This is a genomic window from Psychrobacter sp. G, from assembly GCF_000418305.1.
Classification (GTDB): domain Bacteria; phylum Pseudomonadota; class Gammaproteobacteria; order Pseudomonadales; family Moraxellaceae; genus Psychrobacter; species Psychrobacter cryohalolentis.
On the sequence record NC_021661.1, the window covers coordinates 2,305,589 to 2,363,259 of the forward strand.

At 42.2% G+C, this 57,671-nt stretch carries 48 protein-coding genes and 2 tRNA genes (2 of these 50 running past the window's edge); 21 read left to right on the forward strand and 29 right to left on the reverse strand.

The genetic code is table 11. From position 1 onward, the window contains the following. The 4 genes from PSYCG_RS09615 to PSYCG_RS09630 all read left to right on the forward strand — a co-directional run. Positions 1–287, forward strand: the 3' end of a protein-coding gene (locus PSYCG_RS09615; protein WP_020444025.1) for a toprim domain-containing protein. The gene continues 2,380 nt to the left of window position 1, outside the view; the window shows 287 of its 2,667 coding nt (coding positions 2,381–2,667); its start codon lies off the left edge, out of view; it ends in the stop codon at positions 285–287. Positions 288–290: 3 nt separating this feature from the next. Further along, entirely contained in the window at positions 291–530 is a 240-nt protein-coding gene (locus PSYCG_RS09620; protein ID WP_020444026.1) for a hypothetical protein, read from the forward strand. A gap of 4 nt (positions 531–534) precedes the next feature. Beyond that, on the forward strand, positions 535–732 hold the full coding sequence (locus tag PSYCG_RS09625) for a TraR/DksA C4-type zinc finger protein (protein WP_020444027.1): 198 nt from the start codon (positions 535–537) through the stop codon (positions 730–732). Positions 733–929: 197 nt separating this feature from the next. Then, on the forward strand, positions 930–2,099 hold the full coding sequence (locus tag PSYCG_RS09630; protein ID WP_020444028.1) for an Arm DNA-binding domain-containing protein: 1,170 nt from the start codon (positions 930–932) through the stop codon (positions 2,097–2,099). A 222-nt stretch (positions 2,100–2,321) separates the two neighbouring features. On the opposite strand, the gene PSYCG_RS09635 is transcribed toward PSYCG_RS09630, so the two are convergent. The 3 genes from PSYCG_RS09635 to PSYCG_RS09645 all read right to left on the reverse strand — a co-directional run bounded on the left by PSYCG_RS09635 (position 2,322) and on the right by PSYCG_RS09645 (position 5,922). After that, positions 2,322–2,412 (reverse strand) — tRNA-Ser (locus PSYCG_RS09635). 92 nt (positions 2,413–2,504) lie between these two features. Continuing rightward, the gene (locus PSYCG_RS09640) at positions 2,505–3,680 is read right to left on the reverse strand and encodes a type I glyceraldehyde-3-phosphate dehydrogenase (protein ID WP_020444029.1); all 1,176 of its coding nucleotides are present in this window, start codon (positions 3,678–3,680) and stop codon (positions 2,505–2,507) included. Between the two features lie 301 nt (positions 3,681–3,981). Beyond that, a complete protein-coding gene (locus PSYCG_RS09645) occupies positions 3,982–5,922 on the reverse strand; it encodes an AAA family ATPase (RefSeq protein WP_020444030.1) in 1,941 nt (646 codons plus the stop codon). A gap of 279 nt (positions 5,923–6,201) precedes the next feature. On the opposite strand from PSYCG_RS09645, the gene PSYCG_RS09650 reads away from it, so the two are divergent. The 3 genes from PSYCG_RS09650 (at position 6,202) to PSYCG_RS09660 (ending at position 10,013) form a co-directional block, all read left to right on the forward strand. Continuing rightward, on the forward strand, positions 6,202–7,728 hold the full coding sequence (locus tag PSYCG_RS09650) for an aldehyde dehydrogenase family protein (protein ID WP_020444031.1): 1,527 nt from the start codon (positions 6,202–6,204) through the stop codon (positions 7,726–7,728). A 109-nt stretch (positions 7,729–7,837) separates the two neighbouring features. Further along, positions 7,838–8,164 carry a DUF779 domain-containing protein gene (locus PSYCG_RS09655; RefSeq protein ID WP_020444032.1) on the forward strand — a complete coding sequence of 109 codons (327 nt, stop codon included), beginning with the start codon at positions 7,838–7,840 and terminating at the stop codon, positions 8,162–8,164. Positions 8,165–8,369: 205 nt separating this feature from the next. After that, complete coding sequence (locus tag PSYCG_RS09660) at positions 8,370–10,013, forward strand: GMC family oxidoreductase (RefSeq protein ID WP_020444033.1); 1,644 nt, start codon at positions 8,370–8,372, stop codon at positions 10,011–10,013. Positions 10,014–10,061: 48 nt separating this feature from the next. Here the strand turns inward: PSYCG_RS09660 and PSYCG_RS09665 are convergent, their stop codons facing one another. Beyond that, positions 10,062–11,078: an NERD domain-containing protein gene (locus PSYCG_RS09665; protein WP_020444034.1), complete on the reverse strand. Its 1,017-nt coding sequence runs from the start codon at positions 11,076–11,078 to the stop codon at positions 10,062–10,064. Between the two features lie 257 nt (positions 11,079–11,335). On the opposite strand from PSYCG_RS09665, the gene PSYCG_RS09670 reads away from it, so the two are divergent. After that, a complete protein-coding gene (locus PSYCG_RS09670) occupies positions 11,336–11,938 on the forward strand; it encodes a YceI family protein (RefSeq protein WP_020444035.1) in 603 nt (200 codons plus the stop codon). A gap of 81 nt (positions 11,939–12,019) precedes the next feature. Here the strand turns inward: PSYCG_RS09670 and tkt are convergent, their stop codons facing one another. Then, the gene (gene tkt / locus PSYCG_RS09675) at positions 12,020–14,017 is read right to left on the reverse strand and encodes a transketolase (protein ID WP_020444036.1); all 1,998 of its coding nucleotides are present in this window, start codon (positions 14,015–14,017) and stop codon (positions 12,020–12,022) included. 312 nt (positions 14,018–14,329) lie between these two features. Beyond that, complete coding sequence (serS, locus tag PSYCG_RS09680; RefSeq protein ID WP_041772620.1) at positions 14,330–15,616, reverse strand: serine--tRNA ligase; 1,287 nt, start codon at positions 15,614–15,616, stop codon at positions 14,330–14,332. A 450-nt stretch (positions 15,617–16,066) separates the two neighbouring features. Here serS and PSYCG_RS09685 point away from each other — a divergent pair, with 450 nt between their 5' ends. Both PSYCG_RS09685 and PSYCG_RS09690 read left to right on the forward strand, forming a co-directional pair. Next, complete coding sequence (locus PSYCG_RS09685; RefSeq protein WP_020444038.1) at positions 16,067–16,729, forward strand: YcxB family protein; 663 nt, start codon at positions 16,067–16,069, stop codon at positions 16,727–16,729. A 241-nt stretch (positions 16,730–16,970) separates the two neighbouring features. Then, positions 16,971–17,456, forward strand: a complete 486-nt coding sequence (locus PSYCG_RS09690) for a Dps family protein (protein WP_020444039.1) — start codon at positions 16,971–16,973, stop codon at positions 17,454–17,456. A gap of 93 nt (positions 17,457–17,549) precedes the next feature. Here PSYCG_RS09690 and PSYCG_RS09695 read toward each other — a convergent pair whose 3' ends face one another. From PSYCG_RS09695 to PSYCG_RS09705, 3 genes are all read right to left on the reverse strand, one after another. Continuing rightward, positions 17,550–18,251: a DUF2057 family protein gene (locus PSYCG_RS09695; protein ID WP_020444040.1), complete on the reverse strand. Its 702-nt coding sequence runs from the start codon at positions 18,249–18,251 to the stop codon at positions 17,550–17,552. A 55-nt stretch (positions 18,252–18,306) separates the two neighbouring features. After that, the gene (gene hda / locus PSYCG_RS09700; RefSeq protein WP_011514174.1) at positions 18,307–19,119 is read right to left on the reverse strand and encodes a DnaA regulatory inactivator Hda; all 813 of its coding nucleotides are present in this window, start codon (positions 19,117–19,119) and stop codon (positions 18,307–18,309) included. A 272-nt stretch (positions 19,120–19,391) separates the two neighbouring features. Then, a complete protein-coding gene (locus PSYCG_RS09705) occupies positions 19,392–20,498 on the reverse strand; it encodes an AI-2E family transporter (RefSeq protein WP_020444042.1) in 1,107 nt (368 codons plus the stop codon). A 363-nt stretch (positions 20,499–20,861) separates the two neighbouring features. On the opposite strand from PSYCG_RS09705, the gene purM reads away from it, so the two are divergent. Both purM and purN read left to right on the forward strand, forming a co-directional pair. Continuing rightward, positions 20,862–21,911 (forward strand): phosphoribosylformylglycinamidine cyclo-ligase, encoded by a 1,050-nt coding sequence (gene purM, locus PSYCG_RS09710; protein ID WP_020444044.1) that lies wholly within the window; start codon positions 20,862–20,864, stop codon positions 21,909–21,911. Then, positions 21,911–22,603, forward strand: a complete 693-nt coding sequence (purN, locus tag PSYCG_RS09715) for a phosphoribosylglycinamide formyltransferase (protein ID WP_020444045.1) — start codon at positions 21,911–21,913, stop codon at positions 22,601–22,603. The genes purM and purN overlap by 1 nt, the downstream gene beginning before the upstream one ends. A 141-nt stretch (positions 22,604–22,744) precedes the next feature. Here purN and PSYCG_RS09720 read toward each other — a convergent pair whose 3' ends face one another. Both PSYCG_RS09720 and PSYCG_RS09725 read right to left on the reverse strand, forming a co-directional pair. Then, the gene (locus PSYCG_RS09720) at positions 22,745–24,124 is read right to left on the reverse strand and encodes an NAD-dependent succinate-semialdehyde dehydrogenase (RefSeq protein ID WP_020444046.1); all 1,380 of its coding nucleotides are present in this window, start codon (positions 24,122–24,124) and stop codon (positions 22,745–22,747) included. Between the two features lie 476 nt (positions 24,125–24,600). Beyond that, positions 24,601–25,590, reverse strand: coding sequence for a LysR family transcriptional regulator (locus PSYCG_RS09725; protein WP_011514179.1), 990 nt, complete (start codon positions 25,588–25,590; stop codon positions 24,601–24,603). Positions 25,591–26,283: 693 nt separating this feature from the next. On the opposite strand from PSYCG_RS09725, the gene PSYCG_RS09730 reads away from it, so the two are divergent. Beyond that, positions 26,284–27,870 carry an isocitrate lyase gene (locus PSYCG_RS09730; RefSeq protein ID WP_011514180.1) on the forward strand — a complete coding sequence of 529 codons (1,587 nt, stop codon included), beginning with the start codon at positions 26,284–26,286 and terminating at the stop codon, positions 27,868–27,870. A 269-nt stretch (positions 27,871–28,139) separates the two neighbouring features. Next, positions 28,140–29,696: a CYTH and CHAD domain-containing protein gene (locus tag PSYCG_RS09735; RefSeq protein WP_020444047.1), complete on the forward strand. Its 1,557-nt coding sequence runs from the start codon at positions 28,140–28,142 to the stop codon at positions 29,694–29,696. A gap of 131 nt (positions 29,697–29,827) precedes the next feature. Here PSYCG_RS09735 and PSYCG_RS09740 read toward each other — a convergent pair whose 3' ends face one another. Beyond that, a complete protein-coding gene (locus PSYCG_RS09740; protein WP_020444048.1) occupies positions 29,828–30,343 on the reverse strand; it encodes a L,D-transpeptidase in 516 nt (171 codons plus the stop codon). 279 nt (positions 30,344–30,622) lie between these two features. Between PSYCG_RS09740 and PSYCG_RS09745 the strand changes: the two genes are divergently transcribed. Beyond that, the gene (locus tag PSYCG_RS09745; protein ID WP_041772300.1) at positions 30,623–31,882 is read left to right on the forward strand and encodes a hypothetical protein; all 1,260 of its coding nucleotides are present in this window, start codon (positions 30,623–30,625) and stop codon (positions 31,880–31,882) included. Between the two features lie 130 nt (positions 31,883–32,012). Here PSYCG_RS09745 and PSYCG_RS09750 read toward each other — a convergent pair whose 3' ends face one another. Beyond that, positions 32,013–33,251, reverse strand: coding sequence for an argininosuccinate synthase (locus PSYCG_RS09750; RefSeq protein WP_011514184.1), 1,239 nt, complete (start codon positions 33,249–33,251; stop codon positions 32,013–32,015). A 353-nt stretch (positions 33,252–33,604) separates the two neighbouring features. Here PSYCG_RS09750 and pyrC point away from each other — a divergent pair, with 353 nt between their 5' ends. The 3 genes from pyrC (at position 33,605) to PSYCG_RS09765 (ending at position 36,115) form a co-directional block, all read left to right on the forward strand. Next, entirely contained in the window at positions 33,605–34,675 is a 1,071-nt protein-coding gene (gene pyrC / locus PSYCG_RS09755) for a dihydroorotase (RefSeq protein WP_011514185.1), read from the forward strand. A 165-nt stretch (positions 34,676–34,840) separates the two neighbouring features. Continuing rightward, positions 34,841–35,581, forward strand: coding sequence for a ribonuclease T (gene rnt / locus PSYCG_RS09760; RefSeq protein WP_020444050.1), 741 nt, complete (start codon positions 34,841–34,843; stop codon positions 35,579–35,581). Between the two features lie 458 nt (positions 35,582–36,039). Further along, positions 36,040–36,115 (forward strand) — tRNA-Glu (locus PSYCG_RS09765). Between the two features lie 246 nt (positions 36,116–36,361). On the opposite strand, the gene PSYCG_RS09770 is transcribed toward PSYCG_RS09765, so the two are convergent. The 11 genes from PSYCG_RS09770 to PSYCG_RS09825 all read right to left on the reverse strand — a co-directional run bounded on the left by PSYCG_RS09770 (position 36,362) and on the right by PSYCG_RS09825 (position 50,497). Further along, a complete protein-coding gene (locus tag PSYCG_RS09770; RefSeq protein ID WP_020444051.1) occupies positions 36,362–36,985 on the reverse strand; it encodes a BLUF domain-containing protein in 624 nt (207 codons plus the stop codon). Between the two features lie 472 nt (positions 36,986–37,457). Continuing rightward, positions 37,458–38,300 carry a 2-C-methyl-D-erythritol 4-phosphate cytidylyltransferase gene (locus tag PSYCG_RS09775; RefSeq protein ID WP_041772301.1) on the reverse strand — a complete coding sequence of 281 codons (843 nt, stop codon included), beginning with the start codon at positions 38,298–38,300 and terminating at the stop codon, positions 37,458–37,460. A gap of 116 nt (positions 38,301–38,416) precedes the next feature. Beyond that, on the reverse strand, positions 38,417–38,725 hold the full coding sequence (locus PSYCG_RS09780; RefSeq protein WP_020444053.1) for an FtsB family cell division protein: 309 nt from the start codon (positions 38,723–38,725) through the stop codon (positions 38,417–38,419). 91 nt (positions 38,726–38,816) lie between these two features. Continuing rightward, positions 38,817–40,133, reverse strand: coding sequence for a phosphopyruvate hydratase (gene eno, locus PSYCG_RS09785; RefSeq protein ID WP_011514190.1), 1,317 nt, complete (start codon positions 40,131–40,133; stop codon positions 38,817–38,819). Between the two features lie 319 nt (positions 40,134–40,452). Then, positions 40,453–42,813: a heavy metal translocating P-type ATPase gene (locus PSYCG_RS09790; RefSeq protein ID WP_020444054.1), complete on the reverse strand. Its 2,361-nt coding sequence runs from the start codon at positions 42,811–42,813 to the stop codon at positions 40,453–40,455. Between the two features lie 334 nt (positions 42,814–43,147). Continuing rightward, entirely contained in the window at positions 43,148–43,372 is a 225-nt protein-coding gene (locus PSYCG_RS09795) for a heavy-metal-associated domain-containing protein (protein WP_020444055.1), read from the reverse strand. A 135-nt stretch (positions 43,373–43,507) separates the two neighbouring features. Then, on the reverse strand, positions 43,508–43,762 hold the full coding sequence (locus PSYCG_RS09800; RefSeq protein WP_011514193.1) for a hypothetical protein: 255 nt from the start codon (positions 43,760–43,762) through the stop codon (positions 43,508–43,510). A 27-nt stretch (positions 43,763–43,789) separates the two neighbouring features. Next, positions 43,790–44,665: a 3-deoxy-8-phosphooctulonate synthase gene (gene kdsA / locus PSYCG_RS09805; protein WP_011514194.1), complete on the reverse strand. Its 876-nt coding sequence runs from the start codon at positions 44,663–44,665 to the stop codon at positions 43,790–43,792. Positions 44,666–44,853: 188 nt separating this feature from the next. Further along, a complete protein-coding gene (locus tag PSYCG_RS09810; RefSeq protein ID WP_020444056.1) occupies positions 44,854–46,488 on the reverse strand; it encodes a CTP synthase in 1,635 nt (544 codons plus the stop codon). Between the two features lie 193 nt (positions 46,489–46,681). Then, positions 46,682–47,743, reverse strand: coding sequence for a porin (locus PSYCG_RS09815; protein WP_020444057.1), 1,062 nt, complete (start codon positions 47,741–47,743; stop codon positions 46,682–46,684). A 549-nt stretch (positions 47,744–48,292) separates the two neighbouring features. Next, the gene (locus PSYCG_RS09825; protein ID WP_020444059.1) at positions 48,293–50,497 is read right to left on the reverse strand and encodes a malate synthase G; all 2,205 of its coding nucleotides are present in this window, start codon (positions 50,495–50,497) and stop codon (positions 48,293–48,295) included. 613 nt (positions 50,498–51,110) lie between these two features. Between PSYCG_RS09825 and PSYCG_RS09830 the strand changes: the two genes are divergently transcribed. Beyond that, a complete protein-coding gene (locus PSYCG_RS09830) occupies positions 51,111–51,884 on the forward strand; it encodes a tRNA-(ms[2]io[6]A)-hydroxylase (protein ID WP_020444060.1) in 774 nt (257 codons plus the stop codon). A 250-nt stretch (positions 51,885–52,134) separates the two neighbouring features. Here PSYCG_RS09830 and PSYCG_RS09835 read toward each other — a convergent pair whose 3' ends face one another. The 5 genes from PSYCG_RS09835 to mtgA all read right to left on the reverse strand — a co-directional run bounded on the left by PSYCG_RS09835 (position 52,135) and on the right by mtgA (position 56,682). Continuing rightward, positions 52,135–52,641, reverse strand: a complete 507-nt coding sequence (locus tag PSYCG_RS09835) for a hypothetical protein (protein WP_020444061.1) — start codon at positions 52,639–52,641, stop codon at positions 52,135–52,137. Positions 52,642–52,767: 126 nt separating this feature from the next. Beyond that, on the reverse strand, positions 52,768–53,049 hold the full coding sequence (locus tag PSYCG_RS09840) for a hypothetical protein (protein WP_020444062.1): 282 nt from the start codon (positions 53,047–53,049) through the stop codon (positions 52,768–52,770). 48 nt (positions 53,050–53,097) lie between these two features. Then, a complete protein-coding gene (locus PSYCG_RS13455) occupies positions 53,098–53,271 on the reverse strand; it encodes a hypothetical protein (protein WP_020444063.1) in 174 nt (57 codons plus the stop codon). Positions 53,272–53,577: 306 nt separating this feature from the next. Then, on the reverse strand, positions 53,578–55,866 hold the full coding sequence (gene ppk1, locus PSYCG_RS09845) for a polyphosphate kinase 1 (RefSeq protein WP_227500780.1): 2,289 nt from the start codon (positions 55,864–55,866) through the stop codon (positions 53,578–53,580). A 129-nt stretch (positions 55,867–55,995) separates the two neighbouring features. After that, positions 55,996–56,682 carry a monofunctional biosynthetic peptidoglycan transglycosylase gene (gene mtgA / locus PSYCG_RS09850; RefSeq protein ID WP_011514203.1) on the reverse strand — a complete coding sequence of 229 codons (687 nt, stop codon included), beginning with the start codon at positions 56,680–56,682 and terminating at the stop codon, positions 55,996–55,998. 227 nt (positions 56,683–56,909) lie between these two features. On the opposite strand from mtgA, the gene PSYCG_RS09855 reads away from it, so the two are divergent. Both PSYCG_RS09855 and PSYCG_RS09860 read left to right on the forward strand, forming a co-directional pair. Then, on the forward strand, positions 56,910–57,218 hold the full coding sequence (locus PSYCG_RS09855) for a glutaredoxin family protein (protein WP_020444065.1): 309 nt from the start codon (positions 56,910–56,912) through the stop codon (positions 57,216–57,218). 198 nt (positions 57,219–57,416) lie between these two features. Continuing rightward, on the forward strand, positions 57,417–57,671 hold the 5' portion of the coding sequence (locus PSYCG_RS09860) for an FAD-linked oxidase C-terminal domain-containing protein (protein ID WP_011514205.1). The gene runs 1,224 nt beyond the window's last position; the window shows 255 of its 1,479 coding nt (coding positions 1–255); it begins with the start codon at positions 57,417–57,419; the stop codon falls past the right edge of the window.

Below are 57,671 nucleotides of genomic sequence, written 5' to 3' on the forward strand. Positions count from 1 at the left end.
ATCCATTGGTAGAGCAGTTCTGGGAGATTTACGAGTATCTCAACACGTTGGCACAGTGCGAGATGAACCACTATACGGACAAAAAACGCATTGCGATTAACCTACCGAGATTCTACAAAATCGCGCAGCAAGAAGGTCAGCGTCTACCAGACCAAACAGAAATGAAACGTCTGCTTAAGTCTAGTCAAAAAAACAAGTTTATAGATTCAAACGTTGCTGTCTCGAGCGCGGTCTTTGGTAATAAGACAGTCAAGTGCTGGGTCTTTGAAAATGGGTCGGAGGCTTAGAGAATGAACCTAATACGTGCCCTATTCCCTTACAACCGTGAAAGTCCGCTGCATTGGCTGACTTTCGACACAGTGAGCGGTCAAATGATTGACTGCTCAATGCATCCAACCCACAAGCAGCGCGCGCTTTATCAAGGCAAGCATTACAGCATTAATAAAGACAAAATTGAAATGCGCTGCGAGGTCGAAATTTATCAAGAGCGTAAATTTGAATCACTTACTGAAATTAAGATTGGAGAATAAATAAATGGCAGACGATATCGACAGAGCTAATGATGTAGCTCAAGAGGCAATGGATAGAATTATCGCCAACGCGCCCAAGTTCAGTGAACCATCTTATCCTGAATGTCTAGATTGCGGCGAAGACATACCCTATCAACGGCAACAAATTGGTGGCATCAAACGCTGCATAGACTGCCAAAACGTTTTAGAAAGGAGGCGCTAACCTAAAAAACACCTTGAAGTTACCAGTTAAAGGTAAGCCTTAATCTAAATTAAATCAGTAACATAAAAAGAGATAATAGAGGTATTACCTTTATTACCTCTTTTTTACTACCGTAGTTTTACCGCGCATTTACCGCTCACATAAAGAGCCCATCCACGTTATAACCCTACTTTTGACCTGAAATCAAAGGATACATAATGTCTGCAGGCATAGAACCGTTAAAAACCAGTATCCGCATTTGGTGGCGAGACGCGACCGGTAAGCGCGACCGCGAGACCCTATACGACACACCGCCCACAGATGTCAATCTTAAAAAAGCCAATGCCATCGCTCAATCAATAGACACTCAGATAGAAATGGGCACGTTTGATCGTGACCAAACATTCCCTCATTCGCCCAAGCGCAAGGCATCATATTTTGGCCATTATCTTAATCAATGGAAAACAACGGAAGAATCATTGGTTTCTGATACGTCATGGACAACCTATCTGAGCAAAGTTAACAACCATATCAGTGAGCATTGGTCTCATAAACAGATTGCGAAAATCAAAGTCGAAGACGTTGAGAATTGGGTATATAAAGACTTAATCAAGCACAAGCAGCTAAGCTCCAATACGATCAAAGAAATCTTAGGTTTATGGCGCAAAATCTACAGCTACTGGTCACGGCACCAGAGCACAGCGAATGATCCCTCACAGTACATCAAACTTAATTTCAACGACCCGGACGACATATACCCTTTCAACCGGGATGAAATAAGTTTAATTATAAAAAATGAGTCGGACCAGGGGCGTAAAAATCTATGGACTGTCATGATATGGTCAGGTTTATCATCACATGAGCTGCTGGCATTAGCAGTATCAGACCTAGATTTAGATAATGGCCACGCTTACATTCGACGTGGTGTGGTCAAAGGAGTTTACCGGGTAACAAAAAACCGTCGACGCAAACGCCAAGTTGAGCTATTGCCCATCGTTGTCGAAGCACTGCGTAGTCAGATTGAGTTGATAAAAGACACTGCCCTGCAAACAGTAATGATAACCGAGCGAGATCATCGCACTGAACGCCCACACTCGCTGCAGTTTCTGTGGCACAACACAAACACCGGCACACATCATAGTTACGAGCAGCTGCGCCATCAGTGGGCAGATTATTTAGAGCGCATCGATGTAGACTATCGACCGCTTAATAACGGCCGGCATACTTATGCCAGTCAGGTACTATCAACGGGCGTCATTACTGCAGAATGGTTAGCCAAACAACTTGGCCATAGCAATACAGATATGATCCATAAACACTATGGTAAATTTATTCCACAAGACTCTGGCCACATCATCAAGATACTAGATCACGCCTTACATATATAGCCCATTCCAGCCCACGGCGAAAGAACCAGGCTTTTCAGTGTAACAGCGCTGGAAAGCCTTTATTTATGCGCCCTCACAAAGCATTTATAACGACTTAGCATAAATAACCAGCCCACAGAGCAGCCCAGCACACCAAACCAGCATCAAATTACAGGCATTAAAAAAGCCTGCGCGAGGCAGGCTTAGTAAGGTTTTCAGCAATTTCTGCTACTACCTCGAATTTGGCGGAGACGGAGAGATTCGAACTCTCGAAGGGCTATTAACCCTTGTCGGTTTTCAAGACCGGTGCATTCAACCGCTCTGCCACGTCTCCATTTGTGCATCATTATAGCGATCTGAAATGAGAATGCAAGCAGTTATGTCAAAAAAGTTAAATTATTTTTTAAACGGCTTATAATCATGAGTCTAAAGCTTGTTTGAAGCAAGATGCAAGCACATATCAAGCATGCGATTGGCATAGCCCCATTCATTGTCGTACCAAGCAAAAACCTTGTATTGATTGCCGACTTGCATCAGTTGCTGCCCATCGATAATCAATGATTCAGTCTGATGGATAAAGTCACTTGAGACCAGTGGCTCCTCCGTATAGTCCATGATCGTCGCTAAATGTGCCTGACTCGCTGATTTTAAAACGTCACGTATCGCTTCAATACTGACATTTGGCGTCTCAAATACAAACGTCACATCAATCGCAGCAACATCAATAGTTGGCACTCTTATTGAATGACCATTTATCTTACCCACCATATTTGGTAACACGCGTTCCGTAGCAGCGATACTGCTTGAAGTCGTTGGAATGATATTATAACCAGAGGCGCGCGCACGCCTTAGGTCACGGTGCGCTTGGTCAAGTACAGTTTGATCAGCCGTCACTGCATGAATCTCAGTCATCATCGCCGACTCAACGCCAAATGCTTTATCAAGGGTATCAATAAGCGGTACGAGCGCCTGAGTGGTACAAGAGACGCTAGAGATAATAGGCAGATCACGCGTCAAAGCATCGCTATTGACGCCCATCACGATACAAGCATCGACATGGTCAAAGGGTGCGGCACCGATAATCACTTGTTTGGCGCCCGCCTCTATGTGCAAGCTTGCCTGCTCATATGAGCGATAGTGTCCGGTGCACTCAAGCACCACATCGACCTGCAACTCTTTCCATGGCAGTGTCTCTGGGTTTTCTCTTGATAATAAACGAATGCAGTAAGTAAGATTATTTTTGGTCAAGCACAGCTGAATATCATTTTTTGCTGTCGCACAGGGCTTTTGCTGATGATCAGTGAAGCCATCTTGTACGATATCCGCTGTCACGCCAAGCTGGCTCAAACGCCCATGTGTGCTATCGAACCTCAGTAAATGTAATAAGGTTTCGGCAGGGGCCAAATCATTAATCGCGACCACATGAATAGCACGTCCTAGCACCTCAAAGCGCTCTAATAACGCACGCAATACATTGCGACCAATACGACCAAAACCATTGATAGCTACTCGCAAAGGCTGAGTCTGGTCACTGGTCGTATGAAACCCTGCCGTAGCAGGATTAGACGTCAAACGGTAGGTAGCACTAGAAAAATCAGGCATAACAAGTTATCGCTGTAATAGAAATAAAAAATGAAGGCTAAAATTGAATGCCATCGGCTGATCAAAAAAGCGCCACGCAAAATATAGTCGTTCGCGAATAAAAGAAATACAAATGTTATAAGGTACTACTGGGGTTAATTTTTCTTGCTTGCTGTGCCTACGCAGACAGAGGCTGCGAATAATTAACCCCAGTAGCTCTGCACCCTTTTAAAAGTGAATTAACTATATGGGCAGTCGCGAATAAAACAGTTGCAGACAAAAGAGTCATTTTTTAAAAAATGTACTTATGACTTAAGAATGACTACGGAGTAATAAATATCAATGCCAAACGAATGGTATTGTAATCAGCGCTTTGTTTTAAATGCTCAAATATCGGACGCAGCTTAATACTACCATCATCATTAAAATCATTTGGGTTATTAGCAACTTTAATCGCCACATAGGCATTACCCACTGCCGTCATAACCTCATCTTCTGGGCGCAGATGATCACAAGCGAGGCTAGGGTCTTGAGATTTCAGCTCAGCAATATGGCGCATAATGGTAGACTGTGACAGCTGCCGTGCTTGCGATATTTCCGCGATAGATAAACTTTCTTCAAGAAGTATTCGTGTGGCAAGTAAGGTACTGTCTGACTTATCAGACACTTGATTGCCAAGTTTCTGTTTTTTCCCTATTTGCGCTTGCTGCTGTTCACGGCGCTTTGTCTGTAGGTTTGCGTAGGCGTCAATCACTGACTTGCTTAATGTACCGCCGGACTTTAGAATGAACTTCTCATGCGCCTGTGTCATGCTCTCTTCATCAAGCATTGCATAATTGGCATCCGCTTCATCAGACAGCACTAAAAAGCGCTTATCTGCACCGCGTGCCAAAGGATCAAGCTGCAAGCTCATTTCATTCATACCGAGCAACTGCAGACCTGCCAGCGATTTTAACCGTGATAATGCCACATATCCTTGCCCAAGCTCAAAGGTACGTGACAAGTCAATCTCAGCAGCTTCAAGCGTCATACCTTGCGACTTATGAATGGTAATCGCCCAAGCTAGACATAATGGCACTTGCTCATAGCTTGCGAGCACATCGCCCGTCTCGTCCTCAATAATCCATTCTTCCGGTTCAGCGATAACCTCACGCCCAGTATTTAACCTAACCACTGGCATTTTTTGTGTCGTCGGCTTTTTAATTTTTGCTTTATCTTTTTTGGCTTTTTCTTTTGCGCTTTTGGCAGCCTGCTTATCGCTACCAACATCACTGTCTTTATCGCTACCAATATCATCGTCTTCGATTAAATCGTCACTACTTTCTTTGCTATCATCAATTTTGACAGCAGCAAAGCCAATAAGCTCACCCATCGTACCGTTAGACACGCCAAGCTCAGTATTGTTTTTAATAAACATCACCTTTGAACCAACTTTTAGTACCAAGTCATCTTGAGTACGAACCGTCTTTTTTAGTGTCTCAACTAGTTTACTATCGCCAACAGATGTGGCTTCAAAGCGCATCATCTCACCAGATAAGTCAGCAAGCTCTTTATCATTGATTTTATTGACGTTGAGATTGTGGGTATAAAGGCGCGTGCGCTTGATATCAACGTTTTGATCAAAGGTAGCTTCTAAGGCAGCAATCGCCTCAAAAGTCACTTCCTGACGACGGATTTGATTGAGAATATCGTCCAAATCAAGCCCGCCATTCGCCGCTTCACTGACCTGCCGATGTTGCTCAGATAAGTAGCAGATGTGAAACTTGGCATCGAGCCAAGCTTCCGACATAAAAGCAAACTTCTCACGATTACTCTCACCCTTACTGCCAATCGGTGGTAACTGAAAAAAGTCTCCTGCAACAACGACTTGGATACCACCAAAAGCTTTGTCATTTTTGCGTACATGCTTAAGCACTTGGCTGACCAAATTAATCTGCTTGGCATGCAGCATCGATATCTCATCGATGATAAGTACCGCGGTGTCCTTTAATCTATCTGCCAAAAACTGCTTGCGTGATAAATTGGTTAAATCGCGATCCGTTAGCTCATCTTTGATGCCGATACCCGACCAACTATGAATGGTCGTGCCGTTCATATGTGTCGCCGCGATACCCGTACTCGCGGTGACGGCAACCGGTACACGGCGCGCGCGTAGATAATCGATATATTGGTTAAGCGTATAAGTCTTACCTGAACCTGCTGAGCCCGTCAAAAAGACGTTTTGACCTGTTTTTAAAATATCAAGAGCAGAAGATTGACGCATATATCCAAACCAACCAAGAGTATAAGAAAGAAAGCTGACAGGATTAAATTAATAACCATGACGAGCTAAAAGTATTTGACCTCAATTATAACAGCTACATCCATTTTGCGAACCACTTTAACCGTCCTACCTCGCATAACTTTAAGTTATGTGATACAAAGCATATCATTATAAAAAGTCATTATCGCTTGGAGCCAAAGCTCAGTACGATAGAGTCATAGCTTGGTCAGGATGGTCAAGTAAGGCTACATAACTATATTACACAACAAGGAATCGTTCATGTTATACGCTTATCCCAATACTGAAAACAGTCCCGTCCAATTCCGCGAAAAATATGATAACTTTATCAATGGTGAGTGGGTCGCGCCAATCGATGGCGAATACTTTGACAACTCAAGTCCAATCGACGGTAAAATCTTCTGCCAGATCGCACGCTCAAAAGAAGCAGATGTCGAAGCAGCGCTAGATGCGGCTCATGCTGCCAAAGATGCTTGGGGCAAAACCAGTGTCACTGAACGCTCTAATATGTTGCTTAAACTTGCCGACGGTATCGAAGCCAATTTAGAGGCTATCGCTATCGCCGAGAGCTATGAAAACGGTAAACCGGTACGTGAAACTCTAGCCGCAGATATTCCAATCGCCATTGACCATTTGCGTTACTTCGCTGGTGTGATTCGCGCACAAGAAGGCGGCATTAGCCAAATTGATGAAGATACGGTCGCCTATCATTTTCATGAGCCACTTGGCGTCGTCGGTCAAATCATTCCTTGGAACTTCCCTATTCTAATGGCGATCTGGAAAATTGCTCCTGCTCTTGCAGCGGGTAACTGTGTCGTTCTTAAGCCTGCCGAGCAAACTCCTGCTTCTGTTTTGTATATGCTGGATTTAATAGGCGCAGCGGACATTCTTCCTAAAGGTGTTCTTAACGTCATTAACGGCTTCGGTGTTGAAGCTGGTAAACCAATTGCTTCTAATCCCCGTATCGATAAAGTGTCCTTTACCGGTGAGACCACCACTGGTCGCTTAATTATGCAATATGCCAGTGAAAATATCATTCCGGTGACTCTAGAGCTGGGTGGAAAAAGTCCGAATATCTTCTTTGCCGATATCATGGATGAAGACGATGACTTCTTAGACAAAGCCGTCGAAGGTTTGGTCATGTTTGCGCTAAACCAAGGCGAAGTTTGTACTTGCCCATCACGCGCGCTCGTACACGAAAGCATCTATGATGAATTTATGAAACGCTGTATCGCTCGCGTAAAAGCCATCAAAATGGGCAACCCACTTGATACCGATACCATGATTGGCGCGCAAGCCAGCTCAGATCAGTTAGAAAAAATTCTGTCTTATCTCGATATCGGTAAAAAAGAAGGTGCCAAAGTCTTAGTCGGTGGCGAACTTGCCAAACATGATGGCGACATGGCAAACGGTTATTATGTACAGCCAACCATCTTTGAAGGCACCAATGATATGCGCGTGTTCCAAGAAGAAATCTTTGGTCCTGTGCTTGCTGTCACTACTTTTAAAGATGATGAAGAAGCGATGGCGCTAGCCAATGATACCTTATATGGTCTAGGTGCTGGTGTCTGGACACGTAACGGCACTCGTGCCTATCGTTTCGGTCGTGGCATCAAAGCCGGTCGCGTTTGGACCAACTGCTATCATCTCTATCCTGCGCATTCAGCGTTTGGTGGTTATAAGCAGTCTGGTATCGGCCGTGAAAACCATCTGATGATGCTAGATCATTATCAGCAGACCAAAAACATGCTGGTATCATACAGTCCTAAAGCGATGGGCTTCTTTTAATCTAAAAGCATGTACTGATTTTAGATAAATAAATGCAATCTATCGTAAGGTAGGTTGCATTTTTGCTTTAGTAAAGCATGAGCTATCCATAAATGATAAGGAAATTATTATGAACGTCACGGCGACAGAATCCTGTAAAGAGCTAATCGAACTATTAAAATCCAAGCATGGCGAATTGATGTTTCATCTATCAGGAGGCTGCTGCGATGGCAGCTCACCGATGTGTTATCCATTGGGTGAGTTTAAGGTTGGCGGGCAAGATGTGCTGGTCGGTGAGCTCAGCGGCTGTCCGTTTTACATGGGCAAACCTCAATACAAATTGTGGCAACATACCGATCTGACCATTGATGTTGTCAATGGACGTGGTGCCAGTTTTTCACTTGAGATACCCGAAGGCAAGCGATTCATTGTGCGTTCAGAAGTCTGTGCGGTCTAACATTTAATAACAGACAATAAGATATCAGACTTACTACGCTACCCTTTTTATTACCCAAACAATTGATATATATGAAAATTTATAACAACCTTATACCTTGTAGTCATTTTTACTTCATTATTGCAGCAAAATAATAGATACTCTAAAGCGTAAGCTATTTCAATAAATACGTTTTAATGAGCATGGATGCTACAGGGAATATAAAATGGAACTTGATGGAAACTTTGATTACGTCATCGTTGGTGGCGGTTCAGCTGGCTGTGTGCTTGCCAGCCGATTAACAGAAAACCCAGACATCAGTGTCTGCTTGTTAGAATATGGTGGTGAGGGCAAAGACTTGGCAGTTCGCGTACCTGCTGGACTGATTTTGATGGTGCCGGGCAAGCCACTAAAATTAAACAATTGGTGCTTTCACACTACTCCGCAAACACATCTCAATAACCGACGCGGCTTTCAACCGCGCGGTCAATGTTTGGGTGGCTCCTCCGCTATCAATGCCATGATTTATACGCGTGGCAGTGCGCTTGATTATGAACGCTGGGTTGAGCAAGGTTGCACAGGCTGGGGTTTTGATGATGTACTGCCTTACTTTATCAAATCAGAAAACAATATCCACGGCGCGGACGGGCTGCATGGTGATAGTGGACCACTGCATGTCAGTGATTTACTAAGTCCACGCGATATCTCAAAAGCCTTTGTAGAAGCTGCTATTGCCAATGGTTTAGATCAAAATGATGACTTTAACGGCAAAAAGCAAGACGGTGCAGGATTATATCAAGTCACCCATTTTCATGGGGAAAAACAAGGTCAACGCTGCTCTGCGGCAGCGGCTTATCTACATCCAGTACAAAGCCGAACTAATTTAACCGTTATCACCCACGCACAAGCCAATCGCGTCATCTTTGATGGCAAGCAAGCGACTGGTGTGGTCTATGAAAAGGATGGTGTCGACCATACCGTGATGGCACGTCACGAAGTCATCTTATCAGGTGGTGCTTTTGGCTCACCCAAAGTTCTGATGCTATCAGGCATTGGTCCTGCTAAACATTTGCAGTCTCATGGCATCGATGTATTGGTAGATGCACCCGACGTTGGCGGTAACTTACAAGATCATTTAGATGTCGTCTTTGATTACGAGGTCAATACTACCGATGTCATCGGTCTTGGTATAGCAACTATTTCAACCTTGACCAAAAGTATTCGGCAATGGCGAAAAGATGGCACAGGTCTGTTATCTACCAATTATGCAGAAGCAGGCGCGTTCTTTAGCGTCGGTGACGACCCACAAGAATGGCCAAATACCCAGCTGCATTTTGTGATATCTCGCGTGATTGAACACGGACGTGATCTTAGACGGGGTTTTGCCGTTTCTTGTCATACCTGCTATTTACGCCCTGAAAGCCGTGGTACGGTCAGACTCGATTCTGCCAATCCCTCTGACGCCGTATTAATTGATCCAAACTATCTCTCGCATCCGAAAGATGTAGAGTATATGGTTGCTGGTGCAGAGCGTACGCGCGCCATTATGCAAGAGTCGCCAATGGCCAATTATATCACCGAAGACTACCCTGCCCCTTATATCGAAAAAGACGGCATGCTTGGCTATATTCGCAACAAGTCGGACACTATCTACCATCCGGTGGGCACTTGCCGCATGGGCTCAGATGAGAGCTCAGTGGTTGATTTAGAATTAAAAGTACGCGGCGTAAATGGACTAAGGGTCATCGATGCTTCAGTGATGCCAACCTTAATCAGTGCCAATACCAATGCACCGACGATTATGATTGCTGAAAAAATAGCAGACCTTATCAAGGCGAATCACGTGCATGCTGAGTCAGTCCCTGCTTAACATAGTTTAAGATGATTAATCGAGCCCAAAATCAAGTTTCATTTGGGCTCAATTTGTATTGACTACTCCGCGACATTTTGGAAATTGGCTACAACCAAAAAAGGTCTGCCCAAGATGTGCGCCTTTTTTTGCAACGCGTTTGACCATCTCACTATTACATCTCGGGCAAGTTGGTGCTTGGATGAAATTAGCTATATTGTCTATCGCCACAAGTGTCGCAGGGTAATGCACTTGTGGCTCAGTCTCTATAACCTCAAAGGGTGTGAGAAAAACCTTATCAGTAATATCATGCGGCGAACTTATCTGCTGAGTACTCAAACTATCAATTGGTAAATCGCTAGATTCAATCTCAGTTTGACCAGACCATCGATGCACTTCTCTGCTTTTCAGCCTGGCTCGTTTAGCGGTTTCTTTTACTATCGGTTCAGATGTAGACTTATCAGTAGTTGTAGCAACTGACTTACCATTAGAGTTATTGCTAGACGACTTGCTTGGATTGCTATGCTTATCCTTTAGATAGGCTTTGTGCTCTCTATTAGTGCGCCACGACTTACTAAATCTATTGCTTTCAATCTGAGCAACGATGGATGTGACCTCGTCTTCAGTAAGTATCTCATCCTGCTTTCTTTTAATATAAGACACCATCCCACTCGTCAATACGTGCTCCGGTAACTCATCGCGAGTTTTTAGCTCACATTCACCGATGAACGCAATCATCGAATGAAAGTAGCTCATATCTAATGCTAATAAATCCGCGAGCGTTTTAATATGCAAATAATTCTGACGTAATGGATTTTGGAATTTATACTTGCGACCCATAATGACTTGCGTCCACTGTCTTTGCGCCTCATTACCAAATATCCAGCCTTTATAGTTTTTGGTTTCGATGACAAAGATGCCGTATTTAGAAACAATGACATGGTCGATTTGGGTACTACCACCATTGGCTAATGGCAAAGTGATATTATTTAAACGGTGATAAAGGTCTTTTTCTAGCTTTAACCACATGGCAACATTAATGACTGTTTCGCCTAAGACACCTTTGAAGCTGGACATGAGGGACATAATCGTCTTCCAATAAAAAAGATAAAAACACTTATAATTAAAATAGCATGCTGTCTGTCTTAAACCATTTACCTAACACGCCTCAAGCGCTTATAACTTTAATAGTACATTGAAATCGCTTAATTGTAGTAGGATATCGCCTTACTATAGTCGATTGATTTTAAAAAGAATAGAGCACGGATTAATTACTATAGAACCACTTGAATTAAATTATTTTAACTACTGATATACCTCCTATCTCTCTTTGGATCAGACATATGACCACACCTGTCACCTCTTTGCTGAAAATCACACTCAGCAGCTGCCTACTATTATCATTACCAGTCATGGTATTGGCGGCGACCGTTCCGCAAAAATGGAAACTGGACGTCCCAAAGACCAATGTAGAATTTGAAGTCAATTATTTGGGTAAAGCCACGACTGACGGCAGGTTCAATAAGGTCAATGGCGCCATCAATTATGACGTCAATAAACCTGCAAGCACGACCATTAATTTTACCGTTTTTACCAATAGTATCGATACTGATCGCAGCTTGAGAGATTCATTTTTGCGCCGAAAGGAGCTTTTGAATACGAAACAATATCCGACGATGACTTTTGTTTCTAAAAAAGTCAGCATGATAAGTGCTAAAGAAGCCAATGTGACCGGTGATTTTACGGTATTAGGTCAAACCAAACCTTTGACGGTGAGAGTAACGTTATCAGATGTAGAGAATGATCCTGTCACCTCTAGACCTACCTTAAAATTTCGCGCGACGGGTTTGGTAGATCGTTACAACTACGGGGTTACTGCTTTTCCAAAAGTGATTAGCAATATCATCCCACTTGAGATATCAGGGAAACTGATTGCTACTAATTGATTTTAAATAGCTTAAAAAATAGTCAAAAAAAAGAGTTGCTAGAAGTCCTAGCAACTCTTTTTTTTGAGCAGTTTTAAATACTTACACCAAGCTATTTACCGCCTCAACTACCGCGTCAGTCGTGATACCAAACTCTTTATATAGCTCATCAGCAGGCGCTGATTCACCATAAGTCGTCATGCCAATCACTTTACCGTCTAAACCAACGAACTTATACCAGTAATCGACGTGTGCCGCTTCTACAGCGACGCGGGCGCGAGTATTGGCAGGTAATACGGCTTCACGATAATCAGCATCTTGCTCGACGAAGATTTCTGCACATGGCATAGAGACCACACGTACACCGACGCCATTTTCGCTCAAGGTCGCGTAAGCTTGCATAGCAAGACCGACTTCTGAGCCAGTTGCGATGATAATCGCTTGTAGCTCGCCTTGCTCTTTTGCAAGTACATAACCACCTTTGGTGATATTAGCAACTTGCTCAGCATCACGTGCTTGATGTGGCAAGCTTTGACGGCTGAAAATCAAGGCAGATGGATTATTTTCTGATTTAATTGCCTCAACCCAAGCACTAGCAGATTCAGTCGCATCACAAGGACGCCATGTACGTAGATTTGGCGTGGTACGTAAGCTGGTCAATTGCTCAACTGGCTGATGCGTTGGACCATCTTCGCCCAGACCGATTGAGTCATGGGTATAGACATGAATCACACGCTGCTTCATGAGCGCGCCCATACGTACCGCATTACGTGCGTATTCCATAAACATCAGGAACGTCGCAACATAAGGAACAAAACCGCCATGCAGTGCGATACCGTTAGCAATCGCCGTCATACCAAATTCGCGCACGCCATAATAGATATAGTTGCCAGCGTCGTCGTCTTGGATACCTTTGGCGTCTTTAAATAGCGTGAGGTTTGAGCCTGCTAAATCCGCTGAGCCACCAAGTAATTCTGGCAGTAATGGCTGTAAGGTATTGATGGCATTTTGGCTGGCCTTACGACTGGCAACATCACCGCCCTGCTCTTGAGTTTGCTGGATATACTCTTGCGCTTTTTGCTCAAAATCAGCTGGTAAGTCACCCTCTAAACGACGAAGCAAATCAGTTGCTAACTCTGGATAAGCCTTCTTATAAGCGTCAAAGTTCGCGTTCCAGTTTTTCTGTAAGACGTCGCCTTTCGCTTTACCATCCCACGCTTGATAGATTTCATCATCTAGCTCAAACGGCGCATGCGTCCAAGATAATGCATCACGGGTTAAAATGATTTCATCATCACCTAGGGGCGCGCCATGACTGGCTGCTAAGCCTTGTTTGTTTGGGCTACCAGCGCCAATAGTCGTTTTGCAAATGATTAAGCTTGGCTTAGTCGTCTCTTTAATCGCTTGCTCAGTCGCTTGCGTAATCTCATCGGTATCATGACCATCGACCTTGATAACTTGCCAGCCATAAGACTCAAAGCGCGCTTGCGTATCATCAGTGAACCAACCGTCGACATCACCATCAATTGAGATGCCATTGTCATCATAGAAAAATACCAATTTGCCAAGCTCTAACGTGCCAGCCAATGAGCAGACTTCATGGCTAATACCTTCCATCAAGCAGCCATCGCCTAAAAACGCATAAGTATGATGATCGACAATATTATGACCATCACGATTGAACTGCGCTGCCAACGTTTTTTCTGCAATTGCAAAACCAACCGCATTGGCAATACCCTGACCTAATGGACCAGTGGTGGTTTCAACACCTGGCGTATAGCCAAGCTCTGGATGACCCGGCGTTTTAGAATGTAACTGACGGAAACCTTTTAGGTCATCAACGCTAACGTCATAGCCTGATAAATGTAGCAATGAGTAGATCAGCATCGAGCCATGACCGTTTGATAAGACAAAACGGTCACGGTTGTGCCAGCTTGGGTCAGCAGGATTATGCTTCAAAAACTTGCGCCACAAAACTTCGGCAATATCAGCCATGCCCATTGGTGCACCCGGGTGCCCAGAATTGGCTTTTTGAACCGCGTCAAACGACAGTACGCGGATGGCATTGGCTAATTTACGTTCGCTAATTGGAGCTGGCATAGAGTGTCCTAATATTCGGGTAGAAGTATGGAGGATAAGAGGAGAGTTTACTCAGAGGGTCATAAAATAAGGACGCAATAGGCGCCCTTAACGAATAATCTGTAAATACAGGGGTAATATTAACATATTTGCACTCTATCTAGCGCAAAAATGCGCTGACAGAACCGTTCGTATTTAATAATAATTTGTATCAGTTTTATCAATTTGACGGATACCTACTGTAATAAAACACAATCGGCGAGCCTGAATACCAACTCACTAATTGCATCACTCATCAAATAACTATATGTCAAAAACCCACATATCAAAAAACTATAATAAAATGGTGTCAGCACCGCCCATAAACGGACGCAATACTTCTGGAATCGTAATACTACCATCAGCATTTTGATAATTTTCCATCACTGCCAATAATGTACGACCTACTGCTAAACCCGAACCGTTTAAGGTATGTGCAAGACTGGTTTGTTTACCATCTTTAACACGTGTACCCATACGGCGTGCTTGGAAATCGCCGCAGTTTGAGCAGCTTGAGATTTCACGATAGGTATCTTGGCTTGGCAACCAGACTTCGATATCATAAGTTTTTTGGGCGGCAAAACCCATATCACCTGTGCACAGTTTAACGGTGCGGTATGGCAAATTAAGCTGCTGTAAGATAAATTCTGCTTGTTCAGTCATCGCTTCAAGCAGCTCATCTGATTGTTCAGCTGTGGCAATATTAACCATCTCAACTTTTTCAAACTGATGCTGACGAATCAGACCACGGGTATCACGACCATGCGAGCCAGCTTCACTACGGAAACACGGCGTATGCGCGGTAAACTTTAATGGCAGCTCTTTGATGTCCAAGCGCTCACCACGTACCAAGTTGGTCATCGGTACTTCTGCAGTTGGAATCAGATAAAAATCCATGTCATCATTATTCGTATGATTGGTCAATTTAAATAAATCATCTTCAAACTTAGGCAGCTGACCTGTACCTTTTAAACTTTCAGAATTAACAATATACGGCACATAAGTTTCAGTATAGCCATACTTGATCGTATGGGTATTGAGCATAAACTGAATCAAGGCGCGATGCATCTGCGCCAATTGTCCTTTTAAAACATTAAAGCGACTTCCTGTAAGCTTGGTTGCTGCTTCAAAATCGAGCATACCAAGTGTCTCACCAATATGCGTATGATCTTTAATTTCAAAATCAAACTCACGCGGTGTGCCCCATTTACGTACTTCGACGTTATCGTCTTCTGATGTACCAACTGGCACATCTGCTGCTGGGATATTTGGAATTTGCATTGCCGCTTGGCTAATGCGCTCTTGTAAGGTACGTAGCTTGTCTTCAGCTGTCTTAATCTCACCACTGACACTTTGCATCTCAGCAAGCAACTCACTAGCATCTTCGCCAGATTTTTTAAGCGTGCCAACTTGTTTTGCGCCTGTATTACGGCGCGACTGCAACTCTTCGGTCTTTACTTGTAGCGATTTACGTTCGTTCTCAATATTTTGCCAGAACGCTATATCAAGCGTATAACCACGGGTGGCCAATTGCTGCTGTAAATCTGTTAAATCGCCGCGTAAGAGTTTTGGGTCTATCATAATAGGTGCCTGTCGCGCTAAAAGTGGATAAAAGGTGTGAAAATAATGAAAATCTGAGCTCGATTGCCTGATTTTGCTTAAAATTAGATGGTAGCCGCTATAATACCAAGCTGCGGCTGTTTTGACCATGTTTTGGCAGTTTTTTGCCCATCTCTTGACTGAGTTTTGAACTTCTATTCTCTTAATCTTTACATAGGAAATAGTTATTCGTATTAACGTGCTAATAATATAACTTAAGGTCGCAAGCTCTCTATAAATGTGACTTACCTTTACTAATGGCTTAAATATGGTGTCTATTAGCGAACAGAGTGGCTTATATGTTTCATTTAAGGGCGATTTTCGGTAAGATAAGCGCATATCTTTATTCTATTTCCAGCCAAATATTACCTTGTTGTCGACGTTTGGCGCTTTTAATTTAACGTTTTCACTATAAGTCTTTGAGAAACCTTTATGGCTCTGTACCCCTACACGCTGCAACCTGTTGCCTTAAACCTAACCGAGGCAGAATTCCACCAAGCACAGTATGAGCTATTTTCTAGTGCCAGCCCGTCATTTGGTCTGTCGAGTATCAAGCTTAAAGAATGGATTATCATGGCAGTCGCTGTGGTTTTAGCCATTGCTGGGCTGGTTTTTTTGACCGGTTATTCGACCATTATTTTTTGGCTGATGCTAGCAGCCGTTGTTATTTACCTACTGGTTCGTACGCTTGGTTTTAAATGGTATGTGAAAAGAGAGTTTGAAAAGCAAGTCGCTGAGCAAGAAATGCCTGATGAGATGCGCCAAATGAAACTAGGTGTACAGAAGCATGGTCTGGTAATGGCAGTGCCGGTCAATCAGTCAGATATGTTTAGTAGCAATCAGATGCGCGGTATGCAGATGCGTGCAGGTAGCACCCAACAAGCGGTGATTCCTTGGAGCGCTGTGAAGAGCTGGGATGAGACCGACGACTATATCTTTATGATGTTTGAGATGAAAGGTCAGCAAGGCAGTCAGATTATTCCTAAACGCTTGCAAGCTCAAAAATTCCCTATCGATACAGTACGCCAGCATTTATTAGAAGTAGTCGCAGTAAAAGGTCTGAACTCTGAAAGCTTACAGATACCTGCTAAATAGGCTTATTGCTTTCTGTTAGACCAAGGATTTAGTTGTTTTATAAAATATATTACAAATTTTAATTTGATTAATTTAACTTATTTTTGCATGCTTGCTACAATAGTAAGCATCAAAGGTTGAGTAACGCGTAGTAAGCGGTTATTTAGGCTTTAGTTTAATAATCGCTCGCTATAAATTGCTTAAGTTTAAAGGTTTAATAACTTGATGTTTGAACCCTACACTCAATGAAAAGGATAATATAATGAGTAACAATAATAACGACACTAACCAGATCGGTCTAGAAAAAGCAGATATGAGCGAAGTCATCAGCAAGTTAAATGGTCTGCTATCTAGCTATCATATGTTTTATATCAATGTTCGTGGTTATCATTGGAACGTCAAAGGTGAGCATTTCTTCACTTTACATCCAAAGTTTGAAGAGCTATATACCGCGCTGCAAATCCAAATCGATGAAATCGCTGAACGTATTTTGACCCTAGGCGGCACACCGTTACATGCTTATAGCGATTTTGCTGAGCATACCAGCATTCAAGAAGATAAGAACGTTAAAGACGGCACTACTTGTGTTAAAGGCGTTGTGACAGGTTTACAAGAGCTAATTGAAGAACAACGTCAAGTATCGACTCTAGCAGCAGAAGCAGAAGATCAGGGTTCAGCGGATCTTGTTGATGCTTATGTACAAGAGCAAGAAAAATTAATATGGATGTATAATGCTTTTTTGGGCTAAAAGCTGAATAGTCACAAAATCTAAGATATAAAAAAAGCACCTAATATAGGTGCTTTTTTTATGTGCAATCTTTTTACTTTTTTATCTCAAAGCTTACTTTTGCATCCATTGACGCATTTTTTCACGCTCAGCAGGTGTGGCTTGTAGCCAAATTTGCATAAACTGATCAAGTGAACTGGTAGATGCGTTGACACTTGTCGTTTGCGTCACAGTAGCACCTGTAGTTGCTGACTTGTTAGTACTTACGGATGGCTGATCGAGTGCAGCTATCGCACGCTGGTTTTGTAGCTCAGCATCACCGCTACCACCGAATACGCCACCTAATGCTTTACCAAGACCTGAGAATAAGCTATTGCTATTACCACCGACACTTTCTTGACTGGCAATGATGGTGTTATTACTTTGTATCGCAAGCGTTGGACGCTCAGCATACTTCTTGGCAGCTGCATAGTCTTCTGGCTGATTTGGCATGGTTAAGCGATAGGTCTGATTGTCTGCCAATTCAGCGGCAACACTGACGTTACCTGAACGCAAATAATCATGCTCATCACGGCGCAGATCATAAAGACGATCATATTTAGCGGTAATCACATGCTTACCTGGCTGCAAGGTAAATGACTTGGTCAATGGCTGAAGAAGACTCTGTGTCAGCTCTTGACCATTAATTGCCGTCACTTTAATATGATCATCGACCACTAAAGTAACTGCTGCTTGAGACAGCATAGACACAGAAGCTGCCCCAACAAACACAGCGCTGATAGACAGTTTTTTTAGCAAAGACGCATTTGATTTCATAATTTTTCCAATAGTAGTAAAAAGCATTTCGGATAGAAAGTTTGTATTCTGACTGCTAAAAATCAAGTGGCATCGTATGCTGAGTATGATGGTCTTGATCAGCGGCATCATTGTCTACTTGCGATTCCTGTGCGATATCAGCAAGTTCAGCAGCAAGCGTCTGCTCATCAATCGTACGCAGCGCGTCAGCAATGACCGCTTTTGATATATTACTACGACCCAAGTTGGAGAACATGGGTTGAATGTAATTGAGCACCTCCATCATTGCGCCAATACGATGCGGTCCTTCAGTGAGCAGATAATTGGTAATACGTTCATCAAACTGCCAACCACGTCTGCGTAATATTGACTGTAATAATGCTTCGCGGTCTGCAAAATCATGTCCTGTCGGTACTTTAAATGAGGGCGCTTGTGCCAAACGGGTGAGCAAATCTCTCAATTGAAACGGTAGCTCGGATGCAGGCTTATTAGCGGCAAATAAAAGTTGGCGCTGCCCTTCGCGGCTACGATTGATCAGATGAAATAAAGCTTCTTGCCATTGACTGTTTTGTTCAATGACTTCCAAATCATCGATCGCAATCAAAGAGAAATTTTCTAGCGATGATAATACATTGACATCGGTATGAATCAGCTCGTTTAACGACAGACAAATCGCTGACTTGTCCATCTCAATAAACGACTCACAAATAGCGGATAATAAGTGCGATTTGCCAGTAGCAGGACTGCCAAATAGGTACAGCTGCCCTATCAGGCCGACATGGAGCTGCCGTACTGCATCGATAATAGACATCCAACCCGGACCGGCGAAGTCGCTGAGACTTGCATCATGCTTTATGTCCAGATTGAGACTTAGCTGTGCTTCTGCCATGAATCATCAACTCGGTTTGCGTAGCACAATCAATAAAAAGGCTAAACGACTAATATACTTATAAACTGACTTTGGTAAAATTCATTTTAGCCAAAGCCAACCTAGTAAAGGTCAATACCGTTACTACTGCGCCTATATATAACATATTTGCAAAATGACTGACAAGTCTTTTACCCATAACACCCAATCAATCCTGTTTTATCACGCCGGCAAACGACTATGATATGCCCTGTCACCTGAAGGACTTCATGGCAGCTATACATACAACAACATTATTTTTTTTCAAACAATGCCAACTGCTTACGACCTTTATAAAAGTCAGTCGTTTGATAATGAGTATAAAAATGACGGAATAACACGTTCAAGACAGCAGACACTGGCAGCGCAATCAGCATACCAACGAAACCGAGCAAACTTGCACCTGCCAGTACCGAAAATATTACCCATAATGGCGATAGACCAATTTTGTCGCCCAATAGTAGCGGTTGCAAGATATAGCCTTCGGCAGCTTGTCCAATCAAGAATGCGCCAGCAATCAAGGATAAATACGTCCAATCTAGGCCAAACTGAAACAGACAGGCAATAATCGCGGCAACGAAGCCAATACCAAAGCCCAAATACGGTACAAAGCTAGCAATACCTGCAACCATACCAATAATCAGCCCAAGCTCAAGCCCGATAAGCTGCAATTGCACAGCATAAATAGCACCTAGTAAGACCATCACCAATAGCTGACCTTTAATAAAAGCCATCAAAGCACGGTCACACTCTTGCGCAATTTGAATCACTTTTTTACAGTATGGCGCAGGTATCGCCATTTTCCATGTATGTAAGCGTTGATCCCAATTAAATAAGAAATAAAAGGTCAAAATCGGCACCAGGACAATCAGCCCAGCATTATTGATAAAGTTCATGCTAGACGCCAGTATTTGGCTCATCATGGTACCAGCATCTTCAAACTTATAATTGGTTTGCATGTATTCAACCAAGGTCTCAGAGAAGCCCTTAGACTCAAGCTCTGGTAGACGAATACGGCTATTACTAGCAAACCATTCACGGACGACTTCATTATACCAAGTCAAAAGCTGTGGCAGATAATCCCATGCTGCTTGCAGCTGATGCCACAATGTCGGTATCAACCACCAGAGTAGTAGCACCATACTCAACGTAATCGTCGAATACACAATAATAATGGCAATCCAACGTTTGATATATTTTGATAAGCGTTTAACCAATGGATTAAACAAATAAGCCAATACAAAAGCAAAGACAAACGGCACAATGACCGGCATCATTAAATACAATAAAACCATAGCCACAACAATAGCAACGACGATAAATAGGCGTCGAAAAAAGGGGTCTATTGATTGGTTTGTCATGAAGGCTAGTCCTACGAATGGGCTTATTTAAAAGAGTGATTTGATTTAAAGTTGATAATAGATCTTATTGAACGACAACATTCCAATAGCAAACAGTTATTGACCATAATTTTAGCCTTCTATTATCGCAGAGTCCTATAAAAAAGCCGTCATTTTTTGTTTCTTAATTTTCATGTCATCTTTATTGCCGTCTTTCTGAAATATTAGATAGATATCAAGCAAATTTAGGTCAAATAAAAGCAAGTTGTTTTGCGAGTAAGGGTGATTTTTGGGTATAATGCGCGCACAATCTGCAAAATTCATATGACCGACACGCGTTTTTACTGACTGACCTTCATTCCCTATAAAATTTGTGAGATGACCATGAGTAACAAGCCTTCTTTAAGCTACAAAGATGCTGGCGTTGATATTGATGCTGGCGATGCGTTGGTGCAACGTATTAAATCCGTGGCAAAAGCCACCTCACGTCCTGAAGTGGTGGGCGGACTTGGCGGCTTTGGGGCGCTTTGTCGCATTCCGACTGGTTACACCTCACCGTTATTAGTTTCAGGTACTGACGGTGTAGGCACTAAGCTTAAACTGGCATTACAATTGAACCGACATGACACCATTGGTATCGACTTGGTCGCCATGTGCGTCAACGACTTATTGGTTTGCGGTGCTGAGCCTTTGTTTTTCTTAGACTACTATGCAACTGGTAAGCTTGACGTCGATGTTGCAGCTACTGTTGTTACGGGTATAGGTGAAGGCTGTAAATTATCAAATTGCGCACTTATCGGCGGCGAAACGGCTGAGATGCCAGGCATGTATCAGGACGACGATTATGACCTAGCGGGATTCTGCGTCGGTGTGGTTGAAGAAGCGGAAGTTATCACTGGCGAAAATGTGGCTGAAGGCGATGTACTGATTGCCCTTGCTTCAAGTGGCGCGCATTCTAATGGCTACTCATTGGTACGTAAAGTCATTGAAGTCAGCGGTGTGGATGTGACTAGTAGCAATGAGCAGCTAGATGGTCAGTCTATCCAAGATGCCTTAATGGCACCGACACGTATTTATGTTAAAGCGATCAAAGCCTTGCAAGATACCCTTGGTAGCTCAGCCCTACATGCGATGTCACATATCACTGGCGGCGGCTTAACCGATAACCTGCCACGTGTATTACCTGAAACGCTAGCCGCTAGCATCGATACCAATAGCTGGCAGTTCTCAGAGCTATTCACGTGGTTACAAACCCAAGGTAATATCGAGCAAAGCGAGATGTACCGTACCTTTAACTGCGGCGTTGGGTTTGTTATCGTCGTACCAAAAGATAAAGCAGATGCTGCTATCCAAACCTTGAATGATGCTGGCGAAAAAGCATGGAAATTAGGTGAAATGGTCAAGCGTGAAGCGGATGCAGTGGTGTACCGTTAATGCTAGCCAATAATACCAGTCATGCCAACAAGCCATTACGCATTGCTGTTTTGGTATCTGGTAGCGGTAGCAACTTACAAGTATTGATTGATGCCATGCAAGCTGGTGCGCTACCAATTGAGATTGTCGGCGTTATTAGCAACCGTGAAGACGCTTATGCCATCACACGGGCAAAAGATGCTGACATTCCTGTGGCGGTCTTATCTCACGTTGCTAGCGGCAAACGCATGGGCATCAAAACTTTTGAGACCCATGCCAGCGCTCAGCTTGCCCTATGGCAGCCTGACTTGATTGTCCTTGCAGGTTTTATGCGTGTTTTAAGTGCTGGATTTATTGATAACACGCCAGCACCAATGATTAATCTGCATCCTGCGCTCTTGCCTGCTTATAAAGGTTTGGATACTCATCAGCGTGTTATTCAAGCAGGTGAGCGTCAGCACGGCTGTAGCATTCATGTCGTTACCGCTGAGCTCGACGCGGGCGCTGTACTAACCCAAGCCTGTCTAGAAGTGTATCAAAAAGATACTGCTGGCAGTTTGCAAACGCGCGTGCAAAAGTTTGAGCATCAGCTGTTACCTTGGACAATTTTGCTATTAGCCAAAGGTGTATTGTCGTTGAACAACGAGCAATTATTAAATCAGCAACACACCTGTATGCCGATGCTACCTTTTAAGCTATATTTAAACAGTTAAAACAATGGCAACAAGCACAGAAAGATAGCACTCATTTAAAACTATCGACCACAAAAAAGCCCAGTCACTCAATTTATGAATGACTGGGCTTTTCAATATCTAACATTTAGAGCGTTTTAACTTCAGCATTTGTACGTGTTCTTAACTGTTATGAACATGTACACCTTTGATGTTTACAAATTCTTTAATACCGAAACCACCATGCTCGCGACCATGACCCGAGTTTTTCACGCCACCAAAGGGTAATGCTGGATTTGCAAGGCCATAACCATTGATATAGACCATACCCGTATCAAACTCTTCATTAGCTAGACGAATAGCTTTGTCTTCGTCTTTAGAGAAGATAGCACCCCCTAAGCCATAACGGCTGTCGTTAGCAATACGTAAAGCATCGTCTTGATCTTTAGCACGTATTAGTGATGCTACTGGACCAAATAGCTCATCATCATAAGCTGGTTGACCTTTTTCAACATTTTCCAAGATAGTCGCTGGATAGAAGCTACCTTTACCTTCTGGTAATTTACCACCAACAGAGATAGTAGCGCCTTTGCTTACGCTCTCCTCTACTTGCGCATGCAATTTTTCTTGCAGATCTTTACGCGCTAGTGGACCAAGATCAGAGCTGTCATCCATAGGATCGCCGGCTTTTTTACTTGCAAACTCTTCAACGATGCGCTTACGGAACTCGTCATATAAACTGTCGACAACGATAAAGCGTTTTGCAGCAACACAAGTTTCGCCATTATTGATAAGACGCGCTAAAGTACAAGTTTGTACTGCAAGCTCTAGGTCAGCATCCTCTAAAACGATAAATGCATCATTTGAACCCAACTCTAAGACTGCTTTTTTGATTGCTTTTGCTGCTTGCTGACCGACGATGCTACCTGCACCATCACTACCAGTAAGCGTCACACCGCGTACTTTATCATTACCAATTAACTTTTCTGACTGAGCATGATCAATGAGAATCGTACGGAACAAATCCTTAGGTAAGTCAGACTCATGGAAGATTTTTTCAATTAATAAGCCAGAACCAGTCACGTTTGCTGCGTGCTTTAGCAAAATACTGTTACCTGCCATCAAATTGGCGATGGTATAACGGAACACTTGATAAGCTGGAAAGTTCCAAGGCTGCATACCGTAGATAACGCCAATGGGTTGATAAGTGACAATACCCTTTTTGAGACCTTCGATGTCACGTTCATCATCAGCAAGTGCTGCCACACCTTTCTCTGCCGTATAATCACAAATCGCTTTACACAGATCAATTTCTTGTAGACTCTGACTATATAGTTTACCGCGCTCCTCAGTCATAAGACGGGACAGCTCCTCTTTGTACTTCATCAAGGTCTCGCCGATAGAGTTAATGACCTTCGCACGCTCTTCATGGCTAGTTTTACGCCATTCTAGAAACGCTTGGTGCGAGGCTTCAACAATGTTGTTGACCTTATCGTTACTCATATAGTTATATTCTTTAATGTCTTCGCCTGTTGCTGGGTTTACAGTAGTAATATCTGCCATGATTATTATCCTTATTTATTAGAATGTCTTTAGTATATAAAACAACCTATTGCTAACAGCTCAACTTTATAGAACAACTTAACAATAGAGATTTTATTCATCATTTTTCTTAATGTTTGACTATCATAACAAAGTGCTTGGTGAGTAGGTTTACAAGTTATAAAGAATTGTGAGTAAGATGTTAAGAATGTGACGGTGTTACTAAGCAAACCTAAATCTTGTATAGAGCCTCTCATGCAGAGAGTTTTGACAACTTTAGACAAATAAAAAACCAGCACGATGGCTGGTTTGATATAGTCAGAGAAAAGTAATATCGATACATCAAGTACTGCTGATATTAATTTTTCTTGCTTGCTGTGCCTATGCAGACAGAGGCTGCAAAAAATTTATACCAGCAGCACTGTAGCGTTTTTGAGATATTTTAACTATACATAATTGAGCTTTAGAAGACCATATACAGTTGTACAATAAACAACCTAAAACAAGTGATTGATCACAGGGATTTCTTGTGGTGGATTTTCTTCATCATTAACGATTTGACGTGCTACGTGCATAATCAGCTGACGTAACCAGCGATGCGCCGGATGATGCTGCAATAACGGCGACCACGCCATCGTTAGCTCAAATTCTGGTATAAAAAAAGGCGGCTCTTCCATAATAATGCTGTCGTTATTGGCCTGCATTTTTGCGACACGGGTCGGCAAAGTCGCAATCAAATCTTTGTTTGCGGCCAGCATAGCAGGCATCTGATAGTGACGGGTAAAGACGCTGATTTGACGTTTTTGACCTAAACGCTGCAAAGCTTGATCGATAGAACCTAAGCCACCAGATTTTTCCGGATTGACACCAAAGCCCACGCCCATACCAGTTTTTGATACCCAAACGTGCTGCGCTTTAAGATAATTTTTAAGATTAAAGCGATGAGCATAAGGACTTTCAGACGATAACAGGCAGCTAAAGGTATCACGCCATACCAATACTTGATGGAAGCTTTGCGGGATCTCGTTAAAACGGTTGATTGCCAAATCTACACGTCCCTGCTCCATATCACGATAAGACACATCCGATGGCGTTAAGAAATCTAAAATGACATTGGGTGCCTCTGAGCGTAGCGCTTTCACCAACTTTGGTACCAAGGTCGCCTCAGCATAATCTGATGTCATAATACGAAAAACACGTGAGGTACTATAAGGACGAAACTCAGTACGTGGCTCTAACACTTGTGTCAAATCGGCAAGTATCTCACGGATACGAGGCTGTAATTCAAGAGCGCGCTCGGTCGGTGTCATCCCTTCTGATGAACGCACCAACAAAGGGTCGTTAAATAACTTACGCAAGCGGCGCAAAATATTACTCATCGCCGGCTGAGTAATGCCTAGCTGCTCAGCGGCGCGCGTTACGTTTTTTTCTCGCAACAACACATCCAAATGTACCAATAAATTTAAATCAACCCGCTGCAAATTCATATATGTGTCTCTTTATCTTAGAATAAATACCATCATAAACGTGATATTTCCTATCCTATCATTTATTACAATTCATCCCTAACAGCATGACATAAGGATATTTTTATGTTAATTATTTTGGAATATGCTTATTATAACTGAATCTACCCATCACAAGCCATTGTTTTATATATACTATAATTAAACGAAATACCCAAGATAACAATCATAAACTAGATAAATCAAGGTAACCTAGCTATAGTGGCTAGCAAGCGCTCATTAGAGACTATTCAACATTAGACTGTTAATACATATATCAATGAATAAGTTACTAAGTGCATTTTATCGTATTTTCATGCTGAAATACGGACATAAAATTTATAACAGCATCTTATAGAAACTTAGTTTTTTGTGCTTATTTTTCAGCCTTGGACAAATATCTTATACGCTTTAAGGTAATAGTTACTTCAGTAGCAAAACATACTTATAAAACAACCAATTAACTCTGAAATAATTGTTCAAAAAAGAGACTTAAAAATAAAAGCTGACCAAAGAGACAGGTTTTAATTGCTTTTATCACCATTTTCTTATAGTTTAGTAGAGACTGCTCACGGAAGAAGCTTATATTTCAAATTTTTACTTCTGCCAGCATCTTTCTATATAGACCAAAATTATTTTAATTTACTTATTTATTCACCACCAAGGAGACTATAGATGTCAACTGCATATAAATCAGCGATCGATTTAGTACGTGAACTAAAACAGAAACACGGTAACTGGCAGAACATCAGCGAAACTGATGCGGCACGTATGATGGCACAAAACCGCTTCAAAACAGGTTTAGATATTGCTAAGTACACCGCAAAAATTATGCGTCAAGACATGGAAGAGTATGACAATGACACGTCTCAATACACCCAGTCTCTAGGTGCATGGCATGGTTTTGTTGCACAGCAAACCATGTATGCGAAGAAAAAATATTTTGGCACAACATCTAAAACTTACATCTACCTATCTGGTTGGATGGTAGCAGCTCTACGTTCTGAGTTTGGTCCTCTGCCTGACCAATCTATGCACGAAAAAACGTCTGTACCTAAGCTGATTGCAGAGATCTACACTTTCTTGCGTCAAGCAGATGCAAAAGTATTGAACGATTATTTCCGCGAGCTAAACGCTGCTGAAGAAGCGGGTCAAGACACCTCAGCTATCTTAGAAAAAATCGAAAACTTTGATTCACATGTTGTGCCAATCATTGCAGATATCGATGCAGGTTTCGGTAACGAAGAAGCAACGTATCTATTGACCAAACAAATGATTGAAGCGGGTGCTTGTGCCATTCAGGTTGAAAACCAAGTATCTGATGCCAAGCAATGTGGTCACCAAGCGGGTAAAGTTACCGTACCGCATGAAGACTTCATCTCTAAAATAAACGCGATTCGTTATGCATTCTTAGAGCTTGGTGTTGAAGACGGTGTTATCGTTGCTCGTACTGACTCTGAAGGCGCGTCATTAACGCAAAAAATCCCAGTATCAAATGAGCCAGGCGATCTTGCTTCTCAGTACATCGATTTTATCGAGATGGAAGAAGTCACGCTAGAAAACGCCAAAGAGAACGACAGCTTACTTAAGCATAACGGCAAATTAGTACGTCCAGTTCGTTTGCCTAACGGTTTATATCAGTTCCGTGAAGACACCAACATCGATCGCGTGGTCCTTGACTGTGTAACTGCTCTAGAAAACGGCGCTGATCTACTATGGATCGAAACACCGACTCCAGACGTAGCACACATCAAAATGATGGTTGACCGTATTAAAGAGCAACAGCCAAAAGCCAAGCTTGTATACAACAACAGCCCATCGTTCAACTGGACGCTGAACTTCCGTAAGCAAATCATCGCTCAGTGGGAAGAAGAAGGTAAAGACCTATCTGCCTATAATAAAGCTGACTTGATGAGTGCTGATTACGATGGTACTGAGCTTGATACAGCAGCTGACGAAGCGGCTAGAAACTTCCAACGCGATGCAGCACGTGAAGCAGGTGTATTCCATCACTTAATCACGCTACCTACTTATCACACCACGGCTCTTAGCGTTCATGAACTTGCTAAAGGCTACTTCGGTGAAGATGGTATGCTTGCTTATGCAGCTGGCGTACAACGTAAAGAAATCCGTGAAGGCATCGCTTGTGTTAAACACCAAGCAATGGCGGGTTCTGACCTTGGTGATGATCATAAAGAGATCTTCTCTGGTGAAAACGCCCTTAAAGCTGGCGGCGGCAAGAACACGATGAACCAGTTCTAATGTCCGACCACTTATAAGTACATTTTATAAGTAAAAGTTTTGAGAAAAGCCGTCCTACATGGTAGGGCGGCTTTTTTGTGCGCTATAAATAACGATATCTACCCAAATAACAGAGCTATTCAGTCACTGTTTTAATTAACTGATGTTCATTTACTCAATAATTATTTGGCTCGATTTAGCCAACCAAAACGAAAGTTTTACTTGTTATTCACTGATAGCTTTCATACGATGGTAATAATATAAATTTATTAAAACAATCAGGAGCCATCATGCAAGAAATAGAGCTGAAATTCTTGGTACCAGAGTTGCGATTAAAAGGGCTTATGCGCCAAGCGAAAGTCAAATCATCACAAGTAACACAACTGGCTGCGCATTATTATGACACCCCTGACCAGCAGCTTGCACAGGCTGGTATCGGCCTGCGTATTCGTCAGGAGGGTGATGCTTGGGTGCAGACTATCAAAGCGGGCGGCGATGGTATCGCAGCGCGTTTAGAGCACAATTTGACATTAAACAATGAGCAGGTACAAGCGATGCTCGAAAATAACGCGCTGATGCCTGATTTAACGATTTATAAAGATAGCCTTATTGCCCCAGCATTGACAGATTTTAAGCTCAAAAAACTGGCTAAAAAACTGACCCGTTTATATGTGACTGATGTAGAGCGTACTACCCGCTTATTGATAGAAGATACGAGCGATGAAGTCGTTAACAGTATTGAGATGGCTTACGACTATGGAGAAATTATCCATGGCACCGATGACACTCAAAGAGATGCCATTCAAGAAGTTGAATTTGAGCTCATAGCAGGTGAGTTAGATTTTTTATTTACGACGGCTAAAACGTGGTGTCAACGTCATAAACTGTGTCTCTCTACCGTGACCAAAGCAGAGCGTGGCGGCTTGCTTATTAAGGGACAAAATTATAGCTCAGCCACTGCTGCTGACTTGAGCATCCTTAGTATCAATAAAAAAATCACTATGCCTGCTTTTTTACGCGCTCTCGTGCATAACTGCTTATTGCAAATACTTCCAAATAGCAGCGCCATCGTGGCAAGCAGTAAAGACGATAGTCACCTTTTACAGCTATCTATCGGTATAGAGCGCTTGCACACTGTACTACAAGCCTTTGATAGCTTCTCAGATGAGATCCATCCGGATTGGTCAGCCATACTGCAACAAACTGCTACTTTACTCGCTGATTATCGTAAGCTTACTCATCTTAGTACTCATATTGAACCAATGTTACAACATCACGATGCACCTATCGTTGATTGGACAGCGGATATTGATGCTATCAAAATTACACCAATGACTGCAATCAGTGCTAACGACTTCCAGATCATGTTGCTTGAGCTCATCGCCTTTACTATGAGCAACCCTAGCCTTGAGCCTCAAACAGATAAGCTGGCTATCAATAAGCTTGAAAAAGTACTTATTAAATACTATGATAAATTACTTGAAGCTGAGCAATATTTAGAGGACAGCCATGATGATTCAAATAGTGAGTTAGAGGAAGAATCCATCATAAAAGCATTGCATAACCTACATGCTCATCTAAAAAATCTATGTTCTATCAGCGAATTAGTAGCACCTTTGTATAGCAAAAAGAAAACCAAGCGTTGGCTAAAACGTGCCGTAAAAGCACAGAAAGCACTGGGTCAACAGCTCGATATGATTGACTATCAGCAGTACTATCAAAGTAAAGCCAGCTCTGACTCTGCTGCTTTATATGCGGCAGGCTGGTTAAATGCTGCTTCGATACCAATAGAAAAAGCCACAGAAAAACATTTGGATAAATTTTATGATTGCTCTGTATTTTGGTAATTGAGTATATTGTCATTTTATGTTTATCAATATTAGAGAAAAGACAGCTCACTGAATAAGGGTTGTCTTTTTTATATCGTCGAGTCAATTTATAATCTATACATTACTACTACAGCTACTTAATACTACTTTTATTGGGCGATAATATTCACTGCTGTCCTTTCCTCAATCTGCTCAAACAATTCGATAATATCTTGATTGCGCATACGTATACAGCCATGTGAGAGTGGCACGCTCATCGGCTCACTGTCTGGTGTACCATGAATGTAGATATAGCGATGATAAGTATCGCAGCCACCTTGACTATTACTGCCTTTATTAAAGCCTTCCTCAAGACCACTTAGCCAAAGAATGCGGCTTAGTATCCAATCACGTTTAGGGTTCAATGCCCCAAGCTCAGCATTATATATTTCTCCCGTCGCTATACGTCCAATAAATACCGTATGACTTGGCGCATTGCCGCCTATTTTTTCTGCAATGATATGCTGACCAAGTGGTGTACAACCACTGTCTTGTTGACTGCCTATTCCATTTTTGGCTGTTGATATAGGATATTCAGCAATAACTTTTTGTCGCCTATAAACGGTCAAAGTTTGCTGAGCAATGCTAATCACTATCTGGGTCGTAAGATTTTCGTTATCTGTCATAGCAATTTCCCGGCAGTTATTTCGATGATGGCTGTTATAGTCGATTCAATTTAAAAAGAATACAGTACTGCTGGGATAAATTTTGCGAAGCCTCTGGAGTGCGAAGCGCACAGCAAGCGAGAGAAATTTATCCCAGCATAATGCTACTCTGAACGTAACTCTTTTATATTGAACTCACCATAGCAGCATAAAAATGAGTGAGTCTTTCTATTATCAAGGGATTGTATCAAGACATTTGACACCGTAATATAGGGGCACACTTTTTGATGCTAGCAGATTATGACGACTATTTCACCGACACGGGTGTCGATGTATGATTTTCTATATCAAGATACCAAGCCATTGGTGTCATTATTAGCAGATGCAGCAGCGTTGTCATTGCCGCAAGCGCGTTTGGCAATGGATGCCAGCTTGCAGGCGATTATCAGCGCTCTTCTCGCGTATCAGCAGCGCCATCAAGGACAAGCTCTAAGCAAAAAGCTATTTGGTCGCAGTGCCGTCAAAGAAATGCGCCAGTACAATTCTATGAATTTTGCCACTCTAAATACAACGTTATACCATCGCCATGATGCCGCCGATGCGATATTCCATGATAATGCACGGGTGAGCAAAGCCAGTGAGTATATTGCAGCACAGATTGACGCGACAGCGCCACAAGTACAAATCTTGCTTACTACCCTATGCGTCATTGTGCTACGTGAGCTTGCTATTTTGGTTGAGTATAGTCAACTTGATCATGATGAGGTGAATAAATGGTTCGCCTTACAGCCACAATTTTTGTCCAAAGCGCGTTTTGCTATCCCTGTCTCAAATTTAGCTGTTAACGAATCAGCTGATGATAGCGATGAGGCACAAACCACATTGTCAGCAGTAGAAGCGGTAAAAATAGAGTCAGTAGCTAGCGACGAGCGTTACTTATTAATCGCTGAGCAATTGACAGAGAACCCGCCAGCTTTTGATCCTTACTGGTATGAGCTGACAGCATTCATACCCGAACAATTTGATCCAGTAAAAGACGTGCAACTGGCAACTGGCAACTACTTAAAAGCCATTGGACGCTCAGCTGAAAACATTCAACAAGGTAAACACAATGACTTATTGATGTTTGCACCGATGACGGCTATTGGCTTGCCACATCAACGCTGGCTAGTACAACTGGCTAAAATATCAGAGATATATTTGCAGCGTAATCGATTACGCATTACTTCTGAACCTATCAACCCACCAAAGCCGCCGTTGGTCAGCTCAGGATTGCTGAGCAGTAATAGCAACAATGATAATACACCAAGCACCCTTAGCGAAAAGCCGATTGAATACGAGGCATCAGTCCCCCTATGGAAGAATCCCGTCATTCTGCTGATTATTCTCGTGATTGGTGGGCTTGGAATATTGGCAACCATCAAATATCAAACGCAAAAATCTAACGGTGTCATACTTGCTACAGAGGAAGTGTTAGAAGAGCGACAGCAGCAAGATGTGGCTATCGTTATGGTGAACGAAGACACCACTGCTGATGATAAAAAATCAAAAGCTGAATAAAACATAGCTGTGTTTAAAATAGTATCGTAGAAATCGCTCAGCAAAAAAAAGAGGCGCTATTTATATAGCACCTCTTTTTTGATCGGTCATTTAACAAAATGATTTAAAAAAAGCCTTTAGTCAAAAATAATTATTTTGACAAATCACGACCACGGCTGGCTTCAATTGCCAAACGTAGACCATTCAGACGAATAAAACCTTCTGCATCTTTTTGATCATAGGCGCCCGCATCATCTTCAAAAGTCGCAATTTTTTCATCAAATAACGAATCATCTGACTTACGACCAACCACGCTTACAGCACCTTTGTATAATTTGACACGTACCGTACCATTAACATATTCTTGTGACTTATCAATCAGCGCCTGTAGCATCATACGCTCAGGGCTGAACCAATAGCCGTTGTAGATAGTCTTAGCATAACGTGGCATTAGCTCATCTTTTAGATGCGCCGCTTCACGGTCAAGTGTCAATGACTCAATACCACGATGCGCTTTTAACATAATGGTGCCCGCTGGCGTCTCGTAGCAGCCGCGCGACTTCATACCGACGTAACGGTTTTCAACGATATCCAAACGTCCGATACCATGCTTACCACCAATCTCATTAAGCTTAATCATTACTTCATATGGCTTAAGCGCTTCACCATCGATGGCAACGATGTCGCCTTTTTCATACTCTAATTCCAGATATTGGGCTTCATCTGGTGCTTCTTCTGGGCTTACTGACCAGCGCCACATATCATCTTCTGCTTCAGCATACGGATCTTCTAAGATACCGCCTTCATAAGAGATATGTAATAAGTTAGCGTCCATTGAGTATGGGGATTTTTTCTTATTGCCCGCATAGTCGATGGCAATATTATGCTCTTTAGCATATTCCATCAAGCTTTCACGGCTCGATAAATCCCACTCACGCCAAGGCGCGATAGTCACGACGTCTGGAGATAAAGCAACAGCACCAAGCTCAAAGCGTACTTGGTCATTACCTTTACCGGTTGCACCATGGCTGATCGCATCAGCATTATGTTCTTTAGCGATTTCAACCAAACGCTTAGCGATGAGTGGACGCGCGATAGAAGTACCAAGCAGATACTCACCTTCGTAGATGGCATTGGCACGGAACATTGGGAACACGTAATCACGAGCAAATTCTTCGCGCAAGTCTTCAATATGGATATGTTTGATACCCATGGCTTCAGCTTTGGCACGCGCAGGCTCAACTTCTTCACCTTGACCAATATCCGCAGTGAAAGTAATCACTTCTGCATCATAGGTTTCTTGTAGCCATCGAGCGATGATTGAGGTGTCAAGACCCCCTGAATATGCCAATACGATTTTATTAATAGTTTTTGGATCAAGCTGAGCCATGAAACACTCCTAGTATGAGGAATTTAATGATAGGTAAATCGACTATATCACGAGGAAGATAGATTGCTCGCTCAGTGTACATCATATTTACCATTGGCAAAAGTGGCACTGCCGTTAGGCATGAGGTTTTTGCCCAAGTTTAGTTGCCACTAAAGCAATAATTTTCTCGCCAATAATAGAGTGAACATGGCATCTTACTTCTACAGATGAATAAATTACCTACCATTTCTGTAGAGATATTATGTATAGATATTCAGCCACATATTTAGTCAGGTAAGCAAATCTGTTATGATAGCCGCACAGCAAGACTCCCTTTTACTCCCAGATATGACGATATAGAGCGCGACGATACTATGACTGATTCAATTAGAGAATTGACCATCCTACAACCCGATGATTGGCACATTCATTTGCGTGACGATAAGGCGCTAGCAACCACAGTCCCTCATGCGGCAGAGAGCTTTAATCGCGTTATCTGTATGCCAAACCTTGTACCACCAGTCAAAAACGTCGACGATGCGCAAGCATATCGCGCGCGTATCATGCAACATCTAGAAATCAGCAATCTGAGCGCTGAGCGTAAAGCATCATTTGACCCGCGCATGACCTTGTATCTCACCGATCATACCACCGCACAAGATATTGAGCTGGCAGCAAAGTCTGGCATCGTACAAGCGGTCAAGCTATATCCTGCTGGCGCCACTACCAACTCTGCTGATGGCGTCACCGACATCAATGCCTGTGTCAATGTCTTTGAAGCGCTTGAAAAATATAATCTACCTTTGCTGCTACATGGAGAAGTCACTCACGACCATGTTGATATTTTTGATCGTGAAAAGCGCTTTTTGGATGAAGTGATGGTACAAATCATCGCAAAGTTTCCAACCATGAAAATTGTGATGGAGCATATCACCACTAGTGATGCCGCTGATTTTGTCTTGTCACAAGGCAATCAAATTGCTGCCACTATTACGCCGCAGCATTTAATGTTTAACCGCAATCACCTATTGCTTGGCGGTATTAAGCCGCACTTCTATTGCTTGCCTATCTTAAAGCGTGAAAGCCATCAGAAAGTATTACTTGATGTCGCTACCAGCGGCAACCCAAAATTCTTTTTAGGTACTGATTCTGCGCCTCATGCAACCGATAAAAAAGAAGCGGCTTGTGGCTGTGCTGGCTGCTATAGCGCGGCGACTGCACTACCTTTATATGCCACAGCGTTTGATAGTGTTGGTAAAATTGACAGATTAGAAGGGTTTACCAGTCGTTTTGGTGCACAATTTTACGGTTTGCCCGTTAACGAGAGCACTGTCACCCTTGTTAACGCACCTATGCAAATACCAACAAATTATCCTTATTTTGATGGTAGCTCATTAACTCCATTGATGGCAGGCGAGACATTACCTTGGTCGATCAAAGGATAATTTTGATACTTTTTAATTAAAACCCTTTTTTATAAAGTAAAATTATCTGTATTTTATCCTATGATAGCAATGCTATCTTTCCATTGAAAAATAGTATGAGTGTCATAGGATGTTTATTTTTTATTAAACACAATAGCCCGACTGATAAAAGCGATTTAACCTGATATGACCATTAAAAAAGATACCGCTTTACCCAAAATAGATGTAGCCGTTCCTATAGATTCGACGACAGAAACGCTAGCACCCATGAAACTAAAAGAGCGTTTTCGGAAATTCCTACCAGTAGTAGTGGATGTTGAAACGGCAGGATTTAACGCGCAAACTGATGCCTTGTTAGAGATTGCCTGTATTCCTGTACTACTGAATGAGCAGGGTGTTTTTTATCCGGGTGAGGCATTCAATGCTCATATCGAACCTTTTGAAGGGGCAAATCTTGAGCCAAGTGCCCTCGCCTTTACCGGCATTGACCCCAATAATCCGCTACGTAAAGCCATTGCTGAAGACGAAAAAACGGCGCTACGTCGTATTTTTAAAGGGTTAAAAGAAGTACGCCGTACTGAAGACTGCCGTCAATGTGTGTTAATCGGACATAATGCACATTTTGATTTGGCATTTTTAAATGCCGCGGTATTACGCACCAATAATAAGAGCCACAATCCTTTCCATAACTTCTCAGTCTTTGATACGGTGACTTTATCAGCACTTGCTTTTGGTCAAACGGTACTAGCACGCGCCTGTAAAGCCGCAGGACTTGATTTTGATGGTAACGACGCTCATTCTGCACTCTATGACACGCAAAAAACCGCTGAGCTATTTTGTTATATCTTAAATAATTATCCTATGCTCGCTAATGCCATGCACAGCGAGCCTGAAATCACAGAAACTGCGACTGATAATAGCAAATAAATCAGTTATTACAGAGTACGTGTTGCTCGCTACCCATAATAGTGCTATTTGTAAGGTCTGCTAACTTTAACCTTACAATTTAACAGGACGATTTAATCATTTGCGTACATCTTGCTCAAGCGATGATTAGATCTATAGATGGTTTAAGTTACCTATTGTGCTTTTAGCGTCTGTTATAGACGATTAAAGCTTATTATGAGGGACTTTATGATGGAACCACAGTTTAAATTATGGGCGACGATCATCGGCTATATGCTGCTTGCATTAACGATTAGTACTTGTACTTCGTTGTGGATTCGATATCATTTGAAGCGTAATGACCTGCATCCACGTCGCGCGCTTAAAAAAAGATATTTAATTTTAAAAAGACGTAGAAAAAGGCTTGACAGCAAGCGCAGACCCCATTAAAATACGCACCACTTCAGCATAAAGGTGAAAGCAGCTGAAGCGTTGTACTAGTCCCCATCGTCTAGAGGCCTAGGACACCGCCCTTTCACGGCGGTAACGGGGGTTCGAATCCCCCTGGGGACGCCACTATTTGGCGTCACTTATTAGCAAATATGCTTGTTAAGCATTAGATAAGACTAATAAGCGTACCACTAAAAACCCTATCACAACATACTGTGATAGGGTTTTTTTATGTGGATTAGTTTCTACTTTTCAGCATAAAATATATCTATTACGCCTTGTCCATGCAGCCTAACAGCCACTTAATACCTGATTGTAAAAACAAAAAAAGCCAGCAATTTATGCTGACTTCATAAATACATGTATAGATATTTAGAAAATCTTATCGGATAAAATCAGCCACAGTAGTGCTAACACAATCAATCCACCCAATATGGTTTGGATCAAGAAAAATGCTTGGTGCTGCCCTACTACTTTGCCTAATGTTAACCCTAGCGTGCTGTATTTTATCGGCTGAGAATCAGTATCACCAGTCACTTCCTGCGCTTCATAATAGCCTTGCAGAATATCTAAAAACTGCTGCCATTCGTTTGACTTCCAGCTATCAGGTCTAAAAGGCATAAAGGCTTTTAGCTTAGGCTCATTAACCATCCAGCGCTCAAGCGTAATAGAGCGTAATGACCATCCTTCAAAGCGGCGTTCATCAATCGCTGAAAAATCCAATATTTTTAAATCTTTGTGGCGATCATCTATTAACAAGCGATTTTTAAGGTTGGTCAGTGCTTGCTCAGTACCTTCGACATATTGAAAAAAGTAACCATTGCCGTAGCAAAGAATACCCGTAAGATCATCAATTTTATTCAGCTTATTTGCGACTTCTGCGATATCATTAAGCGTACTAGAGTTAGATAGACCAGTAGACGTAATGTGGCTCAGATATACAAGCTGGCATAGATCTGGCATTACTGGGTTTGTAGAATCAATCGTTGGTGACAATCAGCTTCTCCCTATAATTAGGTAAATGTAGCTAAGACAACCATACTCATTTTTAGAAAAAACCATAGAAGCAAGACGTTTCTAAACACAGATCGGCTTGGTATATTATTGATTTTATAAATATTTATATTAATTGTATTAAGTTGGTTACATCATAGGCTGTTTTAGTGATCAAAGCAATGTATGTTTATGGCAAATAACAAGTTGTTAATATTGAACAATATTTAGGTAATATTCATATAAAAAATATCTACAGCTATAAAAAATATTATAGGAAAAATAAACGGCTATTTAGCAAATATAAATAATAAAAATTTATGAATATAATTTCATGTCTCAAATTTAATACTAGCTATAAAGCTTGCAACGCAACCTTACAGAGGTAGATACAATGAATATTCGATATTTTTATGACAGAATAAAAAATCTATATAAAATTAAAAAATACAGAAATCAGAGTGTGATAAGAATTTTATGAGCTAGGGGCAAATTGAGCCTTGAGAATGGCTGTCAGTAAAATAATATCATCAGGATAAGTCAGTTTGATGTTTTGACGGCTGCCTGTTACCAATCGAATTGGCAGTTCTAAATGCTCAAAAGCACTGGCTTCGTCAGTAATAGCCAGATTATGCTCAGTGACATAGTTCAAGACTTGTTGCAATTGTCCAAGCCTAAATACTTGCGGTGTTTGTGCCTGCCACATATGGCTGCGATCAATGGTTTTTTGAGCATAAGTATGAAGCGTGTCATAACCACTCTGACTATTAGCAAGCTCCGGCTGAGTATTCAGTTGCTGAAGATATAGTGGAGCTTCATATGCTGGCGTTGATAGTGTGTTAGATGCTATGTAAGACTGTTTTAGGGTATCAGCAACCGGTGTCGCTAAAATAGCACCATAAGGCTCTAGCATCGCTGCTTGAATGACGGCATCAATATCATGACTTGGTACGGCAGGACGAGCTGCATCATGGATCACAACCAAATCCGACTCATCTGCGCCCGCATTAATCATTGCCTCGACTCCTGCCTGCACCGATTGCCAACGTTCAGTACCGCCAATAGCATAATATATAGGAAGCGCAAAGCTCAGTGTCTGGGCAGTGCTATCCTCTTGAGCCACAACCAATAGACATTGATCAATATAATTACTCTCAGCCAGACGTGCCACACTGTGCTGTAATAAGGTTTGACCTTGCAGTAAGGTATATTGTTTAGCAATAGACGCGCCAAAGCGACTACCGCGTCCAGCAGCAACGATCATGGCATGGATATTAGGAGTGGTATTCATAATGCAGTACTCATGGGTTGATTCCATGAAAATAGGATAAGAGAAAAATGGGAATTAAGAGGTATAAAAATAGAAAAAAACTATTATTATCAATAATAGCTCATTGCAACGACTTTAGAATCAATACCGACTTTACGTCAAAATCAATAACGACTATGAGTAGTAGGCGCGGTTGATACTTGTACAAAAGTCTCATTTGGCTTAATCAAACCCAAATCCAAACGAGCATGCTCCTCTACCGCTTCGAGACCAGTCTTTAGATCATTGACATCGGTACGCAGTAAGTTATTTGCTGAGACTTGGTTGTCATTTAAGCGCTGCTGCTCATCCACTTCAGTCAGAAGCTTATTGTGCTCGACGCGACCATTTTCACCCAGCCAATACTGATATTGCAGTCCTGACAGCACGGCAACGGCTAACGCAAGTAGTATAAATTGGCTAAAGTATTTCATAATATAATAACGCCAAACGATATAAAGAGAATATAAACTTGCTGAGCGATATATTTATATATCGCCCAGCGTAAGCGACAGTTTTGGCTGATTAACCACGTAGACCAATGAATTCTTCGCGACCACGATAGCTTGCACGTACTTGCTGCTCGATACGAAGCAATTGGTTATACTTTGCAACGCGATCTGAGCGACATAGTGAGCCAGTTTTGATTTGACCAGCCGCAGTACCTACCGCTAAATCAGCAATGGTGCTGTCTTCCGTTTCGCCTGAACGATGCGAAATAACCGTCGCATAACCGTTTTTCTTCGCCAGATAAATCGCATCTAGCGTTTCTGACAAGGTGCCGATTTGGTTAAACTTAATCAAAATCGCATTGGCAATTTTCTTATCAATCCCTTCTTGCAAGATAGCAGGGTTGGTTACAAACAAATCATCACCGACCAACTGTACCTTATCACCGATTTGCTCAGTTAGGTATTTCCAGCCATCCCAATCTGACTCATCAAGACCATCTTCGATAGAGATAATAGGATATTGACGCGCAAGACCCACTAAATAATCTGAGAACCCTTGGCTATCAAAGGATTTGTTGCCCTCGCCTGCCAAGACGTATTTACCATCTTTATAGAACTCAGTAGCAGCACAATCTAAAGCTAAGTGAATATCTTTACCAGCTGTGTAGCCTACTTGCTCAATGGCTTGCATGATAACTGTAATAGCTTCTTCATTGCTGCGAAGATTTGGCGCAAAGCCGCCTTCATCGCCAACAGCAGTATTCAAGCCTTGCGACTTTAAAACAGACTTTAAGCTATGAAAGATTTCGGTACCAGCACGTAATGCTTCTGAGAAGCTGCTAAAACCAACGGGCTCAATCATAAACTCTTGAATATCGACGGTATTGTCCGCGTGCTCGCCACCATTAATGATATTCATCATCGGTACAGGCATCGTAAGCGACGTCTGGTTGCGCAGATCAGCGATATACTGATGTAATGGCAGACTCTGTGACTTAGCAGCGGCTTTAGCAACCGCAAGTGAAACTGCAAGTATGGCATTGGCACCGAGATTGTCTTTGTTTTCTGTACCGTCTAGCGCAATCATTGCATCATCAATGGCTTGCTGAGCAGTAACATCTTTGTCCATCAAAGCACTGCGGATTTGGCTATTGACGTTAGCTACTGCCTTTTTGACACCTTTACCCATATAGCGGCTTTGATCGCCATCACGTAGCTCAAGCGCCTCACGTGAGCCAGTCGATGCGCCGCTTGGAGCAGCAGCACGGCCAATAGTGCCATCAGCTAAAATCACATCAGCTTCAATCGTTGGGTTACCACGCGAGTCTAAAATCTCACGAGCGCGAATGTCTTTAATTGCGGTGACGTTGTTGGTTTCTTCAGCGTACATAATGTCTGTTAATTCCTTTGGTCATGCCAAGTTTATGAGATAAATAACGGCAACTAGAATACAAAAAAGATAAAGCAGAATATCGTATAGTAATGCGCAAAAAAAGCTTTAGTGATTAATACAATCGGCTCATTTTAAACGTAATCAAAGGTTTATTTCATCCCTTAACCATTAACTATAGTGCTTGGTATCATAGCATAAATTTTGCCAAACTTCCCTTATCTTAAAGCAACGGACGGTCATAAAATCGCCAATCAATAGTCAAATGAGCCACTATCAATTTATCTCAGTACCTATGATATCAAACGTCATATAACTCTTACGCTTTTGTTAGACGATCTGCTTTAGTGTGGGAGTCTGATACAGTATTATTCAGTTCAACCTTGGTCTTAAAACGGGTTAAGCGTAGGGCATTCATCAGTACTGAGATAGAGCTAAGTGCCATAGCAGCAGCGGCAATCATAGGATTCAAAAATCCAAAAGCAGCGAGCGGAATACCAAGGCAATTATAGATAAAGGCAAAAAACAGATTTTGTTTGATATTACGCAGCGTGGCATTCGCAATTTTTTGCGCTGCGTCGATATGCATCAGCGACTCACCCATCAAGCGCGCAGAGGCACTATGTTGGGCGACATCCGTGCCTTCAAACATGGCAAAGCTGGCATCGGCAGTTGCCATCGCTGGTGCATCATTGACCCCATCTCCTGCCATAGCGACTTTATGACCCGCTGTTTGCAGTAGAGCAATTTGGCTGGCCTTGTCACGTGGACTCATCTTGCCATACGCTTTTTCGATACCAAGCTGTCCGGCAACGTGATCGACGACGGATTGTTTATCACCGCTCATCAAAATAACATTAATACCCGCATCTTGTAGTGCAGTAATCGCCTGCGGCGTATCTGATTTTAAGTCATCCGCTAAAGCAAATGCGCCTAGTGCTTCATCGTTAATACTAATCGCAACAGTACTGGCAATTTGCCATACCTTTGGCATCAATTTAGGCAATACAAGATTGGCAAACTCTGCTGTGCCAACCTTTACCACACCTAAGCTTTCAATATTTGCCTGTATACCTGCGCCTTTGATAACGCTGATATCAGACACATCGAATAAGGATAAACCACGTGCTGTCGCTGCATTGACCAAAGCAGTTGCAAGCGGATGACTGGCATGTACTTCAATACTTGCGGCAATCTGTAGTACATCATCAACCGCTATTGATTTATCGACCATAACTTCATCGACGATGGTCGGTTTGCCAATGGTCAAAGTACCCGTCTTATCAAGTACCACCGTGTCGATATTGCCTGCCGCTTCTAGGCTTTGCGCATCTTTAAACCAAACACCGTGACGCGCAGCCACGCCCATACCTGCCATGATTGCGGCTGGTGTCGCCAAACCAAGCGCACACGGACAAGCAATGACCAATACAGATACCGCGTGCATCAAAGCGGTATCGAGCATACCGGTCAGCCACCACGTCACACCAAAGGTAACCAGTGCAATCACTACCACAACGGGCACAAAGACCGCAGTGACTCTATCAGCAAGGCGTGCCAAATTGGCTTTTGAGCCTTGGGCATCGCTTAATGCTTGTACCATATCACCAAGCTTTGTATCGCTACCCTTGGCATTGACGCGATATAACAAGCTACCGTTTTCAACCAAGGCACCCGCTAATAATCCATCGCCTACTTCTTTCTTAAGCGGTACTGACTCACCGGTTAAATGACTTTCGACACACCAGCCAGCACCATCGATGACCGTCCCATCGGTTGCAACGCGGCTGCCTTGCTTAGCACGCAAGATATCACCCACTTGTACCTCTTTGAGAGCGATATTTTTAAACTCACCATTTGGCTGCTGTTGCTCAACTTCGTCTGGTGTCAGCGATAATAGTAAATCAATACTATTCAGACTGTGCTTTTTAGTGCGCTCTTCAAGATATTTACCGGTGCGCACAAAAGCAATGACCATCACGCCTGCTTCAAAATACACTGCAGGACTGCCACTCGCACCATGACCACCAGTATGCCCACTTTGCAACAGACTATTTAAGCTACCATCACCATGGGTCAGCCACAGATACGTTGAATACGCCCAAATGGTTACCGTACCGATAACGACCAATACGTCCATATTGGCAAGACCGCCTCTAATAGACGCCCAAGCACTTTTATAAAATGGTAAAGCAAATCCAAACTGTACAATGGTCGCTAATATGAATTGCATCCAAATCGGCGGCATCCACTCCATAATCTGACCAAAAAGCATACCTGCCATACCAATTAAAAACGGCACCAAACAGACCCATAGTCCAATCAAACGCCATGGATACTTAGTGCTTGCATCCTCATCTTTTTGAGCAAACAAGCTATCAGCCGCCTGTAAATTGGCGACAAAACCCGTTTTGTTGACCCATTCCGTCACCTGCTCTGCCGTCGTCTGTGTCGGATCATAATCCACATTGGCGGTCTCGCCTGCGAAGTTCACGCTGACCTCATAGACTGATGGCTTTTTATTCAAAACCTTTTCAATCCGTGATGCACAGGCCTGACACGTCATACCCTCTATCGCCAGCTGCAAGTGCGCACGCTGCGGCGTAAGCGGGGTATTAGACTGAACATCAGTCTCCACATCATAAGAATTATGGGTATTGGTACGGGTAGAATCATTCATAAATAAAACTCGTTATGGCGTTTATAAATTTGTATGAGCTATAAAAATCTATCAGTGGAGGAATAAAAATCCAAATCAAACAAGCAGTACATTCTAAAGATTAATATCTTATTGTTTTTCAGAGCATTTAAATAGTAGTCATCTTAGTGTATCAACCTATATATTAAATGGTCATGATTAGCGCCAATTCAACTATTTCAGCCGACCAATTATTTTAGATTAAAAGGACATATTGCAGAAATAAGAGAGCTGAGAACACTACTCCGATAGCCATAGTTTTTAACCATTAAAAAACCAGCCACAATAGCTGGTTTGTTTATAACAAAGCATAAAATTAAGCGTTGGTAACAGTGGCATCAAAGCCTGCGTCATCAATAGCAGCAGCAATCGTCTCTGCACTGGTTTTGCTATCATCAAAGGTGACTGTCGCTTGATTGTCTGCAAGCTCGATACTGATGTCATCTAAACCATCGATATCAGCGGTGGCGTTATGGACACTTGCCACACAGCCACCACAAGTCATGCCGTCAATTTTAATGATACGGGTTTGGTTTGCCATGAGAGGCTCCTTATTTTTATCTGTGAATAAATGGTTTGTATACTTTAATGGTATAAGACTTTATTAAAATAGCCAAGACCAGCATAAGAGCTATTGGCGTTGACCACAAGTCAGTTTGGTTATACTTTTATAAATCTAATCATGATAACGTGGATTTTGCGGGGCATCGATAGGAAATGGTTGAGTGACATAATCGACCATACTAATCGCAGCGGTAAAGGCATGGATACTGGTTTTGGTATCATCATAACGCACTAACGCCATATGACTGTTAGCATCTAACTCAATAGCGGTGACGCCCGTTATATTCTTCAAAGCGGTCATGACGCTATCTAAACCTTCTGAATCATTGATGTTTTCAATGCTTACTTGTGCCACTTTAATTGCCACTGTCTTATCCTCACATTACTTATGATATTAATGAGTATCCAAGGTCTCAAAGCCTTTAACCAAGTCATCAAGCTGTTTAAGCTGGCGTAAGAACGGCTCTAATTGGCTCATACGTAGCGCACACGGACCATCACATTTTGCCACTTCTGGATTTGGATGCGCCTCTAAAAACAATCCTGCAATCCCTGTTGCCATGCCAGCACGTGCCAGCGTGGTGATCTGCTCACGGCGACCACCTGCACTATCACTACGGCCGCCTGGCTGCTGCAAACTATGCGTCACATCAAAGAACACTGGTATCTCCATCTGCTTCATAGTATCAAAACCCAGCATATCAACCACTAGGTTATTATAACCAAAGGCACTACCGCGCTCACACAGTATCAGCTTGTCATTGCCGCCCTCAAGACACTTATTGACGATATGACGCATCTCATGTGGGGCTAAAAACTGCGCTTTTTTAATATTAATAATCGCATCCGTCTTCGCCATCGCATGTACTAAATCCGTCTGACGGGATAAAAACGCAGGCAGCTGGATAATATCAGCTACTTCAGCGACTGGTGCCGCTTGATAAGGTTCGTGGACATCCGTAATAATCGGTACTTGAAATTTTTCTTTGATTTGCCCAAGCCAATCGATACCTTTCTCTAGCCCCGGACCACGATACGAGGTCAGACTTGAGCGATTGGCCTTATCAAAACTGGCTTTAAACACATAGCCGATACCCAAACGCTGACAAATATCGACATACTGTTCAGCGATCTCAAATGCCATCTCTTTAGACTCTAAAACATTCATGCCACCGAATAAGACAAATGGCTGATCATTACCGATACTGATGTTTTTATTATCAGGTGTATTAAGCTGAATATGCGACTGCGCGGTTAGTAGGTTTTCCATCGAGTAGGTATCCTCTTTATTGTTATCTCTTATTGTAACCGATAGGTCAATTAAAAAAAGGCTATAAGCGTAATTAGCCGTAAACCATTAGAAAAATCAGCATGCAAACCACTGCCAAAAAATCAGCCAAAAAAAAGACCAATCCGAAGATCAGTCTTTTTATATCAAAAGCACTTATAACTTAACGATTATTTCGCTTCACTATAATTCTTCGCCGCTTTTACAAAGCTATTGAACAATGGATGACCACCGCGTGGCGAGCTGGTAAATTCTGGATGGAACTGTACCGCAACAAACCATGGATGATCAGCAAGTTCAACTGACTCAACTAGGTGCTGCTTAGCAGAATAACCTGATACCGTCATTCCTGCTTGCTCTAATGGCTCGATATAGCGGTTATTCATCTCATAGCGATGGCGATGACGCTCAGTTATATTGGTAGCACCGTAGATTTGTGCAAGCTTACTACCAGCGACCAGCTCAGCTTGCTGCGCGCCTAAACGCATCGTACCACCAAGGTCTGAATCATCACTACGAATCTGCAATTCGCCGCGCTCATCTAACCACTCTGTAATCAAGCCAATAATAGGCTCAGCTGTTTTACGATCAAATTCAGAAGAGTTGGCATCGATATGTAGCACGTTACGCGCATATTCAATCACTGCAAGCTGCATACCTAAACAGATACCTAAATAAGGTACGTTGTTTTCGCGAGCATAGGTAATGGCTTTGATCTTACCCATCGTACCGCGCTCACCAAAGCCGCCTGGCACCAAGATGGCATCAGCATTATGCAGTTGCGCTAGTAAGCTGTCATCGTCTTCTAAACGTTCAGCATCGATATAATCAATTTTGACGTCGGCTTTATGAGTAATACCGGCATGTAACAATGCTTCATTGATTGATTTATAGGCATCTGGTAATTCAACATATTTACCAACCATGGCTACTGTTACCGTCGACTCAGGATTCAGCTGCGCTTCGACAACCTTATCCCAATCGCTCAAATCTGCTTCTGGTAAATCAAGACCAAAACGCTCACAGATTAAATCATCGAGATCTTGTTCATGTAAGGTACGTGGAATCTGATAAATGCTTTGCGCATCTTCACACATAATGACCGCACGCTCTTCAACGTTGGTAAATAGTGCAATCTTGCGACGATTGTCTTGTGAGATATGATGATCCGAGCGGCAAATCAAGATATCAGGCTGCAAACCGATAGAACGCAGCTCTTTGACTGAATGCTGCGTTGGTTTAGTCTTAGTTTCACCTGCACTGGCAATATAAGGCACCAATGTCAGATGCATAAGCATGGCACGATTGCGACCAAGCTCGACTTGCATTTGACGTACTGCTTCCATAAAAGGTAACGACTCGATGTCACCTACGGTACCGCCAATCTCGATGATAGCGACATCATAGCCTTCGCCACTGGCAAGAATTTTGCTCTTAATCTCATCCGTAATATGCGGAATCACCTGCACCGTACCGCCTAAATATTCTCCACGGCGCTCTTTATTTAAGACATTTTGATAAATGCGACCACTGGTGAAGTTGTTACTTTTGCTCATCTTTGAATGGCGTAAAAAACGCTCATAATAGCCCAAGTCCAAATCTGTCTCGGCGCCATCTTCAGTCACGAATACCTCACCATGCTGAAACGGGCTCATCGTGCCTGGATCAACGTTGATATACGGATCCATTTTGGTCATGGTCACGTTTACGCCACGTGCTTCTAAGACGGCAGCAAGGGAAGCTGCGGTAATACCTTTTCCTAGTGAGGACACTACCCCACCGGTCACAAATATAAACTTGGTCATAGTACTCTTTCGGTAATTGGTAAAGAAGGATTTTACTAAAAATACGTCAAAAAATATAGGGCAAAAGCACAAACTATTTGAAACTCTTCATTTTTAGCACATGTCTATTATAACTCACTACAGCGTTAAAAAAGCCATAACAAAAAAACTCACCCCGAAGGATGAGTTTTTTATTCAGATTCTAATGGTTAGATTAGAATTTGTATTCTAGACCAGTACCAACTACGAATACTTCAGCATCACCACGTACATTAGTATATGAAGTAGCATTTGGTGTAACTTTATATGCATAGTTAACATTATCAGCTTTGTTCATACCAGCATAGGCATGAGCAATGATGTTGTCTTTATACATGTATTTGCCACCAACAACGATTTGATCTGAATCAGCATTATCAAAACCATTTAAATTGTCAGTTTTGTTATACTGAGTATAGATAGACGCTGGGCGAGCAAAGTTAGCTAAAGGCATCTCAGCACTTACAACCAAACCTTTCTCTTTAGAAGTACCAGCGTCGTAATCAGCTACTTGATATAACGCACCCAAAGTTACTGGAGCTGCCATGTACTTGCCTAGATCTACAGTAGCAGTACCACGGATGATATCACCGACGATGTTTTGATCTTTGTCATAAGCAACACCAGCAGTAAAGCCAGTACCTTGATCAAACAACATTGCTACGCCAAAGCCAGCATTGTCATTACCATTTACGTCATCAGAGCTATACATAGCAGATAATTGTAATGGTAGACCGTTATACTTAGGTGCAGTCCAGATGATTGAACTTGCGATACGGTTACTATCAGCCATGTTTAATGCATCAATAACTTCATTCTCATTTTGAGTAGTACCTAAGTTATCAAAGTAACCTTGGTTAACAACAACGTTATCAATACGAGCAAGCGTTGATTGGTTTTTACCAACACGGAACTCACCGAATTGTTTGTTGTTTACACCAAGGAATGTATCACGGTTAGTGAAACCATTTTTATCACCATCAATCTTTGTGCCATACTCTAACTGATAGATAACATCAGTATTAGCAGTCATAGCTTCAGAACCTTTAAAGCCTAAACGTGAAGCATGAGAGTTGATCTCTACTGTATCTTCATCATACATGTTGCCAGCAGGGCCATCAAATTCAGCATTAACATAGTCCATAGCAACGAAAGCTTTACCATAAACAGTTGGTGCTGCATTGGCTGCAGATACAGATAGGGCAGCGATTGCTGTAGCTAAAAGTAGTTTTTTCATGGGGGTATCTCCACTTTACAATTTTAGTAATGAGCGAGCTATTATTAGCCGTTGCCCAAATGGTATCGTCACAAATCCTCAAAGATATAATGTGTAACTGGCTACCGAGATTAGTCAGAAACAAGTGTGGCGAAGTTCTATTACCGTAAGATGAAAAAAACCATGACTTACATAACTGGGATTAAAAAAGTAACTGCCATGTAAACTTTGGTCTTTATCGCTCTGTTGCGTAACATCCGTTACCAAACTCATACTTCAGCTACAAGCATAACAACTTTGACATAATTTGCAACATTTTTTTGAAGCTTTAGTTGGGAAAAACTTTCAAACCCACCCTCTGTATAAGGTTTTACCTTAAAGAAAATTTTGACAAAAAACACCCCTACTCGTTTAAAACGAATAAGGGTGAGAATTACAAAGGAAATCAGAAACGCTAAAAATTTTGGCAATTAGCAGTGTGAAAACTTGACAGTTACTTACCTCTTTTATTGGCAGTCACTTACCTCGCTTAAAGGGTGCTTATTGCTAAATTCAGTCTTGTTTTAACTTTTAGCAGCCAACACTGGCTTTTAGATCTAGACGTGCTTGATGCAATAATGGCTCAGTATAACCACTTGGCTGCTCGCGACCTTTAAACACCAAATCACAAGCGGCTTTGAAAGCATAGGAATTGTCCAAGTCAGTCGCCATTGGTTGATAATCAGCATCACCAGCGTTTTGCTCATCGACGATTTTAGCCATACGTTTCATAGCGTCCATCACTTGCTGCTCGCTGACAACATTATGGTGTAACCAATTAGCAATATGCTGACTTGAGATACGTAATGTCGCACGATCTTCCATCAAGCCGACATCATTGATGTCAGGTACTTTAGAGCAACCAACGCCTTGGTTTACCCAACGTACGACATAGCCTAGTATACCTTGAGCATTATTATCAATCTCTTGCTGTTTTTCTTCTTCAGTCCAATTGGTGTCTTTTGCCAATGGAATGGTTAAGATATCATCTACGCTAGCGCGCGCACGTGATTTTAGGCTGTCTTGAACCTCAGCAACATTGACTTGATGATAGTGCATGCTGTGCAAGGTAGCGCCCGTTGGAGATGGCACCCACGCCGTATTAGCACCTGCCTGTGGATGGGCAATTTTGGTGTCCATCATCTCTTGCATTTCATCAGGTTTTGCCCACATGCCTTTACCAATCTGCGCGTGACCTTGTAAGCCTACTTCAAGACCGATATCGACGTTCCATTGCTCATAAGCAGGCAGCCACGTTTGCGACTTCATATCGCCTTTGCGGACAAATGGACCTGCATTCATACTGGTATGCATCTCATCACCTGTGCGATCTAAGAAGCCGGTATTGATGAAAATAACACGCTCTTTTGCTTGGCGAATGGCTTCTTTTAAGTTGACCGTCATACGGCGTTCTTCATCCATGATACCGATTTTGATGGTATTACGTTCTAAGCCCAGCAGGTCTTCTGAGGCGTTAAACAAGTCATTCGCCATCTTCACTTCATCAGGACCATGCATTTTTGGTTTCACAATATACATTGAACCTTTACGTGAGTTTGATAGCTCGGTTTTACCTTTTAAATCATTCAATGATAATAAAGGCGTAATCAAACCATCCATTAAACCTTCGAAAACTTCTTCTTGACCATTGCCTAAATCTACCAAAATCGATGGATTTTGCATGAGATGTCCGACGTTACGCAGTAATAAAAGCGAGCGACCTGGCAAGGTCAGCGTATCACCCTCTGGCGTAGTATATTCGCGATCAGGATTCTGTTTACGCGTACGGGTCTTGCCGCCTTTCTCAAAGGTTTCTTGCAAATCGCCATTCATCAAGCCAAACCAATTGCGATACGCTTCAACCTTCTCTTCTGCATCAACAGCAGCGATGGAGTCTTCACAATCTTGAATCGCAGTCAGCGCCGACTCTAATAACACGTCTTTGATATGTGCAGGATCATCTTTGCCAATGGGATGATTGCCATCAACTTGAATCTCAGCATGCAAGTTATTGTTCTTTAATAACACAGCGCTAGGACTATCAGCGTCGCCTACGAAACCTGCAAACTGTCCGGCATCTTTTAGTTGCGTGCTGCTATCGCCTTGCGCAATTTCAAGCTTACCATCAACGACTCTAAAACCTGTTACATCGCTATAGGAGCCTGATGCTAAGGCAAAGTTTTCATCTAGGAATTTTTTGGCATAAGCGACGACGGCTGCGCCACGTGTTGGATTGTAGCCACCTTTTGCTTCTTGACCATTTTCATCACTGATAACATTGGTGCCATATAAAGCATCATATAAGCTGCCCCAACGCGCATTATTGGCGTTCAACGCATAGCGAGCATTACGTACTGGCACTACCAGCTGCGGTCCTGCAATGCGGGCAATTTCATCATCAACGTTTTCTGTGCTGACACTGAACGCTTCGCCTTCTGGTAATAGGTAGCCAATTTCTTGTAAAAATGCTTTGTACGCTGGATAATCAATATTGCCATTTTTGGTAGGATGTTGCAGGTGCCATTGGTCAATCTGTCCTTGAATCTTAGCACGCGTTGCAAGCAGTGCTTTATTACGTGGCGTAAACTCTTTGATGACCTTTTCGAAACCTGACCAGTAACCGTCTGAATCAATACCGACTTTCGGCAGCACTTCATTTTCGATAAAATCGAACAGCTGCTGATCAATGGCAAGAATGCCTTTTTGAACACGATTGGCATTAGAAGACTGGCTCATACTGTTATCCTTATCTGTTTGTTAGATTTGTTGATACTGGGCTGCTAAAACATACCTCGTCCATGTACACAGCCATGCAAAAGGGCGCATAAAGCAGGGTTGCAAAGTAATAAATAAGCGACAAGCCAAGTAAATTTACTGCTGCGTTACCTCGGCTGTCATTATTTGAGCGGTGTTTAACGTTGTATTATCTAGATAGGTTTTAAATAAAGATAGGCTATAAACCTTAGATTTTGAGACGCGATTGATAGTTGATATACTACCTGCTATCAGCTGACAAGCAATAGTAAGACAAAATACGTTAAAAGCAAAATATTATCCTACTACCAAATAAGGCAATAAACAAGGAAACCCCATTTAGTAACTAAATGCTTGTGCTGTAGATAAATGATAATCTATATACCATATACGCCAGCAGCGATTATCTTGCTATCCTAGCCTCCTGAGTTACTCACAAGTATAAACTGTAAGTAATCATTACGATATTAATTTATGCGTAATGGTTATCTATCATATCAAAGTAGTCTGAAGAGTTTAAATACATATAGCGCGTATATATCTACTTTTTTTCATTATTTTATTCATCCACTCGTCGATAAAGTCTAAGCCAACCATGACCATAAACCGTGAAATCACATCCATACCTAAAACTACTTCTAATTTGCAATCTGAGTCTTCAACTACAGTAGGGAGTCAATCTGTAATAGATTCTGAAGATAACAGTAGTAATGATAGCGTTGATATCATTTCTATTACCCAACTCAGCACGCCACTAAAGGTAGATTTATCGCCTATTTTCGATTTCTTGGGCGCACGAACCTCACAAGCTTGGGTCAACGCCGCTGTTAATAACTTACCGCTGATTATTCAAGACCATGCCAATTGTGAAAAAAAGGCCGCCGGTACCGCGATGAATCTCATCTTTCGCTATGAGTTCTCTTATGATTTACAGCGTAAATTGGCACAATTGATACGTGAGGAAATGCTGCACTATGAGCAAGTGCTCGGCATTATGAATGAGCGCGGGCAAGCATGGAAATATCTAAGTGCTGGACGCTATGCCAAAGGGATGCTAAAACACAAGCGCACTTATGAACCCGCTGCAATGGTAGATGTGCTGATTATTGGTGCATTTATCGAGGCACGTTCTTGTGAGCGTTTTGCGGCCCTTTCTGAGGTTATCAATGATGAGCGTTTGGCAAAATACTATCGTTATTTATTAAAATCAGAAAGCCGTCATTTTGAGGATTATTTGGCACTAGCGCAGTCATTGTCTGAAGACAATATCGATGATCGTGTGGCATTCTTTAAAGAAGTGGAAGCAGAGTTGATATCAACTCCAGATACTGAGCTGCGTTTTCATAGCGGCGACCCTATTGCTCTCTAATTTATTAAATCTATAGTGAGTTAAATATAAAAGAGTTACGCTCAGAATAGCATTATGCTGGGATAAATTTCTCTCGCTTGCTGTGCGCTTCGCACTCCAGAGGCTTTGAAAAGTTTATCCCAGCAGTACTGTGTTCTTTTTAAATTCAATCGACTATGCTATCAATAAAACAAAAAAGGTGTTGCAAGCGACATATCGTATGTCATTACTTGCAGCACCTTTTTCAAGTTATCTGCATTGACTAAATGTTTTAAAAATCTTTTTCATCCGGATTTAACACACGGGTTTGAGCATTATCAATATTTGCATAGCGATTTAAATCGTTTATGCCTTCGCTTTTAGCCCCTTGATCAATAGTGGTATGTTCATTGATACCATCATCAAAAGCATTGCCCTCTTGATCGCGGCGATCTGGCTGACGGGCAGCATTATCGCCATCATTAACATGTTCTGAGCCTACCACACTCTCTTGGAACGTATCTGTTCCTTTATTAATAGTGGTATGATTTTCAATACTATCATCGGTAGACATCACGTTATGACTATTATGATGAATGTCTTCATGTGTATGGTCACCATGCTGGATATCATCGCTCGCATATCTGGTACCAATGACTGTTTCTTGAAATGTCTCGGTGTTTTTTTCCGTATTATCATGAGCGGCGCTGGTGTCGACCGTGCGCGCAGGCATATTGTCGATATAACCATCATTACTGTTGATAGGCGTTTTGGTTAATGCCGGATCTTTCGTTTCCATTGTAATATCCTTATTTTTAATTTATCTTTCTTGTTATTTCTTTATCATCTGACATCTGACATCTGACATCTGACATCTGACAATGATCATTTATATAAAAGTTGAGATAGTCACGACGATGAAAAACTATTCATTGCCTTTTTGCGATAAATCATAGGCGTTTAGATCGCCAACATTTTTTCCACCTGGAGGCAGATTTTCTTCTTTGCGTGGGTCAGCGTATATCTCATCCGTCTCCTGCGACTCCTGCTGAGGTCCATCAATTTCGGGTTCGTGCTTACGACCTTCATAACTGTCCGATGGATTATCTGGATGCAGCTTCGCTGGATCGTTGACGGATACAGGCTCTTCATTATTTGGGTGCATGTTGTTATTTTGAATATTGTCTGACTGACTATCATGTGACATGGCATTTCCCTCGCTTTATTAGTATGGAGTTCAATAATTTTTTGCTAACTATTTGTCTGTACGTAAATCATCGTTGATAAAAGAAGTTTGCTCTTCTTCTGTTAATGATTCTGGTGCATCAACTGGCTTGCCATTTTCTAAATTTTTCTCAATCTGCTGGTGGCTATCTGATTCCTCAGCGGCTTTTTTGATATCTGAGCTATTATTGTTGGTGTGACTCATGGTGAAATCCTGTTTTCTTATTGAGATAATTTATATAAGGGTGAATTTTTATATCTATCTAATTATCTATATCTACCTAATTATAAGAATAAATTTGATACGCTCACCAGTGTACTGCCGTATAAATATGTGAATAAGTGTGAGCTTACCAGACAGTTTGTAACCAGAAAGTAGAATTGGTAGGCAAAAAAAATCAAGCACAGAGTAATCCCTATGCTTGGCTGTTATATTTGTTGAAAAAAGTGGATAACATTAAAAACACTAAATGAGATTAATCGACTTAATAACCGCTAATAAACAAGACAGTTATACCGGCTCGCCAACACGATTAATCACTTTTAATAAATGCTCTTGAGCAATGTGAAGCGCTTCATCCGCCGCTGGCTTGGTTCGTTGCCAGTTACCGTCACCGCTGAGTGTCCACGCTTGCTTATTGTCTTGGAGGTAACTCAACAGTCCATCTTGATAAATTTGCTTAGACAATTTTTTATCTTCAATCGGAAACGCTACCTCTACACGGTGGAACAAATTACGATCCATCCAATCGGCGCTGCCACAGTACAAGCGCTCATTACCATCATTATAGAAGTAATAGATGCGAGTATGCTCCAAAAAACGACCGATAACAGAACGTACGGTGATATTCTCAGACAGACCCTTCACTTGCGGACGCAGACAGCAAATTGAGCGCAAAATCAGTTCAATTTTGACCCCTGCTTGTGACGCATCATATAGTTTATCAATCAAACGACGTTCGGTTAAGGCGTTTACTTTAACAATAATATGAGCGCGCTTGCCCGCCTTGGCATGAGTAATCTCATCATCGATAAAGCTCATCAATTTATCATGCAAGGTAAATGGTGCATGCAATAGCTTTTTGAGATTAGCAGGTTTACCCATGCCGGTCAGCTCTTGGAATATCTTGTGGACGTCTTCTGAGATATCAGGATCCGCACTGAATAATCCATAATCGGTATAGACTTTAGCATTTGCTGCGTGATAATTACCCGTGCCTAAATGCACATAACGGCGCATTTTCCCCTCTTCGCGGCGCACGATGAGCATGAGTTTAGCGTGGGTTTTGTAGCCAACAATACCGTAGACCACTACTGCCCCTGCCTCTTGCAGATAGTTGGCAACAGCAATATTAGACGCCTCATCAAAACGGGCGCGTAACTCAATGACTGCTGTCACTTCTTTACCATTACGTGCGGCTGCGGCTAGCGCTTTGACAATTTCTGAATTGGTGCCTGAACGATAAAGCGTTTGCTTAATCGCTAATACTTTTGGATCACTGGCAGCTTGCCAAAGTAAATTAATAATCGGCGAAAACGCATGGAACGGATGATGCGCCAATACATCGCCTTTACGCATGGCAGCAAACATACTGGTTGCTTTATCAAGCTTGTCGACTTCGCGGCGAAACGGTTTTGGTATCACATGCGTAAAGGGCTGATAACGCAAGGCTGGGATATTAAAATCAAACAGCAAACGCGTTAAGTTGACAGGTCCATTGACGCGGTATAATTGGTTGTCATGCAACTCAAACTCATTAAGCAAATAATCACTAATTGGCGTTGGGCATTCAGTAGTGACTTCAAGGCGCACTTTATCACCAAATCGGCGGTTTTCAAGCTCACCTTCTAAGGCTTTGGCAATGTCATCAACATCATCTGCCAAGTCCAAATCGGCATTACGCGTCAGCCTAAATTGATGACAGCCGGTGACATTCATACCAGGGAATAGCTCACCGATATGCTCATGGATAATCGCTGATAGCATCACATGGTGCTCTTTGCCACCAGTCAATTCATCAGGCAGACGAATCACGCGCGGCAAGCTACGCGGCGCGGGTACGATTGCCAGATTGATATCGCGACCAAAGGCGTCTTTGCCCTCTAACGTCGCAATAAAGTTCAAGCTTTTATTCACCAAGCGCGGGAATGGATGCGCAGGATCAATACTAATAGGTGTCAATACCGGCGAGACTTGCTCAGTAAAATAGCGCTTCATCCATGCGGATTGCTCAGCATTCAACTCATCGCGCTTTAAATAACGAATATCCTCAAGCGCCAGTGCTGGCAAGATATCTTCATTTAAAATACGGTATTGCTCAGCGATGGCATCATGAGTCACTGCTGATATTTCATTAAGAATTTCACTGGGACGCATACCATGTACACTGGTCGACACATCACCCAGATTGAGCTTTTGCATAATACCAGCAACGCGAATTTCAAAAAACTCATCGATATTGGATGAAAAAATCATTAAAAAGAATAAACGCTCAAGCAAAGGATGGTGGGGATCTGCCGCTTGTGCTAAGACCCGCAGATGAAACTGTAGTAAAGACAAGTCACGATTGATATAGCTGCTGGGTGAATAATTACCATCTTCCGAGCGTTGCCAATCAATCTCGGTTAAAACTTGGTTGCCATACGGATTAATAAGGCTTTCATCGGTAAGAGGATTGCTGGTATTAATGGCACCGTCTACTTTATCTGTGTCACTCTCTCTATTGACATCATTATTCGCATCAATATATGTCTCAATAACATCAGCGGTCTTATCACTATTACTGTGCTTATTATCCATCTCTACCACGCTCCACTCCTATGACTGTTATCAAACTGCTATCATTTTTATATCAATCTTATCCTATCAGCATTTTTATACTATACTTTTTAATTATTATTCTATTGTTACCGTTAATTCTAGCTACATTTAGGCAGACTGTGGCAATACAGCATTTTTCATACGCTTTTTTATGATACGTTGTTTATTACGCAGGCGTTTATCGCTTTGATGACTTTCATAGTATTTTGGATTGGTTAGCATGGCAATCAATAAGGCTGACTGATCACGATTGAGATTAGCAGCTGACTTATCAAAATAATACTGCGCTGCCGCTTCAACACCATAAATACCATTGCCAAACTCTGCTACATTCAAATACGCGGTCAAAATTCGCTGCTTATCCCATAATGTCTCAATCATTATGGTGAGAACAGCCTCTTCAGCTTTACGCGTATAAGAGCGATGCGAAGTCAAAAACAGATTTTTAGCCAATTGCTGAGTGATGGTTGAGCCGCCTGCAGACATCTTGCCAGTCGCTTCATTCTTTTTCTGTGCCGCCTTAATGCCTTTCATGTCAAAGCCGTTATGCTGGCTAAACGTCGAATCTTCACTGACAATCGCCGCTTGCTTCGCAGATTTGGCAATCGCGTCATATTCAACCCAAGTTTGGCTAACATCACCGCCCATAATGCGATGGGTGAGCATAAACATGCTGTTATTAATCGGCTGCGTTTTCCAAATTAACAGCAGCCCTGCAACCAACACATGGAATGCGACGACCAACACCATCAATGCCAATAAGAGTCGTTTGATAAATTTGCCAAAACTTGTCATGCGTGTTGTCCAAGTGATTGAAAAGATAGTTAGAGGAAGTAAGGAGCGCTTAGCCTAGCAATATAGGTCAGCAATTATAAATAGCAGCTCATCTTACCTAATCTCACAATCGCTGTCATTATTTACCCCACTTCTTTATCATGTCACATGAGTACACGTAAAAAATCAGCAAAAATGAACGTTGGATTTGTAAGCTTTGCCTTTAGGATTAATATAAGAGAGTAGCTATGTACGAGAATAATAATATAAGCACATTGCGTGCTCATATGATTGAAGAAAAACCTGAGCTTGGTTCTCCTGAAAATATAACCAAATGGTGGCTACTCGGCACCTCAGGTTGTCATTTATGTGATATTGCTGAACAGCTGATAACACAGCTACAAGTGGTGCAACGCGTTACTTACGAGTCTGTCGATATTGCCGATTTCTCTGAACCGCTTATGATGGCCTTTGCGACGACTATTCCCGTCATCTTGACACCGACAAAACGCTTAGATTATCCATTTTCAATACTGGATTTACAGCGTTTATTGTGACCCTGACAGCCCCTGCTCGCTTATTCAATACAGCCGCAAACAAGCTTAATTCTTACTAATTCAAAACATTACATATCATTTTATTCAGTTTTAACTAATATATTGATAGCTAATCTTTCCCTTTTTATTATAAGCTTAAGGTCATCTGTATAATAATGCAGTGAGTGTCGACAATTTAGTGAGCAAAGGAATGCCACCATGAATCAGAGCCAAAGACCTGATAAAGCTGCTTTAGTAGAGCTATTTCGCGATTTTATTGAGCCTCAGTACGTGATCAATGATGAGGAGACTCAAAAGCCTTTTGAGTGTGATGGCTTATCGGTATATTGCGATATGCCCCTCATCACGGTGCTCCCAAAAACCGTTGAGCAAGTTTGTGAGGTAATGCGAATCTGTTATCGCTATCAAATCCCTGTGGTCGCACGCGGTGCCGGTACGGGTTTGTGTGCAGGT

Excerpts from the sequence above, each read along its gene's own strand:
- PSYCG_RS09790 (WP_020444054.1), bottom strand. The coding sequence starts at position 42,813 with ATGAATGATTCTACCCGTACCAATACCCATAATTCTTATGATGTGGAG.
- PSYCG_RS09795 (WP_020444055.1), bottom strand. The coding sequence starts at position 43,372 with ATGGCAAACCAAACCCGTATCATTAAAATTGACGGCATGACTTGTGGT.
- PSYCG_RS09740 (WP_020444048.1), bottom strand. The coding sequence starts at position 30,343 with ATGACAGATAACGAAAATCTTACGACCCAGATAGTGATTAGCATTGCT.
- PSYCG_RS09670 (WP_020444035.1), top strand. The coding sequence starts at position 11,336 with ATGACCACACCTGTCACCTCTTTGCTGAAAATCACACTCAGCAGCTGC.
- PSYCG_RS09775 (WP_041772301.1), bottom strand. The coding sequence starts at position 38,300 with ATGGAATCAACCCATGAGTACTGCATTATGAATACCACTCCTAATATC.
- hda (WP_011514174.1), bottom strand. The coding sequence starts at position 19,119 with ATGGCAGAAGCACAGCTAAGTCTCAATCTGGACATAAAGCATGATGCA.
- PSYCG_RS09835 (WP_020444061.1), bottom strand. The coding sequence starts at position 52,641 with ATGGAAACGAAAGATCCGGCATTAACCAAAACGCCTATCAACAGTAAT.
- PSYCG_RS09685 (WP_020444038.1), top strand. The coding sequence starts at position 16,067 with ATGGCTCTGTACCCCTACACGCTGCAACCTGTTGCCTTAAACCTAACC.
- PSYCG_RS09815 (WP_020444057.1), bottom strand. The coding sequence starts at position 47,743 with ATGAAAAAACTACTTTTAGCTACAGCAATCGCTGCCCTATCTGTATCT.
- purN (WP_020444045.1), top strand. The coding sequence starts at position 21,911 with ATGCTAGCCAATAATACCAGTCATGCCAACAAGCCATTACGCATTGCT.
- PSYCG_RS09855 (WP_020444065.1), top strand. The coding sequence starts at position 56,910 with ATGTACGAGAATAATAATATAAGCACATTGCGTGCTCATATGATTGAA.
- rnt (WP_020444050.1), top strand. The coding sequence starts at position 34,841 with ATGACCATTAAAAAAGATACCGCTTTACCCAAAATAGATGTAGCCGTT.
- PSYCG_RS09625 (WP_020444027.1), top strand. The coding sequence starts at position 535 with ATGGCAGACGATATCGACAGAGCTAATGATGTAGCTCAAGAGGCAATG.
- PSYCG_RS09645 (WP_020444030.1), bottom strand. The coding sequence starts at position 5,922 with ATGCGTCAATCTTCTGCTCTTGATATTTTAAAAACAGGTCAAAACGTC.
- PSYCG_RS09660 (WP_020444033.1), top strand. The coding sequence starts at position 8,370 with ATGGAACTTGATGGAAACTTTGATTACGTCATCGTTGGTGGCGGTTCA.
- PSYCG_RS09810 (WP_020444056.1), bottom strand. The coding sequence starts at position 46,488 with ATGACCAAGTTTATATTTGTGACCGGTGGGGTAGTGTCCTCACTAGGA.
- PSYCG_RS09750 (WP_011514184.1), bottom strand. The coding sequence starts at position 33,251 with ATGGCTCAGCTTGATCCAAAAACTATTAATAAAATCGTATTGGCATAT.
- PSYCG_RS13455 (WP_020444063.1), bottom strand. The coding sequence starts at position 53,271 with ATGAGTCACACCAACAATAATAGCTCAGATATCAAAAAAGCCGCTGAG.
- PSYCG_RS09735 (WP_020444047.1), top strand. The coding sequence starts at position 28,140 with ATGCAAGAAATAGAGCTGAAATTCTTGGTACCAGAGTTGCGATTAAAA.
- PSYCG_RS09620 (WP_020444026.1), top strand. The coding sequence starts at position 291 with ATGAACCTAATACGTGCCCTATTCCCTTACAACCGTGAAAGTCCGCTG.
- PSYCG_RS09630 (WP_020444028.1), top strand. The coding sequence starts at position 930 with ATGTCTGCAGGCATAGAACCGTTAAAAACCAGTATCCGCATTTGGTGG.
- eno (WP_011514190.1), bottom strand. The coding sequence starts at position 40,133 with ATGTACGCTGAAGAAACCAACAACGTCACCGCAATTAAAGACATTCGC.
- PSYCG_RS09825 (WP_020444059.1), bottom strand. The coding sequence starts at position 50,497 with ATGAGCCAGTCTTCTAATGCCAATCGTGTTCAAAAAGGCATTCTTGCC.
- purM (WP_020444044.1), top strand. The coding sequence starts at position 20,862 with ATGAGTAACAAGCCTTCTTTAAGCTACAAAGATGCTGGCGTTGATATT.
- PSYCG_RS09705 (WP_020444042.1), bottom strand. The coding sequence starts at position 20,498 with ATGACAAACCAATCAATAGACCCCTTTTTTCGACGCCTATTTATCGTC.
- PSYCG_RS09830 (WP_020444060.1), top strand. The coding sequence starts at position 51,111 with ATGACCATAAACCGTGAAATCACATCCATACCTAAAACTACTTCTAAT.
- ppk1 (WP_227500780.1), bottom strand. The coding sequence starts at position 55,866 with ATGGATAATAAGCACAGTAATAGTGATAAGACCGCTGATGTTATTGAG.
- PSYCG_RS09725 (WP_011514179.1), bottom strand. The coding sequence starts at position 25,590 with ATGAATTTGCAGCGGGTTGATTTAAATTTATTGGTACATTTGGATGTG.
- PSYCG_RS09780 (WP_020444053.1), bottom strand. The coding sequence starts at position 38,725 with ATGAAATACTTTAGCCAATTTATACTACTTGCGTTAGCCGTTGCCGTG.
- PSYCG_RS09720 (WP_020444046.1), bottom strand. The coding sequence starts at position 24,124 with ATGGCAGATATTACTACTGTAAACCCAGCAACAGGCGAAGACATTAAA.
- mtgA (WP_011514203.1), bottom strand. The coding sequence starts at position 56,682 with ATGACAAGTTTTGGCAAATTTATCAAACGACTCTTATTGGCATTGATG.
- PSYCG_RS09665 (WP_020444034.1), bottom strand. The coding sequence starts at position 11,078 with ATGTCCCTCATGTCCAGCTTCAAAGGTGTCTTAGGCGAAACAGTCATT.
- pyrC (WP_011514185.1), top strand. The coding sequence starts at position 33,605 with ATGACTGATTCAATTAGAGAATTGACCATCCTACAACCCGATGATTGG.
- PSYCG_RS09640 (WP_020444029.1), bottom strand. The coding sequence starts at position 3,680 with ATGCCTGATTTTTCTAGTGCTACCTACCGTTTGACGTCTAATCCTGCT.
- PSYCG_RS09655 (WP_020444032.1), top strand. The coding sequence starts at position 7,838 with ATGAACGTCACGGCGACAGAATCCTGTAAAGAGCTAATCGAACTATTA.
- PSYCG_RS09730 (WP_011514180.1), top strand. The coding sequence starts at position 26,284 with ATGTCAACTGCATATAAATCAGCGATCGATTTAGTACGTGAACTAAAA.
- kdsA (WP_011514194.1), bottom strand. The coding sequence starts at position 44,665 with ATGGAAAACCTACTAACCGCGCAGTCGCATATTCAGCTTAATACACCT.
- PSYCG_RS09745 (WP_041772300.1), top strand. The coding sequence starts at position 30,623 with ATGACGACTATTTCACCGACACGGGTGTCGATGTATGATTTTCTATAT.
- tkt (WP_020444036.1), bottom strand. The coding sequence starts at position 14,017 with ATGCCAGCTCCAATTAGCGAACGTAAATTAGCCAATGCCATCCGCGTA.
- PSYCG_RS09695 (WP_020444040.1), bottom strand. The coding sequence starts at position 18,251 with ATGAAATCAAATGCGTCTTTGCTAAAAAAACTGTCTATCAGCGCTGTG.
- PSYCG_RS09650 (WP_020444031.1), top strand. The coding sequence starts at position 6,202 with ATGTTATACGCTTATCCCAATACTGAAAACAGTCCCGTCCAATTCCGC.
- PSYCG_RS09690 (WP_020444039.1), top strand. The coding sequence starts at position 16,971 with ATGAGTAACAATAATAACGACACTAACCAGATCGGTCTAGAAAAAGCA.
- serS (WP_041772620.1), bottom strand. The coding sequence starts at position 15,616 with ATGATAGACCCAAAACTCTTACGCGGCGATTTAACAGATTTACAGCAG.
- PSYCG_RS09840 (WP_020444062.1), bottom strand. The coding sequence starts at position 53,049 with ATGTCACATGATAGTCAGTCAGACAATATTCAAAATAACAACATGCAC.